Annotated in this window: 45 protein-coding genes, 1 tRNA gene and 3 riboswitches (2 of these 49 cut by a window edge); of the genes, 5 read left to right on the forward strand and 41 right to left on the reverse strand. The window is 29.1% G+C overall.

The genetic code is table 11. From position 1 onward, the window contains the following. A protein-coding gene (locus I1959_RS11030) for a cysteine desulfurase family protein (protein ID WP_092923635.1) crosses the window boundary here: on the reverse strand, positions 1-225 show its 5' end (the start). 927 nt of this gene lie to the left of the window's left edge; the window shows 225 of its 1152 coding nt (coding positions 1-225); the start codon lies at positions 223-225; its stop codon lies beyond the left edge, outside the window. A 972-nt stretch (positions 226-1197) separates the two neighbouring features. Here I1959_RS11030 and I1959_RS11035 point away from each other — a divergent pair. Next, complete coding sequence (locus tag I1959_RS11035) at positions 1198-2193, forward strand: asparaginase (RefSeq protein ID WP_195238304.1); 996 nt, start codon at positions 1198-1200, stop codon at positions 2191-2193. Positions 2194-2210: 17 nt separating this feature from the next. Here the strand turns inward: I1959_RS11035 and I1959_RS11040 are convergent, their stop codons facing one another. Then, positions 2211-2666 (reverse strand): hypothetical protein, encoded by a 456-nt coding sequence (locus I1959_RS11040; protein WP_195238305.1) that lies wholly within the window; start codon positions 2664-2666, stop codon positions 2211-2213. A 99-nt stretch (positions 2667-2765) separates the two neighbouring features. Further along, positions 2766-4808: an ATP-dependent helicase gene (locus I1959_RS11045; protein ID WP_176579620.1), complete on the reverse strand. Its 2043-nt coding sequence runs from the start codon at positions 4806-4808 to the stop codon at positions 2766-2768. Between the two features lie 113 nt (positions 4809-4921). Here I1959_RS11045 and I1959_RS11050 point away from each other — a divergent pair, with 113 nt between their 5' ends. Next, the gene (locus tag I1959_RS11050) at positions 4922-5836 is read left to right on the forward strand and encodes a ribonuclease H-like domain-containing protein (RefSeq protein WP_166506003.1); all 915 of its coding nucleotides are present in this window, start codon (positions 4922-4924) and stop codon (positions 5834-5836) included. 75 nt (positions 5837-5911) lie between these two features. On the opposite strand, the gene I1959_RS11055 is transcribed toward I1959_RS11050, so the two are convergent. From I1959_RS11055 to I1959_RS11170, 24 genes are all read right to left on the reverse strand, one after another. Further along, entirely contained in the window at positions 5912-7477 is a 1566-nt protein-coding gene (locus tag I1959_RS11055) for a ClC family H(+)/Cl(-) exchange transporter (protein WP_195238306.1), read from the reverse strand. A 78-nt stretch (positions 7478-7555) separates the two neighbouring features. After that, a tRNA-Ser gene (locus tag I1959_RS11060) sits at positions 7556-7646 on the reverse strand. A 264-nt stretch (positions 7647-7910) separates the two neighbouring features. Further along, a complete protein-coding gene (locus tag I1959_RS11065) occupies positions 7911-8216 on the reverse strand; it encodes a zinc transporter (protein WP_092923615.1) in 306 nt (101 codons plus the stop codon). 12 nt (positions 8217-8228) lie between these two features. After that, the gene (locus I1959_RS11070) at positions 8229-8648 is read right to left on the reverse strand and encodes a DUF3842 family protein (protein ID WP_092923612.1); all 420 of its coding nucleotides are present in this window, start codon (positions 8646-8648) and stop codon (positions 8229-8231) included. Between the two features lie 33 nt (positions 8649-8681). Further along, the gene (locus I1959_RS11075) at positions 8682-8867 is read right to left on the reverse strand and encodes a CooT family nickel-binding protein (protein ID WP_092923609.1); all 186 of its coding nucleotides are present in this window, start codon (positions 8865-8867) and stop codon (positions 8682-8684) included. Positions 8868-9089: 222 nt separating this feature from the next. After that, the gene (gene acsV, locus I1959_RS11080) at positions 9090-11030 is read right to left on the reverse strand and encodes a corrinoid activation/regeneration protein AcsV (RefSeq protein ID WP_195238307.1); all 1941 of its coding nucleotides are present in this window, start codon (positions 11028-11030) and stop codon (positions 9090-9092) included. A gap of 225 nt (positions 11031-11255) precedes the next feature. After that, positions 11256-11630, reverse strand: coding sequence for a glycine cleavage system protein GcvH (gcvH, locus tag I1959_RS11085; RefSeq protein ID WP_092923603.1), 375 nt, complete (start codon positions 11628-11630; stop codon positions 11256-11258). A 24-nt stretch (positions 11631-11654) separates the two neighbouring features. Further along, positions 11655-13781: an acetyl-CoA decarbonylase/synthase complex subunit alpha/beta gene (gene acsB, locus I1959_RS11090; protein ID WP_166506005.1), complete on the reverse strand. Its 2127-nt coding sequence runs from the start codon at positions 13779-13781 to the stop codon at positions 11655-11657. A gap of 41 nt (positions 13782-13822) precedes the next feature. After that, complete coding sequence (gene acsE, locus I1959_RS11095; protein ID WP_166506006.1) at positions 13823-14635, reverse strand: carbon monoxide dehydrogenase/acetyl-CoA synthase methytransferase subunit; 813 nt, start codon at positions 14633-14635, stop codon at positions 13823-13825. 126 nt (positions 14636-14761) lie between these two features. Next, positions 14762-16138 (reverse strand): acetyl-CoA decarbonylase/synthase complex subunit gamma, encoded by a 1377-nt coding sequence (gene acsC, locus I1959_RS11100; RefSeq protein ID WP_166506007.1) that lies wholly within the window; start codon positions 16136-16138, stop codon positions 14762-14764. A gap of 28 nt (positions 16139-16166) precedes the next feature. Next, positions 16167-17111 (reverse strand): acetyl-CoA decarbonylase/synthase complex subunit delta, encoded by a 945-nt coding sequence (acsD, locus tag I1959_RS11105; RefSeq protein ID WP_092923591.1) that lies wholly within the window; start codon positions 17109-17111, stop codon positions 16167-16169. A 19-nt stretch (positions 17112-17130) separates the two neighbouring features. Continuing rightward, positions 17131-17901: an ATP-binding protein gene (locus I1959_RS11110; RefSeq protein ID WP_092923588.1), complete on the reverse strand. Its 771-nt coding sequence runs from the start codon at positions 17899-17901 to the stop codon at positions 17131-17133. Between the two features lie 60 nt (positions 17902-17961). Continuing rightward, complete coding sequence (gene lpdA / locus I1959_RS11115) at positions 17962-19353, reverse strand: dihydrolipoyl dehydrogenase (protein ID WP_166506008.1); 1392 nt, start codon at positions 19351-19353, stop codon at positions 17962-17964. 93 nt (positions 19354-19446) lie between these two features. After that, positions 19447-20328 carry a methylenetetrahydrofolate reductase gene (locus tag I1959_RS11120; protein WP_166506009.1) on the reverse strand — a complete coding sequence of 294 codons (882 nt, stop codon included), beginning with the start codon at positions 20326-20328 and terminating at the stop codon, positions 19447-19449. A gap of 32 nt (positions 20329-20360) precedes the next feature. Beyond that, positions 20361-21038 (reverse strand): methylenetetrahydrofolate reductase C-terminal domain-containing protein, encoded by a 678-nt coding sequence (locus I1959_RS11125; RefSeq protein WP_092923580.1) that lies wholly within the window; start codon positions 21036-21038, stop codon positions 20361-20363. Between the two features lie 24 nt (positions 21039-21062). Further along, positions 21063-21935, reverse strand: a complete 873-nt coding sequence (locus tag I1959_RS11130; RefSeq protein ID WP_092923577.1) for a bifunctional 5,10-methylenetetrahydrofolate dehydrogenase/5,10-methenyltetrahydrofolate cyclohydrolase — start codon at positions 21933-21935, stop codon at positions 21063-21065. A gap of 67 nt (positions 21936-22002) precedes the next feature. After that, entirely contained in the window at positions 22003-22635 is a 633-nt protein-coding gene (locus I1959_RS11135; RefSeq protein WP_195238309.1) for a cyclodeaminase/cyclohydrolase family protein, read from the reverse strand. An 87-nt stretch (positions 22636-22722) separates the two neighbouring features. Continuing rightward, entirely contained in the window at positions 22723-24399 is a 1677-nt protein-coding gene (locus I1959_RS11140; RefSeq protein ID WP_092923570.1) for a formate--tetrahydrofolate ligase, read from the reverse strand. Between the two features lie 136 nt (positions 24400-24535). Continuing rightward, complete coding sequence (locus tag I1959_RS11145; RefSeq protein WP_092923567.1) at positions 24536-25315, reverse strand: ATP-binding protein; 780 nt, start codon at positions 25313-25315, stop codon at positions 24536-24538. 215 nt (positions 25316-25530) lie between these two features. Next, positions 25531-27453, reverse strand: coding sequence for an anaerobic carbon-monoxide dehydrogenase catalytic subunit (gene cooS / locus I1959_RS11150; protein WP_092923564.1), 1923 nt, complete (start codon positions 27451-27453; stop codon positions 25531-25533). A gap of 383 nt (positions 27454-27836) precedes the next feature. After that, entirely contained in the window at positions 27837-28748 is a 912-nt protein-coding gene (locus I1959_RS11155) for a bifunctional enoyl-CoA hydratase/phosphate acetyltransferase (RefSeq protein WP_166506011.1), read from the reverse strand. Between the two features lie 136 nt (positions 28749-28884). After that, positions 28885-32052: a SpaA isopeptide-forming pilin-related protein gene (locus I1959_RS11160; RefSeq protein WP_195238311.1), complete on the reverse strand. Its 3168-nt coding sequence runs from the start codon at positions 32050-32052 to the stop codon at positions 28885-28887. Between the two features lie 72 nt (positions 32053-32124). Beyond that, positions 32125-32208, reverse strand: a riboswitch (cyclic di-GMP riboswitch). Positions 32209-32357: 149 nt separating this feature from the next. Further along, a riboswitch (cyclic di-GMP riboswitch) is annotated at positions 32358-32441 on the reverse strand. 149 nt (positions 32442-32590) lie between these two features. Further along, a riboswitch (cyclic di-GMP riboswitch) is annotated at positions 32591-32673 on the reverse strand. A 96-nt stretch (positions 32674-32769) separates the two neighbouring features. Continuing rightward, positions 32770-33912, reverse strand: a complete 1143-nt coding sequence (locus I1959_RS11165) for a tetratricopeptide repeat protein (RefSeq protein ID WP_195238314.1) — start codon at positions 33910-33912, stop codon at positions 32770-32772. 122 nt (positions 33913-34034) lie between these two features. After that, positions 34035-35792, reverse strand: a complete 1758-nt coding sequence (locus I1959_RS11170; RefSeq protein ID WP_166506013.1) for a B12-binding domain-containing radical SAM protein — start codon at positions 35790-35792, stop codon at positions 34035-34037. Between the two features lie 163 nt (positions 35793-35955). Here I1959_RS11170 and I1959_RS11175 point away from each other — a divergent pair, with 163 nt between their 5' ends. Next, positions 35956-36156, forward strand: coding sequence for a hypothetical protein (locus tag I1959_RS11175; RefSeq protein ID WP_166506014.1), 201 nt, complete (start codon positions 35956-35958; stop codon positions 36154-36156). On the opposite strand, the gene I1959_RS11180 is transcribed toward I1959_RS11175, so the two are convergent. The 4 genes from I1959_RS11180 to I1959_RS11195 all read right to left on the reverse strand — a co-directional run bounded on the left by I1959_RS11180 (position 36153) and on the right by I1959_RS11195 (position 42164). Beyond that, complete coding sequence (locus tag I1959_RS11180; protein ID WP_240294285.1) at positions 36153-37109, reverse strand: hypothetical protein; 957 nt, start codon at positions 37107-37109, stop codon at positions 36153-36155. The genes I1959_RS11175 and I1959_RS11180 overlap by 4 nt on opposite strands. A gap of 267 nt (positions 37110-37376) precedes the next feature. Beyond that, on the reverse strand, positions 37377-39077 hold the full coding sequence (argS, locus tag I1959_RS11185) for an arginine--tRNA ligase (RefSeq protein WP_092923546.1): 1701 nt from the start codon (positions 39075-39077) through the stop codon (positions 37377-37379). A 167-nt stretch (positions 39078-39244) separates the two neighbouring features. Next, positions 39245-39688 carry a DUF523 domain-containing protein gene (locus tag I1959_RS11190; RefSeq protein ID WP_092923543.1) on the reverse strand — a complete coding sequence of 148 codons (444 nt, stop codon included), beginning with the start codon at positions 39686-39688 and terminating at the stop codon, positions 39245-39247. Positions 39689-39785: 97 nt separating this feature from the next. Beyond that, positions 39786-42164, reverse strand: a complete 2379-nt coding sequence (locus tag I1959_RS11195) for an endonuclease MutS2 (RefSeq protein ID WP_195238316.1) — start codon at positions 42162-42164, stop codon at positions 39786-39788. 282 nt (positions 42165-42446) lie between these two features. Here I1959_RS11195 and I1959_RS11200 point away from each other — a divergent pair, with 282 nt between their 5' ends. Further along, on the forward strand, positions 42447-43901 hold the full coding sequence (locus tag I1959_RS11200; RefSeq protein WP_166506016.1) for an aminoacyl-histidine dipeptidase: 1455 nt from the start codon (positions 42447-42449) through the stop codon (positions 43899-43901). A 181-nt stretch (positions 43902-44082) separates the two neighbouring features. Here I1959_RS11200 and I1959_RS15360 read toward each other — a convergent pair whose 3' ends face one another. The 4 genes from I1959_RS15360 to I1959_RS11220 all read right to left on the reverse strand — a co-directional run bounded on the left by I1959_RS15360 (position 44083) and on the right by I1959_RS11220 (position 48790). Next, positions 44083-44862 (reverse strand): hypothetical protein, encoded by a 780-nt coding sequence (locus I1959_RS15360; RefSeq protein ID WP_207733580.1) that lies wholly within the window; start codon positions 44860-44862, stop codon positions 44083-44085. Between the two features lie 73 nt (positions 44863-44935). After that, the gene (locus I1959_RS11210) at positions 44936-45328 is read right to left on the reverse strand and encodes a DUF3887 domain-containing protein (protein ID WP_195238317.1); all 393 of its coding nucleotides are present in this window, start codon (positions 45326-45328) and stop codon (positions 44936-44938) included. Between the two features lie 330 nt (positions 45329-45658). Beyond that, entirely contained in the window at positions 45659-47092 is a 1434-nt protein-coding gene (locus tag I1959_RS11215) for a potassium/proton antiporter (RefSeq protein WP_092923521.1), read from the reverse strand. A 378-nt stretch (positions 47093-47470) separates the two neighbouring features. Beyond that, positions 47471-48790, reverse strand: a complete 1320-nt coding sequence (locus I1959_RS11220; RefSeq protein ID WP_195238318.1) for an MATE family efflux transporter — start codon at positions 48788-48790, stop codon at positions 47471-47473. Between the two features lie 118 nt (positions 48791-48908). On the opposite strand from I1959_RS11220, the gene I1959_RS11225 reads away from it, so the two are divergent. Continuing rightward, positions 48909-49724, forward strand: coding sequence for a MerR family transcriptional regulator (locus I1959_RS11225; RefSeq protein ID WP_195238319.1), 816 nt, complete (start codon positions 48909-48911; stop codon positions 49722-49724). 112 nt (positions 49725-49836) lie between these two features. Here the strand turns inward: I1959_RS11225 and I1959_RS11230 are convergent, their stop codons facing one another. The 6 genes from I1959_RS11230 to pheS all read right to left on the reverse strand — a co-directional run. Then, complete coding sequence (locus I1959_RS11230; RefSeq protein WP_195238320.1) at positions 49837-50964, reverse strand: XRE family transcriptional regulator; 1128 nt, start codon at positions 50962-50964, stop codon at positions 49837-49839. 266 nt (positions 50965-51230) lie between these two features. Further along, the gene (locus I1959_RS11235; RefSeq protein WP_195238321.1) at positions 51231-51800 is read right to left on the reverse strand and encodes an HD domain-containing protein; all 570 of its coding nucleotides are present in this window, start codon (positions 51798-51800) and stop codon (positions 51231-51233) included. A 100-nt stretch (positions 51801-51900) separates the two neighbouring features. After that, the gene (locus I1959_RS11240) at positions 51901-54312 is read right to left on the reverse strand and encodes a DUF3656 domain-containing U32 family peptidase (RefSeq protein ID WP_195238323.1); all 2412 of its coding nucleotides are present in this window, start codon (positions 54310-54312) and stop codon (positions 51901-51903) included. Positions 54313-54419: 107 nt separating this feature from the next. Beyond that, the gene (gene zapA, locus I1959_RS11245) at positions 54420-55019 is read right to left on the reverse strand and encodes a cell division protein ZapA (protein WP_092923503.1); all 600 of its coding nucleotides are present in this window, start codon (positions 55017-55019) and stop codon (positions 54420-54422) included. 18 nt (positions 55020-55037) lie between these two features. Beyond that, entirely contained in the window at positions 55038-57428 is a 2391-nt protein-coding gene (gene pheT / locus I1959_RS11250; protein WP_195238324.1) for a phenylalanine--tRNA ligase subunit beta, read from the reverse strand. Positions 57429-57443: 15 nt separating this feature from the next. Then, on the reverse strand, positions 57444-57671 hold the 3' portion of the coding sequence (pheS, locus tag I1959_RS11255) for a phenylalanine--tRNA ligase subunit alpha (RefSeq protein ID WP_092923498.1). Its footprint extends 792 nt past the window's final position; 228 of the gene's 1020 nt are visible here — the last part of the coding sequence; its start codon lies off the right edge, out of view; its stop codon occupies positions 57444-57446.

Below are 57671 nucleotides of genomic sequence, written 5' to 3' on the forward strand. Positions count from 1 at the left end.
ATTATTAGATTCTGTTCCTCCTGATGTAAAGTAAATTTCTTTATCCTTAGCACCTAAAGTTTTAGCAATCTCACTTCTTATGGCTTTTATATTCTTTTCTACCTCAACACCCTTTCTATGTAAAGATGATGGGTTTGCGTAATCATGGCTAAGTGCATAAACAACTTTTTCAATAACCTCACTATATGGTTTAGTTGTTGCACTATTATCTAAATATATTTCCATATTTTTCACCAGCTTCCTGTATTAAGTATTTATATAAATTCAAAATTATTCAAATATGTTTTATTTATTCTTTCCAATTTATAAATTATTTTATCAAATTGAAATAAAAATTTTATCTATTATATATTAACCTAAATAGACTTATTTATTATATCATATTTACGTTATTTTTTAAGGTTTAATAATAATATTACTAAATATATATTAAATATAATTGTTGTTTTATTTTATATATTCACTTATAATTTTAACTTAATAATTATAAATTATCACTATTTTGTAGAATTGTAATTTTTTTCAATATTTTTCTTTAAAGTATTGATTTTCATGTCGAAATTTGATAATATATAAACATGGTTATCCCCCTGATAACCTTAGTAAAATCTCTATTCCCAATACCCCTTTTAAATGAATATTTAATTCATTTAAGGCCTACTTCAGATCGGAAAAGAAGTAGGTTTTATTTTTATAATTTTCGTTTGACAATAAATTAACTTTCTTGAAAAGTATTGATTTTTATGTCGAAATTTGATAGTATATAGACATGGTTATCCCCCTGATAACCTTAATTAAAATCTCTATTCCCAATACCCCTTTTGAACGGATAAACTTTATATCCATTTTATCAAGTTGATAACGGAAATCAACTTGATAGCAAAAAAGAGCTTCCCCGAGCTCTTTTTTTTTATATAATAAAATATAAATTATTTTAATGAGTATATATTTTACTAAAATTTTTGACTTTGAATATTTTCTTATAAATTTTAAAAGTTCTTTATATACTAAGTATAATTTCATTTTTATTTTACATTTATCGTCTTTTTTTGCAATCCTCTAACTTTTTATCTATATTTCTATGAGTTTTACTTTCTTTTTAATAAATAATTAACTTTATTTAACATGCTTATATAGTTTTTTTTTGATATAATTTACTTATGATATATATGTATATATTTTTAAGGAGGGACATTCATGACTAAAAAGAAAAAAGTTGCTATAGTTTTCACAGGTGGAACTATATCAATGACTGTAGATAAAGAAATTGGAGCTGCTATTCCTACTTTATCTGGTGAGCAAATAATGTCTATGGTAACTAATATAGATAAAGTTGCTGAAATAGAAGTTTTAAACTTTGATGAAATACCTGGTCCTCATATGACTCCTGAAAGAATGATGGAGTTAAAGGATTATGTTAATGATTTACTTATTAGAGAAGATATATGCGGTGTTGTTATAACTCATGGTACTGATAGTTTAGAAGAAACTGCTTATTTCTTAGACTTAACTATAACTAGTATAAAACCTGTTATAGTCACAGGAGCTATGAGAAGTAGTTCAGAGCTTGGATATGATGGTCCAAGTAACTTATCTGCTGCTGTTTGTACTGCTATATCTGATGATGCTATAGGAAAAGGTGTTCTTATAGTTTTAAACAATGAAGTACTTTTAGCTTCTGAAGCTACTAAAACTAATACATTATCATTAAATACTTTTAAATCTTTAACATCTGGACCTCTTGGTATAATAGATTGTAACGAATTAGTTTTATATAAGGATGTTGTCAATAGATCTATAATAGATACAGATAAAGTTGAGTCTAAAGTTGCTCTATTTAAATCTGTAGTTGGTATGGATGATGAACTTATAAAATTCGCTACTGATAATGGATACAAGGGTATTGTCATAGAAGCTATGGGTAGAGGTAATATACCTCCTAAGATGTATGAAGGTGTAAAATATGCTAGGGAGAAAGATATACCTGTTGTAATAGTTTCTAGATGTCATTCTGGAAGGGTATTTGATAGTTATGGATACTTAGGTTCTGGAAGAGACTTAAAGAACTTAGGATGTATTTTTGGAGGAGAGTTACCTGGTCAAAAGGCTAGAATAAAGCTTATGCTAGCTTTAGGAAAAACAAATGATTTAGATGAGATAAAAGATTTCTTTGAAAAAGGTATATATTATTAAAACAAAAAAATAGGACTTTATAAAGTCCTATTTTTTTGTTTATTATCTATATAAAATGTTATACCTACAACCAACATCTGTATAAGTAATACTAAAATAAATGTTATTATGAAATAATGATAAGCTAACATACCTATAAAGTAATTACTACTTATAACCATACTAACTATTATACTCATTATCATAGATATAGTAATTTGATATCTAATAAATGTATTTTTCTTATTCTTAATACAGTGCATAAATATCGTTCCAAATATTATAAATAGTATTATCGATATTATTTTTATCACTTGTAGGTTATTTGTATTTAAAATTCCATGTTCAAATATAAACTTATTATATCGCACATATTGCATAATTCCAGCATTTTTGTTAGTTAAATACTCTATTATAAAGATAGATACGGCTAATGCTATCTGAATAAATAATGTTAGACTATATGCTAATTTTCTTAATACTTTCTTACTCATACTCTCTCCTAATATATATTTCTAGTTACTTACCTCCAATCAAGTAATTTTGCTTATTGACAAGATATTTAAGTTATCTTATTTTATATTTGACTAAAGCTATATTTTATAAATTACATTTTTTATTGAACACACTTTATAATCTAAGGTTCTTTCTCCATCACTAAACTTAACTTTAACTAAGTTATTATTTTTTTGTACTATTGTACCTTCCTTAAATCTTTTATGATAAATTTTGTCTCCTATTGTTAAGCTTTCTATTTCTTTTTTAGTCGCTCCTTTAATATCATCTATAAATCTAGATTTAGATACTTTTTTTCCATATTTATTAGATGGAGAGCTTATATATATATTCTCCTCAGCTCTTGTTATAGCCACATACATAAGCCTTCTCTCTTCCTCAATCTGATTAACTTTTTTTTCTTCATCATTTATATCATAAGACTTTTCATGAGGAATAGTTCCTTCTGTAGCTCCTATTATATATACATTTTTAAATTCTAATCCTTTAGCACTATGCATAGTAGTAAATATTACTCCATCAGAATTTTGATTATTTTTATTTTCTATCAATTCTGACTTTACTCTTTCTATATGATCTAAATATTCTTGTATTGTATTGAAATTTGTAGCAGAACTTTCTAGTTCATTTAATATTTCTATTAAACCATTTGTCTTTATTTTTCTATTTGTACAATAATCTAGTATATATCTATCATAATCTAAACTTGTTCTTATATAAGAAATTGCATTTTTAGGATTTAATGTTTTTAAATAACTTAAATCTATATCCAAATCATTTATAGTCTTAACTTGTTTTGGATGAAGGTTACATTTATTTATTAAAGCATTTATAAAGTTTTTTTCATCCTTAACCATATTTACATGTTCTTTTGATATATATCTAAATGGTTTATTTATTATCCTAACCCAATCTTTATTTGAATCTGGATTTACGCCTATTCTTAAATAAGCTAATATATCCTGAGCTGCCCAATGATCATATATAGTAATTATCGAATCTTTCACTATAAAAGGTATTCTCATATCCATAAATACATCTACTAGCGCTCTTGATTGTATATTAGTTCTATATATTACAGCAAAATCAGTATACTCAACATAATCTTTTTTCATTTCTTCTAATATATCTTTAGCTATAAATACTGCCTCTTCTTCTGAATCATTAGGAGATATATATTTAACATTTCCACCTTCTCCTTGATGACATTTTATAACTTTTTCATATCTATTCTCATTTTTTTCTATCAGTCTATTAGCTATATTTATTATTTCATCTTTTGACCTATAATTTATATCTAATAGAACTTTTTTAGTTCCTTTAAAATATTGCTCAAACTCCAATAAAAAGTCTGGCCTAGCACCTCTAAATCCATATATACTTTGATCTTCATCTCCCACTACAAATATATTATTGTTAGGATTAGCTATTAGTTTTAGTACCTCAAACTGAACCTTGTTTATATCCTGGAACTCATCTACTAATATATATCTATATATTCCACGAACCATATCTAGTGCCGATTTATTGTGCTTTAATAAATGGTATGTCTTTATTAACATATCATCAAAGTCTATCTTATTATGTTGGTTTTTATGCTCTTCATATAGATTATAAGCTTTTAAAAATTCATCACTAGTTAATAGCTCTGATGTAAAGTCTCTAATATCCATCAATTCATTTTTTACATAGGATATTTCATTTATTACCTGTCCTATAGTTTCATCATCATCTGCATTTTCTATATTTAAGCTTTTCAATATGCCTTTTAGTAGTAGCCTCTTTGATTTTTCATCAAATATATTGTCTAAGCTATATTTCTCAAAGTACCTAAGTATTCTAAAAAATACAGAATGGAATGTTCCATACGTAACCTTATTCATTCTATGATCATTACTTAAACTTAACGCTCTATTTTTCATTTCTACTGAGGATGCTTTTGTAAAACTTATAGCAAGTATACTACGAGGGCTTATACCTTTATTTACTACCATATTTGCTATCCTATATGTTATAACCCTCGTTTTACCTGATCCAGGACCTGCTAATACCATACAAGGTCCATCTACATGTTCTACTGCAACCTTTTGATTTTCATTTAATTTATCTATACTTATCATAACTTACCACCTTGAAGTATTCTTTCATTAATCTATAATATAAATATAACTTTTTATATTAGTTATATAGCTAAACTATATTATAATATATAATTTCAAAAAGGAGAAATTTTATGGAAATCATAACTAATACATTAGATAATTTCGTAAATATTCCTTCAGATTCCTTCGTATTTGATATAGAAACTACAGGTCTTAGCCCTAAGTTTTGTAAAGTTATACTTATAGGAATTTTATTTAATAAAGATAATAAAACCATAATTAAACAATATTTTGCTCAAACTGAAGATGATGAAAAAGATTTATTATTAGCATTTATAAATGATATCAGTACCTTTGATACTCATATAACCTTTAATGGATTAGCCTTTGATATTCCATTTTTAAATTCTCGTTTTAATAAATATAATATTGATTTTGAGTTAAATAAAAATGATGATATTGATATTTTAAATATTGTAAGGCCATTTAAAGGCTTACTGTCTCTTTCTGATTGTAAACTAAAAACTATAGAAAAATACATTGGTATATCTAGAGAAGATACTATTTCAGGAAAAGAAAGCGTAAAACTATACAAGGAATTTGTGTCTTCTAAGTCTGATGATTTAAAAAGCAAAATATTACTTCACAACTATGAAGATATATACTATTTAGGGTACCTTTATAAAATAAAAGATATATTAGAAGAGAAACTAAAGCCCATTGTAATTAACAATAAAGATTTATTCTTAAAACTTATACCATTATCCTTTAAGATAAATAATTCTAAATTAACACTTAAATATAATATATTTGATGGTAACAAAGTACCTATAAATATTTATAGCGATAATTACTCTATATTATCAGATGATAAGCACATTTTACTTAGTATAAGTTTGAATAAAGGTATAGATAAAGACAATAATATAGTTTTATTTTATCAATTAAATAAAATAATTCCCTTAAAAGTTAACGATAATTTTTTAGACTTAAATATTTATAACCTATGTGAGTATATAATAAAAAAAGAACTAAAATCTTTATAAGATTTTAGTTCTTTTTTTATTATAACTTAGTTATTACAATAATTTATAATTTGAACTATAACATATTATACAATTTTAATTTTGCGCTAAATTGACTACATCATCTAATACATTCGAGCATTCACATTGGTTTGCCATTATAGTTAAATAATCACCTGCCATTATCTTTGTTGAACCTTTAGGAATTATCTCAACATCTCCTCGAGTTATCCCTACTATTAAACAATTTTTAGGCCAAATTATATCTTTTACACATTTTCCATCTAAATCACTATTAATATGGACCACTGTTTCAAATAATGTCTTTTTGTTTACACCAGTCTCACATTCATATTCCCCACCTTCAAGAAGTCTTTCTAAAAGACTTTCATATATAGGATGAGAATTAAGTAAATCTGATGTCAATTGAGCTATTATTACAACTATCGAAAGTGGTAACAAATGATCAAGAGATCCCGTCATTTCTAGTATTAATATAATTGCTGTTATAGGTGCCTTTACTATTGCTGCAAAGTGACCTGCCATTGCTAGAACTACAAAGTTAATTATATAAGTTGATGGTATTCCCATATACATAGCACTTATAATTCCTACTATATTACCTACTATTGACCCTAATGCTAACAATGGGAAAAATATCCCTCCTGGAGCCCCTGATCCAAAACATATAAATGTAAATATAAATTTTGCTATAAGTAATATCATTAGTAAATTTAATGTAAAGTTCTGTTCTTGCAATGTCATAATAAGTTCATGACCTCCACCTAATAAAACTGGTGATATAAGACCAATAATTCCTGTTAATATGAATGGAATCATTATCTTTATTTCTTTGCTTAATTTACTATTTTTAAATATAGTTTGAGTTTTTAATATACCACTATTAAATAATACACCACTTATTCCTACTACAATTCCTAATATTATTAAGACCCAGTAGTATTTTAAAGGCATTGCATTTAATTTTGCGGTATGTAATGATGGCATTAATCCAAAAAATTGCTTTGACACAAAATCCGCTGTTATAGATGCTGTCATTGCAGATGCTAAAACTAATGGAGAAAAGTTCTTATGTGCTTCTTCTAATGCAAACATAACTCCCGCTAAAGGTGCATTAAAAGCTGCTGATAAACCTGCACTAGCTCCACATGTTACAAAATACTTTTCCTCATTATCTAATTTATCTAATCCTTTAGATATACCTTCTCCTACACATGCACCCATTTGCACTGATGGACCTTCTCTACCTACTGAAAAACCTACTCCTAAACAAAGTAAGCCTCCTATAAATTTATTTACTAAAACCCTAAACCAGTTAATTTTAATTCTTCTGGTAAGAATTCCCTCAACTTGAGGTATTCCACTTCCCGATATCATCGGCTCTCTTTTTACCTGTTGAGCTACAATATATCCTAAAGCTATTAATATCATAAATATAACTGGTATAAATAGTATATCTTCTCTACCCTTAGAATATAGACCCTTGAATAATTCCATTAGTTTTGAACCCAGTATTCTGTATACAACAATTATTAGACCTACAGCTATCCCTACAAGTAAAGAATCTCTTATTAACCTATACTTAGAATTTTGACTTCTCTTTAATATATTATAAGCTCTTTCCTTATTAGTACTTATCATAAAATTACTCCTTTCATTTATATTATATTCACTGAAAAGGAAAAAAGACTATCGCTTAAAAAAATCGATAGTCTTTACTGGCGGAGAAGGAGGGATTCGAACCCTCGCACCGGTTACCCAGCCTAAACCCTTAGCAGGGGTTCCTCTTGAGCCACTTGAGTACTTCTCCATATTTGTTACGTATTTGTTTACATATTTATTATATATTTTTATATAATTTTAGTCAATACGTTTTCTTTAATTTTTATGATTTTTTTACAATATACTAAATAATATGTATTTAAAATTATCAACAGACACAGATTACATAATTTAAACTAAAATATACATTATCATGCATAAAAATTTACTATAAACTTTATTGTCATATCAAGTATATAGCATACTTTTAAATTTAATTATTCTAAGTATGCTATATATCTATTATATTTAATTACATATGCTTTTTAGCTTCTATAAGCATTTCATTAGCTTTTTGCATATATTCTATAGCTTTCTCTATACTATTAGCTGTTTCTTCTTTTCCTATAGCCCTAGCCTTGTCTACCCACTCTCTAAATCCTTCCTCATGGCTTTCATTATGATTTACCCAATGAAGTAGTAATATTTTTAAAGTTTTTTCGTCTTTACTTTCTCCATCTTCACCATGTGTATGTGGGTGTGAATGATCATGACAATGCCCATGTGGGTGATCATGATCATCTGCATGATGTAATTTTATTCTATCATTAGTTAACATATATACTCCCCCTTATTTTTTTATGTTAAATTCTTTCTTTATTAAATCTATACTATCCTTTATTAACAGCGCTAATGGCTTGTTTTCCACTCCTACTACCTCTATATTTTCAGGCAATATAGGTAAAAATATCTTTAGAGCTTCACTATCTACTATAGCTTCACTCATTTTGCAAGTTACTTCACCCATCATAGAATTTGGCATTGAAACAGATACTGGTGCTACTATTATATTTGCCTTCTTTACAGAAGTTACTATTGCATTTTCCCCTGTAGCTCCCTTATTTGCATGAGATTTCATCATAGAGCTTGTTGCTATTGAATTAGTACCTAGTGCATATATGTCTATGTATGATGGTAATTCTTCTCTCAGATTTGATACTATCTGGGCCCCTATACCTCCACCCATTCCATCTATAACTGCTATTATCATACTATCTTCCCCTGTTTTTCTTATGTTTATTTTTTACTCTGATATTATTATTTTATGTTCCATTAGCCTTATCTCTTTTATACTTCCATCTACTATTTTCTGTTCTCCCAATAAATCAGTTAAGTACACTTTCCCTTCAAATGGATCTACACTTACTACATTTTCCATTATTCTTTCTAATTTATCCCCTTTTTGTACATAAGCTGCTGATTCACACATAATAACCCCTCCATATTTTAACTTAATATTAAATTATTATTGTTTACTTTATAACTACCCTCTTGAAAACGTTTGTGATTTTCTCCAAAAAAAGGTCTCTTTTAGTATTTAATATTTCAATACTATAAAGAAACCTTCATGATTTCAAATCACTATACATTATATACTTTGAGTATATCACCTTGTACTATATAACGCAATTGATTTTAATTAATTATATACTTATATTTTCACTTTATCTCCTAACAGTTCTTTAACTGTTGGGAACTGTTCTATGTTAGTGTGTGGTAAGAAACATGCAGATATAAATTCATCCATATATGTTGGATAGACACTTAATTCTACATAAGTCATTTCATTACCTATATCTTGTAGTTTCATTTTAGCATCTTTGCTTACAAGAGCAAGATAAGAACCAACTAATGAACTATTTCCTATATATGCAAACTTTTCTCTTTCTATATCTGGAAGTAATCCTATTAAAATAGAATTTTCTATATTTAAATTATTTCCTATTCCACCAGCTATATATACCTTATCTATAGCACTAAAGTCCATCCCTAAGCTTTCTATTAGTGTTGCAGCTCCAGAATATATTGCACCCTTAGCTCTTATAAAATTATCTATATCCACTTCTGTTACTGTTATATCATTTTCAATACCATACTCTTCTTTAAATGCTAATACGTATTCCCCTATTTCATGTTCATTAAATCTTATTCTGTCATTGTTTAAATCTTTATTTATCTTACCTCTTCTATCTACTACCCCACTAAGTAACATTTGGCATATTAAATCTATTATTCCTGAACCACATATACCAATAGGTTTATCATCTCCAATAATAGATAACTTTGGATATAAAGTTTCTTTATCTATACTAACTTTTTCTATAGCACCATTTGATGCTCTCATTCCACAACTTATACCTCCACCTTCAAATGCAGGACCTGCAGAACAAGCACAGCTCATCATATAATCTTTATTTCCAAATACAATTTCTCCATTAGTTCCTAAATCTATAAATAATATATTTTCTTCACTTGTCCATATTCCCGCTGATAATACCCCTGCTGTAATATCTCCTCCTACATAACTAGCTACTGATGGCGCTAAGAATATATATGCACTGTCATTTACATTTAAACCTATGTCTTTTCCTATTAATTTTGGTGATTTTAAAAATGGAGGTATAAATGGTTCTTGTCTTAAATAATCTGTGTGAACTCCTAAAAATAAACTAGACATAGTTGTATTTCCTGCTATTACAAGGCTTACTACATTATCTTTATCTATATTATTTTTAATATAGATAGATTCTAATAATGGATTTATAGTTTCGTCTATAACAGCATCTCTTAAATGCTTAAGTCCATTTTTCTTTGTTGAGTATATAATTCTATGTATAACATCTGCACCATACTTTATTTGTGCATTACCTGATGATGCCTTATCTATAATCTCTTTTGAATATAAATCTACTAAACATACTACAACTGATGTAGTTCCTATATCTATAGCAACTCCATATAATTGATTTTCATTGTTCCCTGGTTCTATATTTAATATAGTTATTTTATTCTTCTTCTTAACATAAGTTATAGTTACATTAAAATCACTTTCTCTTATAACCTCTGGAACTTTTCTAAGTAACTCTACTGTATAATCTATTTCATCATATCCTAAATTATTTCTAACATATCTCTCTATTCTATCAATATCACATATATTATCATCTATAGTTGGTTTATCTAATTCTATATATGTTTTTTCTATATTAGTTTTAAAATCAAAATTATTATCTTCTATTATTTTTTTTGCTCTATCAAATATTTCCTGGTCTTTTTTCTTATCGCTACCTTCTATTTTCATACCATGCATAGATGAAGATAATTTTGATGGAACTTCTATTTCTATATCTTCTATTACTTTAGTATTACATGCGAGTATATATCCTTGTTCCCATTCTTCATCTTTTATATGTAGTGTTTTTTCTGTATCTACTTTTCCTTTTAATAGCTTAACCTTACATTTCCCACAAGACACGTTTCCATTACATGGAGCATCTATAAATATTTTATTATTTCTTGCTATTTCTAATAAATTTTCCCCTTTGCTGCATACAACCTCTTTATTGTGCGACTTAAAATTTACTCTAATCATATACCTATCCCCCAATATGTTATATAGTATAATTTTACCCTAATCCAACTTATAAGTACTCAAATTCATAATATTATAAGTATCTTTTGTGTGTAAAATTATAGTACTATCAATTTAAAAACCTATGCCTTAAATTTAATAAAATTTACTACATTTATTTTGTATAAAATCAAAGGAGTACAGATGTTTTAGATTTACTAAATCTTCTGTACTCCTTATTTATAACTACTCAGCTATAGCTTCGTATTTCTCAGCAGTTAATAAGTTTTCTAATTCATCTGCATCAGATATTTTAACTTTTACTATCCATGCATCATATGCATCTTCATTTACATACTCTGGCTCATCATCTAATTTTTCATTTATTTCAACAACTTCACCAGATATAGGAGCTATTAAGTCAGATGCTACTTTTGAAGATTCAACAACACCAAATTCTTCACCTTGAGTTAATTCATCTTCAAGCTCTGGCATTTCAACAAATAATATTTCTCCTAATTGATCTTGAGCGAAATCAGTTATTCCTATATAAGCAAATTCTCCTTCCACTCTAACCCATGTATGTTTATCTGAATATCTTAAACTTGGTATAACTTTCATTTGATTATCCCCCTTATTAGTTGATTACATTACACATTCCATTGCTAAAGCTGGATGACCTTTTTCCTCTAAGAATGCTAATACTCCTTCAGAATCACTAGCTATAGTTTCATCACATATCATATCTGTAAAGTTTTCTATACCTGTTAATTCTTGAACACTAGCATTTAACTTATCTGCTACATATTCTTTTAACTCTTTTGGCATCCAAACTATTCTAGTTGGTCCACCCTCAGCATAAGCAAACTTCTTAGAAGATATAAAGTGTCTTCCGTGACCCATGAATCCTGGAGTTTGAACTCCTCCACCTGTCATAGAAGCTAATTCTCCAAATGTCATACCAACAGGAGTTTCACCAGAGAACTCTCTATTAACTATAACAAATCCATTTGCTTCTGGCATTATACCGCATATACACTCGAAGCATCCGCAAGAAGTCATTGGATCTTCTAATATAGAATATAATGTAACATTTTCAACAGCACCTTGAGATATTTCACATACTGTTTCATTAACTGCTTGCCATATTCCTGTTCTTTCATCTAAGCATTCACCCTTAACTATTGGTTGGCATGGTCCTGTTGGATCTAGTTCTTTAGTAGCTTTAGCATCTAACCAGCTAACTGCTCCACATAATCCAAGTCTTTCAGGAGTAACAACACAAACGTGTGCAGGTGCAAATGATTGACAAAGGTTACAAGAATAGAATTCCTCAACGCTTTCATCAACTAATGAAGCTAATCTTTCATCTCTAGAATTATATCTATCTATAGCTTCACCCTTCATTTCTGATACTTTTTGTGCATCAGTTACTATAGTTACTTCGCATTTATCAACAACTGATTCAAATTCATCTAGCATCTTAGCATATAAAACTTCTCCTATATGCTCTAATCTGAATCCTTTTTCAAAAGCATCTTTAGATATTCTTACCCAAGACATATCTCTTTGACCAACATGCATTACACCTTCTATATAGTTTAAGAAGTAGTGTAAACGTCTTTCTAAAACTGGTTCGAAATCTTCTTGCATTGCTTTACCAGCTATTTTAACTATAACAGCAAGTGGTAATCTTACAACACCGTCAGACTCTATTTCATCTATATTTGGACCTATAACCTCTATTTTATGGTCTTCAACTTCACTTAATTCTTTTTTAACAACAAGTTCCCAAGCTTCAGTTTTATTTCCACCAAATTCAGCAAACATGTCATTTTTTCTTATTCTTTCACCTTCAAATGCAGCAGCAAAAGATACTGGTATAGGTATTTCAGTTACCTTTATCTTTATTCCTCTAGCTTCTAATGAAGTAGCTACAAACTTATCATAATCTTTTTGAGTTAATAAATTCATTGGAACTTCTAATACTGTTTGATCAGTTATAACTGGGAATCCTAAAGCTATTGCTCCAGCTCCACAAGATACAACTAATTCACTTAATGGTCCAAATGCATTAACAAATGCTGGAACTCTCTTAGCAGTATAATCTAATAATCCTGCTAAATCTCCTGGATTTAATCCTCCAAATATCAATGCTGCTCTTACTGCTACAGATACAACATGGATAACAGAAGTTACATCATATCCTAGAGGGATAACTCTTAGTTCTAGACCCATCTTAACATCAGCTTCTATAGCTTGATCTATTACTTTTCCTACTAAGAAAGTAAGTAATCCTTTAGATTGGTAATTTTTTATAATCTCAGCTGCAGTTTCTGCATCTGGGCATTCTCCAAGTACAACAGCAACCCCTGGTATATCTCCTGTAACTAGAGGTACACCTAATGATCTTATTATAGGGTCAGTTATATGACCCGCACAAGGTTCACTATATGGTGCATCTATTGTAGCATATTTTACAGCTTCTATAACTTCAGCAGATAAAGCTGTAGCTAAACCAGCATTAAGTGCATGCTCTAATAAATGAGTTCTATTTACTAAACCTTCTACTATAGTTAAAGCACCTTCTAAATCACCTAACGTATTCATTTTTTGTCCTGTTGCTGCGTATATACAAGGTAATGAATATGCAGTATCAGGGAATGCTACATTATGTTCTCTTCCATGTTTTTCTATTGCTTCGCTTACAGCGCCTTTAGCAGCAGCCAAAGCTTGTTCTGAACCATTAAAAATAGTATTATATAAATTCACTCTATTTTCCCCCTTTTTAAGCTTCTTATCTCTTTTCTTTATTATGCATTAAATGCAAATCCACCTTCATTAAGCTCTAAATATGAGTCAGCATATAAAGAGGCATTTCTTATTATGTCACAAGATTTTACTGTTCTCATTATTTCTTCGTCACATGGGTTTACTATAGCTGAACTAAATCCATTTGCCATTGCCATTGCAAGCCAAGTACTATCAAGTATTGGTCTAACATGCTTTGGACAACCATTAGATACGTTAGATAATCCACCTGTAGTTAATAATCCCATTTCAGTCATCATTCTTATAGATTCTAAAACGTCCATTTGTTGATCTTGCATACCTTTTATAACTAAGCATAATGGGTCAAATAACATGTCTTCTGGCTCTAATCCAGCCATTAAACCTCTTTCTAACATTTCTTGACAGTAAGCCATACGCTCATCATTATCCTTTGGTATACCTTCTTTAGCACATAAAGCTATTACTTTAGCTTGGTATTCTCCTGCTAAGTCTATTAAATCTATTCTTCCACCTGCGTCTGCAGAGTTTATTATAGCTTTACCATTTATAGGATTGTAAACTTTAAGACCTGCTTCTATAGCTTTTCTATTAGCAGTATCTAATGCTAATGGAACATTGTTAAATTCTTTTTGAAGTAATTGAACTCCCCAAGTCATTAACTCTTCTCCATCTCTTTCAGCTGGCCCTATATTAAAATCTATATAGTGAGCTCCTGCTTCTAATTGCTCTTTAGCTCTTTTAAGTATTGGCTCTGGATTTCTTTCTTCTAATGCTTTTCTTATTACTGGTGATATACAGTGTATTCTTTCCCCTATTATCATGAACTTTTCCATAGTAATTATCCCCCTTAATTAGACTCTAAAAGTCTTTTTCGTTAAATTTTATACTAGCCAATTCACTATATACCTCTATTTGAGTATATGTAGTTCATTGACTAGCATATGTTATTGATTTTAATATTACGCGTTAGCTAAAGCTTCATCTTTCTTAGCTTTGTATTCTTTTAAGAACTTTGGTAATTCCATAGATTCTTCAGGTCCTATAACTACATTCCATCCTGGTAATGCCTCTTCTATATCTCCCTTAAGAACTGCAACCTTACCTGGTATTATTAAATCTCTATTATCAGTAATTTCTGCTACATTAGATTCTTTTATGAAGTTAGCTATAGAACTTCCACTAAACTTACCAGCAGACCAAGCTGTTAATACTGAGTACCCTCCAGCATCTGGGATAGCTAAATGTACAGGAACTTTAGATCTTTCTACATCTCCCGATACTATGAAATAAGTTAAAGCGAAGTCAACAGTAACTATTACTGGAGAATTCTTATCTGGATTATTTATTGGATAAACTTTTGTTTCAACTCTCATTGGTTTTTGTGGGTCAGTGAATATGTTTTGTCTTAGAGCAAATAATGGTAATGCTTTAGAATAGTCTATATCATCTATTACGATTATAGAACCGTATTTAACTGTGAATACAGATGATAAAGCAACTTCCATATTAGGATTTTCTTTAGCTAATTTATTTGCAAATACTATTGATGGGTATCCGAATGTTCTGTCTTGTTCTTTTAATGCTATTCTTCTAACTTGAACAGCATTTGTAAATGTATCTTTTATATTTTCTCCTGTTACATCTAATATTAATTCTCTATATCCTGCAGCTTGTATAGCTTCTACTGTAGAGTACAATTCCTCTAAACTAGATGCTTTAACACCTAAAGCTAACTTATCTCCTTTAACTACATCTATCATAGCTTGATAGTTGTCTTTAGTAGCTCCGTATACTACTGGTTTTTTATCTTTTAATATTTCAACAGCTTCTTTAGCAACTTCAGCATCTTCACATACTAATATGTAAGCTAAATCTAATCCGCTATCTTTAACTCTGTTAACTACCCTTAAGAATCCTTCTTTATTTTCAAAGTATTCTATTAGAGCCATTTCAACTCTCATTTCTTCACCTATTCTTACGTAGTCAACAGCTTTCATGTTAGCAAGTTTTGCATCTACTTGCTCATCAGTCATACATTCACAGAATGCTACTGCAAATCTATTTCTATTTACTAATGTTTTTTCATGTCTAAATAATACAGTTTCTGCTCCTAATTCATATTCAGAATTTCCAGCTCCAACTTTTACACCTCTCATTAATGGTGCAGTTGCTTCTGATAATTTTGCTAATGCCTCATCAGACATATGTGGACACTTTTCTACCTCTACTGCTCCTGATGCAACTTTCATACAGAAAGCCATACAAGTTGGAAATCCACAGTCCTTACAGTTTTTCTTTGGTGTTAATTTGAATATATCTAAAGCTTTTAATGCCATGATTTTTTCCCCCTAACCTTACAATTTATTAAGCTAATGCGCTAACTAATTCTTTTATAGTTTCTACTGACTCTGGATGGCGAAGTATAACTGCATTTGATCCACCAACTAATGCACTTGCAGCAGTTGATATTTCCATTGCTATACCTCTTTTTTCTACACATCCCCAAGCTGGTTCATCTTCAACACTTGCTATAGATTCTTTAACATTCCAAGTTTCTTTTGAAACTGGAGTTATTATTGGCATTTGTAATGTTTTATCATTTTGACCAAATGCAGCAAGTCTGATTCTGTCCATAGTTGATGCAACATACTCATATCCATATCCTACAGCTGATGAACCTATGTTCATAACTATATTTTCAGATTTAACGCCTAATTGTCCTAATAATACGTTTAATTGTTTAGCTAGGTTTATATCAACTGAAGACTCAGCAGACACTTTATGACTATAAGCCATACTAGCCGCAGCCCCTACTGCCTTGTAGTTGTCTTCTGTAGCTGATAAGAATAAACAATTATGCCCATCTACTGCTTGCGCTACTTTTTCAAATAACTTAGCATCCTTTTCATGGTTTCCACATCCAGCTATAATTACTGGTACACTAACAGCCTCAACAACTTTTTTAGCTACCTCAGCACACTCTTCTGGAGTTTTATCTAATCCATTTGGATCTGCACTTTCAAGCTTTAAGCATATAAAGTCTGCTTTTGTATTTTCTTCTACATGCTTAGCCCACTTAACTGGACAATCACAAACATCTTTATACATTTCTTTAAAAGCATCGCTCCATCCTTCTGGATATATGTCAGTTATTTCTATTCCTATTTTTTGAGTATTTCCACCATTCCCATCGAAGTTATAAAATGGTAGAATATTCTCTCCACCTATTTTTATCGCTTTTTCTCCTGTCCCTATTTCTACTTCTGATATTTTACCAGAATACTTTTGAACAGACATCTTGAATGCCATAGTTTACTCCCCCTTAAGCCTATTTTAATTCTAATTTAGTTACTATATCATTTATAGCAACTTTAGCTTTTGATTCTTTTGGTAATTCTACTAAAGGTATACCATTAGAATCATATTCATATATCATTTCATCCATAGGTACTACACCTATAAGACTTAGATTATGCTTTTCAATTTCCTCTTTTATCCCATCATTTAATATTCCATTTGGAACTTTATTTACAATTAAATATATATCTGAAACACTTAGCTTTAATTCCCTAGCTAAATCTCTTATTCTAGCAACAGCTTGAACACTACGTCTAGAACAATCACTAACTAATAGCAATTTGTCTATGTGCTTAGTAGTTTTTCTACTTAAATGTTCCATTCCAGCTTCGTTATCTATAACTAAATATTCGTAAGAATCTGCTAGTTTGTCTGTTTGCTCTCTTAATATCCCATTAACATAACAATAACAACCTTCACCCTCAGATCTTCCCATTACTATTAAGTCATATCCTTCGCCTTCTGACATACAAGTATTTAATCTATATTGTAAATATTGAGCCTTAGTCATTCCTCCTGGAAAAGCATTACCTTGTTTTTCCCTTTGATTTACTTCTTCTCTTATAGACCCTATCGTATCTTCAACATCTATACCTAATACTTCATTTATGTTAGCATTAGCATCTGCATCTACAACTAATACTGGTCCTTTTTTATTACTTACTAAATTATTAATTAAAAGCCCTGTAAGACTAGTCTTACCAGTTCCACCTTTTCCTGCTACTGCTATGTTATATCCCATACCAAGATTTCCCCCTTTATTTGTCAAAACAGAGCTTTTCCCCTTTACTCTGTTTTTATCTTATGCTTTTGCTAATTTAGGAGCTGCATGAACACATTCTCCATGTACATCATGAAGAGCTTCCATTAACCCTTCTGATAATGTTGGATGTGCATGTATAACATCTCCTACTTGCTCTACTGTTAATCCTAAGTGTACTGCAAGAGATAATTCTGTTAATAGGTCTGTAGCATGAGGACCTACTATAGATGCTCCAACTATTTTGTCTTCTTTATCTGCAAGAACCTTTATAAATCCTTGGAAGTGACCCATAGCTTGAGCTTTACCTAATCCTCTAAATTCAAACTTACCAACATGATATTCTATACCTTGTTCTTCTAATTGTCTTTCTGTTTTCCCAACAGCAGCTAGCTCTGGCTCTGTATATACACATCTTGGAACTGCTGTATAATCAACAGTTTTAGATTTGCCTAAAGCGTTTTCCACAGCTACTATACCCTCTTTAGAAGCAACATGTGCTAAGAATGGTGTATCTATTAAATCACCTATTGCATATATACCTTCTATATTAGTTTGTAAGTTTTCATCTACTACAATCTTACCTCTATTAAGCTCTATACCTATTTCCTCTATTCCAGAACCTTCAAGATTTGGTTTTCTACCTATTGCCATTAAAACATATTGTGTTTTTATCTCTTTTCCATTTGAAAGTGTAGATATAACCCCATCTTCTACAACTTCACATTTCTCTACTCCACTATCTGTTAACACTTTAATTTTATCCTTTTTAAACTGTCTCTGCAACTGTTTTGCTACATCTTTATCCTCAAAAGGTAATATTTGATCTCCTCTTTGAACTATAGTTACTTCAGTTCCTAAAGCTCTTAAGAATTGACCTATTTCACAACCTATAACTCCACCACCAACGATTAACATAGACTCTGGTAATTCTTCAAGTCCTAGTACTTCGTCACTAGTTATAACTCTCTTTTTATCATATGGGAACATTGGTAAAACTACTGGAACAGAACCGTTAGCTAATATTATTTTATCAGCCTTAACTATTTCTGAGCTTCCATCTTCTTTAGTAACTTCTATAGTATTTTTATCTACTAATTTTCCGAATCCATTAACTAAGTTAACTCCTCTTTTTTCAAATAAAAATTCTATACCACCTATTAATTGGTTTACTATTTTATCTTTTCTTCCCATTATAGCTTTGAAATCTGCATTGATTTCACCATCTATATTTATTCCATAATCTTTAGCTTCTTTTATATTCATTAACATAGAAGAAGATGCTAATAATGCTTTAGTTGGTATACACCCTACATTTAAGCAAGTTCCTCCAACTCTCTTTTTCTCTATTACTGTTACTTCAGCACCAAGCATAGCTGCCTTTATTGCAGCAACGTATCCTCCTGGTCCACCACCTACAACTGCTATTTTCATATTTTTTCCCCCATTTATATCCGTTAATAAAATCTATTTATACTATGTTACTTAAGTTAGAAAACTTAAGCAACATAGCTATTTATCTATATATTATAAACCTGCAGCATCTAATATAGCTGGAACATTTTCTTCTGCTCCTATAGCCATTATGTGAACACCATCACATAAATCTTCTTCTTTTAATTGTCTTATGAACTCTCCAGCCATCTTTATACCTTCTGATACCCAATTTTCTTTTCCTGCAGCTCTTAATCTTTCTATTTGATCATCTGGAACAAATATACCAGGAACATTAGCAGTCATAAACTTAGCCATTCCTGGAGATTTTAAAGGTACTATACCAGCTAATACCTTACAATCCATATCTCTAGTTAACTTTCTAAACTCTCTCATATGTTCTATATCATATACAGCTTGAGTTTGGAAGAACTTAGCTCCAGCATTTATTTTCTTTTGCATTTTTAATAATTGTACTTCTATTGGAGCATATTCTGGAGTAACAGAAGCTCCTAAGAAAAATTCTGGTGATCCTTTTAATGCGTTACCAACTAAGTCAGTACCCTTCATTAAAGTTTCAGCAGTTTGAAGTATACCAACAGCATCTAAATCAAATACTCCTTTAGCTTGTGGATGATCTCCAACTACTGTATGGTCTCCTGTTAAAGCTAACATATTGTTTATTCCAAATACACCAGCAGATAACATTTCTCCTTGTATTGCTATTCTATTTCTATCTCTACCAGTCATTTGTATTACTGGTTCTAATCCTACATCTTTTAATAATTTACATGTAGCAAGCGAAGTAGTTCTCATAACTGCAGATTGGAAGTCTGTTACATTTGCAGCGTGAACTCTTCCTACTAATGGTTTTGCACACTCTATTAAGTGAGAAAGATCTGTACCTTTTGGTGGTGCCATTTCAGTTGTTACTGCAAACTTCCCACTTTCTAATGTTTCTCTTAATAAGCTCATGAAAAAATCCCCCTTTTAACCTTTTAAACGATCTAAGCCTCAGCTGAAGCTTCTTCTTCTTTTTTCTTTAAGTTTAAGTGTCTTGGATTGTTTTGCTTTGAATAATCCTTCATTGGTCTCATCTCAACCATATTTTCTAATTGATCTAATTCCTTTAACTTTTCATATATCATTATCCAAGCACAATCATTTTCTGGGCTAACTTCGCATTTTCCATTTTTAGCTCCACCACATGCACCATTTATTAATCCCTTAGCACATACAGTTACTGGACATATTCCTCCAGTCCATCCAAGTTCACATTCTCCACAAGCCTTACAAGACTCTTCGAATTCTCCAACTCTCTTTGTTTCCCCGATAAACATAGTGTTATTTGCTGGATATACTGGTAATTTCTTTATATTTTTAACTATGGTTTGAGTTCCATCTCCACAAGCCATAGATAAAACAGCATCAGCTTCTTTTAATTCTTCTTTTAATACTTTTAAATCCTTTTTAGATTTTAAAAGATTACATGCAGGTTCTAGTAAAGTGTATCCTAAAACAGTTTTTCCTTCTGACTCTAAAGCTTCTTTCATTTTTAAAACTTCTTCTTCTCCACCACTTTTACAAGTAGCTGCACATTCATTACATCCAACTATAACAACTTTTTGAGCTTTCTTTAAGAATCCTAAAATTTCTTGCATTGATTTATTTTCAGAAACTATCATCTCTATTCCCCCTAAAAACTTATCTTATTTGTTGTTTTGTAACTTACAAGCTTTAACTACATGCTTAGCAAGTATAGATGTAGTTACAGAACCTACTCCTGCTGGAACTGGAGTTATCATAGATACTTTATCAAGTACTGCGTTAGTATCAACATCTCCACATAAGTTTCCTTCTGCATCTACGTTTATACCAACATCTATAACAACTGCTCCTTCTTTAACGAAATCTTCTTTAACCATTCTCGCTCTACCAACAGCAGCAACTAATACATCAGCTTCAGAAGTTACTTTAGCTAAATCTTTAGTTCTTGAATGGCATATAGTAACTGTTGCATTTTCATTTAATAAAAGCATTGCAGCAGGCTTTCCAACAACCATTGATCTACCTAATACAGCTACCTTAGATCCACTTAATTCAACACCATAGTGCTTTAATATTTCAACTACTGCAGTTGGTGTACATGGAGGGAATCCAGTTTTATCTCCTTCCATAACTTTAGCAGAGTTTATTGGGCTGAAACTATCTACGTCTTTTTCTGGAGATATTATGTACTTTATAGCTTCTTCATCTAATTGCTTTGGAAGAGGTCTAAAGCATAATATACCATTAACATTTTTATCTTCATTTAATCCCTTTAATGTTTTTATGTATTCTTCTTGAGTTACATCTTCTGGTAATTCAACAACTTGAGTTTGTATTCCTATGCTTTCACATCTTTTTAATGCTCCTCTTTCGTAAGCTAAGTCACTTCCATTTGCACCTACCCTTAATATAGCTAACTTAGGATTTATACCCTCTTTAACTAATTCATTAACTTCTTTTATTAAGTTTTCACTTATTTGGTCAGCAACTGGCTTTCCTTTTATTATTTGTCCTTTTGTTATAGTTGTTTCCATGGATCCAATTCCCCCTATTAATTTATATTTATATACTTTATGTAATTCTTGATTTCTATTTAAATAATTACTTACCTAATGCTTTTTCAACTTTAGCGTAAACTTCATCACATATCTTTACGCCTTCTTCAACTAAAGTATCAACTTCATTTTTAACTTTAGCTACATATTCTTCGTCTTTTATTGAATTAATATTTATTACTACATTTAATTGGCCACTAAGTATAGCAGCTCTTAAACATTGTACTCCAACACCTACATCACTTATTGCAAGTCTTGAACCTTTATCTACTAAATCTTCATGTAATTTTATTGCATCAAAGCATACTCTTACTATATTTATTGGAACTTCGCAAGCTACCTTTAAAGCTTTCTCCATTGTTTCTTCTTTTATCTTCTTTTCTTCCTCAGTTGATGTAGGAAGACCGTAAGCTTTTGAAAGAGGTAAGAAGTTTTCTGCATCTTCATCTATCATGCTTAATAATTTCTTTTCTATATCTCCTGCTTTAGCTAAGATTTCTTTTATGCTTTCTTCATATTCAGCATATTTTTTCTTATCTATTGTTAAGTTACAAACCATGCTACCTAAAGCCATTCCTATAGCTCCAACTAGACTAGCTGCTCCTCCTCCTCCAGGTACTGCTGATTTAGAAGCTAAAACTTCTACAAATTCAACACAAGTTTTTTCTGATATTTTCATTTTCTTCCCCCTTGAATCATCTAAGGTTTTTATATGTAATCAGTAGGGTATGACTATAGTCATACTCTACTGTTTCATTCTCCTTTATTAGAATAATCCTGAGATTACTCCATTTTCATCAACATCTATTCTTTCAGCTGCTGGAACTTTTGGAAGTCCTGGCATCTTCATTATCTGCCCAGTTAAAGCAACTATAAATCCAGCACCTGCTGATACTGTTAATTGTCTAACTGTTATTCTAAATCCTGTTGGTCTTCCTAACTTAGTCTGATCATCAGTTAAAGAATATTGAGTTTTAGCCATACATATTGGCATTTTTCCGCATCCTATTTTTTCTAATTTTGCTAATTCTTTTTGAGCTTGTGGAGTAAAATCTACACCATCAGCTCCATATATCTTAGTAGCTATAGCATTTATTTTTTCTTCTATTGATAAATCATCTTCATAGCAGAATTCAAATTCATTTGGCTCGCTAGTTAATCTTATAACTTCTTTAGCTAGCTCAATTCCACCTTCTCCACCTTTTGCCCATACTTGAGATAATGCAACGTTAACACCTAGTTCTTGGCATTTAGCTCTTACTAAGTTAACTTCTGCTTCTGTATCAGTTGGGAATTCATTTATAGCCACTACTGCTGGTAATTTAAATACTTGAGTTATATTTTCAACATGCTTTAATAAGTTTGGAATTCCTCTTTCTAAAGCTTCTAAGTTTTCATTATTTAATTGATCTTTTGGTACTCCACCGTTATATTTTAATGCTCTTACTGTAGCAACTATTATAACAGCATCTGGCTTTAAGTTAGCCATTCTACATTTTATATCTAAGAATTTTTCAGCACCTAAGTCAGCACCAAATCCTCCCTCTGTTACTACATAGTCAGCAAAGTGCATAGCCATTCTTGTAGCTATAACAGAGTTACAACCATGAGCTATATTAGCAAATGGTCCACCATGTACAAATGCAGGTGTTCCTTCTAATGTTTGAACTAAATTTGGCTTTAATGCATCTTTTAATAATGCAGCCATAGCTCCATTAGCTTTTAATTGCTCAGCAGTTACAGGATCTCCATTAAAGTTGTATCCAACTATTATTCTTCCTAATCTAGCTTTTAAATCAACTATATCACTTGCTAAACAGAAAGCAGCCATTACTTCTGAAGCAACTGTTATATCAAATCCATCTTCTCTAGCTACACCATCACCTCTTGATCCTAAACCGTCAACAACATTTCTTAGTTGTCTATCGTTCATATCAACACATCTTCTCCAAGTTATGCTTCTAGAGTCTATTCCTAATTCATTTCCTTGGTGGATGTGATTATCAAGCATAGCAGCTAATAAGTTATTCGCAGCTCCTATTGCATGGAAATCTCCTGTAAAGTGTAAGTTTATATCTTCCATAGGAACAACTTGCGCATATCCTCCACCAGCTGCTCCACCTTTAACACCAAATACAGGTCCTAAAGAAGGCTCTCTTAATGCAACTAATACATTTTCTCCTAATTTAGCTAATCCATCAGCTACACCTATAGTTGTAGTAGTTTTTCCTTCTCCTGCTGGAGTTGGGTTTATAGCTGTAGTTAATATTAATTTAGCTTTTTTCCCACCATTGTCTCTTTTTAATAAGTTGTAATCTACTTTAGCTTTGTATTTACCATATAGTTCTATATCATCTTCTGATAAATTTAATTTTTTAGCTATCTCTCTTATATCTTGTGGCTTAGCTTCTTGTGCTATTTCTATATCTGATTTAAATCCCATTACTCAATCTCCTCCTACAAATTTAATAATTTTATATTTCACTATGTATGTATACCACAAAGTTAATGGTTTTAAATACATATAGTGTTTAACATAATTATTATGACACTTAAAAGTTAGATTTTTGACATTTCAGTTATATATTTTGCAATTTAACTAGATGGTTTTTAATTGCTTTTATCTGATTTTTAGTCTCTTCACTTGTGTCATATGGAGATTTGTTTGATCTATCTGCGTCTATAACATCTTGGTTATAGTATATAAATCCTAATGGTTCCCCATCCTCTAGGTTAGAGATTATGAATTCCTCGTCTTCTTTATTTCTAATTTTATTTCCTACGACAAATACTTTTTTAACTCCTATATCTTGTCCTAGCTTTTTTACTTTTCTATAGGTCTGAAGACTTCTTTCTCCAGGCTCAACAACTACTATAAATGCATCTACACTTTCAGCTGTTCCTCTCCCTAAATGTTCAATACCTGCTTCCATATCCATAACAACTACATCTTTATTTTGTAATATTAAGTGTGAACATAGCCTTTTTAGTAGTACATGTTCTGGACAAACACATCCACTACCACCAGAATCTACTGTTCCTAATGTAAGTAGCCTTACTCCATTATGTTCTTTACATAAATTTTCTGGTATGTCATCTACCTTAGGATTCATTTTAAACATTTTTCCAAATGATCCTACTGATGCAGCAGTCCTATCTGAAACAAGTTTTTTCATTTCTGAGATTGGAACTATTGACTCATAGACTTCTCTTGGAAATCCTAGTGCTAAAGCTAAGTTTGCATCTGGATCAGCATCAACTGCTAGTACTCTATATCCATCTTCTGCAAACATTCTAGATAGCATTGAAGAAAAAGTTGTTTTACCTACTCCGCCCTTACCTGTTATTGCTATTTTCATATTATACCACCTTTTGTCATTAGTTACTTTATTTTTTAATGTTTATTTCTGTTTTTCTTTATTTAAATCTGGTCAATCCCTTTGTATGTCTACATTTATTTAAATTTAATTATTTTTAGTCTTTTATTTATATTAAACGATAAGTAGATATTTGTTATATTTATATCCACTTATCGTTTTTAGACTAATAAATAATTATTACTTATTTTGCATTATTAAGCTTCAACAGTAGCTTCTTCATTCATTTTTTCTTCTACTAATTTTTCAAAATGAACACGTTTCTTTTCTATATCTTGTATTATCATTTGAGCTAATTCTTCAGGATTTTCATTTACCTTGAATGTAGCTCCTACTGAATCTTGTAATGTTTGAGTCAATATCTCAACAGTTTTGTCAGAACCAGCAACTGGAGGCATAATTCCTAAGTATGTATCTATCCCTGATGCTACAACATAAGTACCTATAGCAACAGCTTTTTCTGACATCCATTCTGGTGCTACACCTGCTACTGGAATATCACACATATCCATATCTAAGAACTTAGCAACTTCTGACACTACAGATAATATACGACTACAGTCAACACAAGAACCTAAGTGTATTACTGGAGGTATATCAACTAACTCACAAACTGTTGCAAGCCCCTTACTAGCCATACTTCTAGCTTCTTTAGTTAATAGTCCAAATTTACCAGCAGCTGAAGCACCACAACCTGTAGTAACTACAAGTATATCGTTTTTAATTAATTCTTTCATTATAGTAACATGAGCTTTATTTGAAGTACTTCTTGCATTGTTACATCCAACAACACCAACTACCCCTCTTAATACTCCTGATTTTAAGCAGTCTACTAATGGTTTAACAGTTCCCGCTTGATCTATTTGAGAGTTTACAACTCTATCTAATTGACCTATTATTGCTTGTTCACTGAATCCTACAGTTGTTGAAGATTTTAACTGTGGTATTTCAACTTTTTCTTTATCTCTATTTTTGAAGTTTAGTATAGCTTCTCTTACTATTCTCTTGGCATCATCAAGAGCTGTTTCTTCTGTGAATTCTATATAAGTTGATCCTGCTATTTTTGCCTTTGGAGATGTTGTTATGAATTTAGTGTGATAACATTCTGCGACTTTTGCTAATGCAGGGAATATACATTGAACGTCAACTATCATTGCTTCTACAGCACCTGTTACGATAGCTAACTCTTGTTGGTGGAAGTCTCCTGCAGTTCTTACACCATGTCTCATTGTAACCTCATTACCAGTACAACACATACCAGCTAAGTTTATTCCATCTGCTCCCATTTCTTTAGCTAATGCTACTAATTCTGGATCTTCAGATGCTAAAACTATCATCTCTGATAATGATGGTTCATGTCCATGTAATATTATGTTTACTTTATTATCTTCTAATACTCCTAGATTTGCTTCTGATTGTCTAACTGTTGGTGTTCCGAATAGTATATCACTGAATATAGTTCCTATCATTGATCCACCCCATCCATCTGATAATGAAGTTCTCATTGATAAGTTTATTAAACTATCTATATCAGCTGTACATCCCATATGAGTTGAGTGCATTATTGTGGCTATTTCTCTATCTATAGCTCTTGGTTCTATTGCGTATCTTTTCCATATTTCTTGTCTTTGCTTTGGAGCACGACTTAAGAAGTTTAATACTCCATGTGGTTTACCAAACTCCATTAAAGCTATATCTGCAACTTCATGAGCTATATCATATATATCTCGATCTTCAGTCTCTACTCCCCATTCTTTAGCTAAATTAACTAATTTAACTTCATCTTTTATAGTGTAGTTTCCATCTCTGCTAGATAAAGATAATGTATGAGCTATACCCCTTGCATGATCAGAGTGAGCTGCAGTCCCCGCTGCAACCATTCTAGCAAAGTTTCTACCTACTATTACATGCTCATCAGCTCCACATAATCCAAGTGGAGTTTTAGGAGTTATTCTACAAGGTCCAGCTGCACATATTCTACAACAAGTTCCTTGAAGACCAAATCCACATTGAGCCTTCATAGAAAGCTTTCTATCATACATAGTTTCTACACCATCTTTTGCAGCCTTATCTAACATAGCTTGACTGTTCAAATCGATAGTCATCATTTTTTTATCCATATTCCTATCCCCTTTTTCCTTGATTTTTAATCCTAGAGGTGATAAAAAATTATGTCCATTGTAAGACTAAAGTTATTGATTCCCTAATTTGATTATATACTAAATTTTGTTAATTTGGTATTCTTTTAAATATTTTTTTAACAAAATTAGTTTGCTCAATATAAGTTATTTTTTTATATAAAATATACTTCTTATATAAAACTTTATATAAGAAGTATATTTTATATTTTCCAAATATTATTTCTTGAAAACTATATATTAATTTAAAATTTTTATTAATTTAAATCATTTTTATTAATTTAAATCATTTTTATTAATTTAAATCATTTTTGTAAAACGTTTACCTATTTATATTATAGTATTGTTTGCATTATTTGTATATATTATTTCATGCTCTTGGCAATAAGCGCTCCATATGCTATAGAATATAACTTAGATTCATGACTATCTGCTCTTGATACCAATACTACTGGGGCTTTTGCTCCCATTATAATTCCTGCTGATTTCGCATTTGCCATATATGTAAATGATTTTCCTATTCCATTTCCAACTTCAATATTTGGAACTAGTAATATATCTGTATCTCCACTTACTTCACTTTTAAATCCTTTTATTTCACTTGATTCTTTTGATATAGCTAAATCAAACGCAAGTGGACCTTCAACTATAACACCTTCTCCAAATTTACCTTCTTTACAAGCTTCTTGTAATAGTCTAGCATCTACTGTAGCTTGCATTTTTGGATTTACTTTTTCTTTTGCTGCTAAACATGCTACCTTTATCTCATCCACACCTAAACATTTTGCCGCTTGTATTGCATTTTTTAGTATTTTTTCTTTTTGTTCATAATCTGGAGATATGTTCATTCCGCCATCTGTTAATATTAAAAGCTTATGGTAGTTTTCAAGTTGATATATCATTACATGACTAAGTAAACTCTCTGTTCTAAGTCCATACTCTTTATTGAGCACTGACTTTAATAGTATTGATGTATCAAGTAATCCCTTCATAACAAAATCAGCTTCTTGTTTAGACACTAACTCTACGGCAATCTTTGCACTTTCTTCTATACTTGGCGAGTCTATTATAGTTATACCTTCTAACTCAAAGTTTATGTCATTTGATATAGACTTTATTTTATCTGCTTGTCCTACTAATATAGGTTGTATAACTTCTTTATTAACTGCATCCTTTATAGCTAATAAAACTTCTCTATCTTCTGCTGCTGCAACTGAAAGTATTACTTTTTCTTCTTGCTTTAGTTTGTCTAACATATCGTGTAAATCTTTTATCATCTCATACTCCCCCTTGTTATATATATTTAAATAATATCACATTTAGTACTAAAATAGTTTTCTAGTAGTATAGTCTAAATATTCTATAAAATTAAAAAAATAGTATTAGCATAATACACTAATACTATTTTTTTATTTACTTTCTCTTGTTTATAAATACAATCCCCACTAAAGCTAATATAACTAATGCAATATATCCTATTATAGATTCTTCTCCTGTTTTAGGAGTATTAGTAGTTTTATCTAATACTTTATTATCATTATTATATTTATGCTCTAATTCCTTTGTCTTGCTATTAGTATTTTTTTCAGACACTTCATCTTTCTCATTTTCAAAAACTAATTTTACATTTTCTTTTTGATTAGGCTTTATCTCAAAATTTTGTACTTCATTTGTTAATGGGTACCCTTCTGATGATTTTGTTTCTACTGCTTTATACTTGCCTGGTTCTAGACTTACTGTAGCTGTTCCGTCTTTTCCAGTTGTTGTTGTTGTCACATTTTTTCCATCTTGTGTTTGGATTTCAAACTCTGTTCCTGGCAACATTTTACTTGGATTGTCTTTATCAACTTCCTTTATTTCTACTTCTCCATTTGTTTTTTCATCTACTACTTTATTATCATTATTATATTTATCTTCTGATTCACTTTGCTTATTATTAGTATCTTTTACAGGCAATTCTTCCCTCTTATTTTCAAAAACTAATTTTATATTTTCTTTTTGATTAGGCTTTATCTCAAAATTTTGTACTTCATTTGTTAATACATATCCTTCTGATGCTTTTGTTTCTACTGCTCTATATTCTCCCGGCTTTAAAGTTGCTCTTGCTATACCGTCTTCTCCAGTTATTATCGTTGTCACCTTTTTCCCATCTTGTGTTTGGATTTCGAACTCTGTCCCTGGTAACACCTTACTTGTATCATCTTTATCTACTTTCTTTATTTCTACTTCTCCACTTGATTTATTCTCTGATTCATTTAACTTATTGTTAATTTTTTCAGTAGGAATTTCTTGCTTCTCATTTTCAAATACTAATTTTGCATCTTCCTTTTGATTAAACTTTATTTCGAAGTTTTGTACTTCATTTGTTAATATATATCCTTTGGATGCTTTTGTTTCTACTGCTTTATACTTTCCTGGCTTTAGACTTGCTCTTGCTATTCCGTCCTTTCCAGTTATTATCGTTGTTACCTTTTGCCCATCTTGTGTTTGTATTTCAAACTCTGTTCCTGGTAACACTTTACTTGTATTATCTTTATCTACTTTCTTTATTTCTACTTCTCCATTTGTTTTCTCATTTGTTATAGTTCCTATATTTTTAACAGTTCCTATATCACTTTTTTCTATAGTAAACTTTATGTCTTTTCCATCTACTGAATATCCCTCTGGAGCTTTTACTTCTTGTAAATAATATGTTCCTACATTATCTACATCTGATTTAATTAATCCATTCTCATCACTAGTTAATTTTCCTATAACTTTCTTATTAGAATCTTTTAGATTAAATATAGCTCCACTAAGCTTACTTTCCTTATTTTCACTATCAACTTTAATAGCTTCAAAAGCATATCCCTTTTTAGTTTCAACTTTATTACTTGGATTACCATTTATTTTAGCTATATTTGATACAGTTGTTCCATCTTTTACATTGCTAAAATCAGTATATATTTTTACTTCTAAATTTTCTTTGTAATTTATTTGTCCCTTATCATTGATAATATTGACTGTATTATTTGCTTTATCTATTTTACTAGAAAAAGCATCTGGAACTTCAACTTTTACGATCTTTACGTTCGGATCTAATTTATCTACTAAATCTATATATCCCTTTTGGAATACACCAAAACTCTCAAAGTTTATAGAATATACAACACTTTGGTCATCATCTTTTTCTAATTTAGTCTTATCAACAGATTTGTGAGCATTTATAGCTCCTGCATTGTATTCATATTTAACCGTATCATCAACACTATTTCTAGTTCCATTGTATGATAACTTTGCAGTATTTGAGTATGAATCTTCAACATTTGTAATCTTCATGTCGTAACAAACAATATAGTAATCATCTACGTTTCCAAAATTTATAGTTAAATTTCCATTATTAGTGTTTATTTTATCTTTAAATTGATCTGTTACCCACTCAAAGCTTTCATCTTTATTGTATTTACCTATACTTATACTGTCCTTTAAAAGTTCCATTCCTTTAGGTGTAAAGTCATTTAAAGTTACATTTTTAAGATTTGACCTATTTTCATTAATATCTATTCTATATCTTACATTTTCGTTCATAGATGCTACATTTTTACCTTCTGAATTTTTAGCAGAGGTATAACTATACTTACTTATAACATCTTTTGCTTCATTTTTTTGTTTTAATATAACAGTACTATTTAACTTACCATCGCTTTTATTAAATACTGCTGTATTCTTATAAGAACTCAAATTTTGAGTAATCTTTGTCTTATAAGTTACAATATATTTATCTTTAATATTTCCAAAGTTTATACTAAGCCTATTAGATGATTTGCTTATATTTAAGCTATCTGTGACATCTGTTTCTGCGCTATCTCTTTCTATTTTAATTACATTTACAGAACTTGGTATAAGCTCCATTCCTTCAGGCATATTATCTGTTAATACTGCATTTGATATATTTGAAAATTTCTCATTAACATATACTCTATATTGTTGAGTTTTTCCTAGTACTGGATAATATATATTTCCTACCGTATTTCCATCTGAATCTACATGGTCATAATTATTTATAGTTTTAAGAATCTGTCTATCTATTATAGGCTCTGTTTCATTAGATGGTTTTATAGCTATTTCTATGCTAGTAACTGGTTTTCCATCAACCCATACCTCTATCTTCTGATTATCTACTTCTTCCGTTTTATCTGCATATGCTGATACATTAACATATCCTCCTATTGCATCATAAACATCATCCCCAAAAGTTGCTACTACTTTATTACCTTCCATTTGTACACTTTTAAAATGCTCTGGGGGGAATTTAAAGCTAAATCTTTCAAGCCAACTAGGCATTTCAAATTCTATAGTATCACCTGGTTTTATACTCCCTGGACCATATTTAGACTTATACTCTAGTTTAAAATTCAATTTTTCTCCAGGCTCAATCTCTTTTTTATCACATGTTATAGATACTTCTATTGTATCCCCTTGATTATCTGTCTTAACTTCTTCAGCATACGCAAAATGTGTATTAATTAACACATTTATAACCATTAGTACTGACGTAAGTATCGATATTATTTTTTTTCCTAACTTGTATTTATTTTTCAATAAATTTCACCACCCTTTTTAAATCTTTTTATTTTAAAATAAAAAAGACTATTCAAGATAATGATGATTTATTATCTGAATAGTCGGTTGCACTATTAACTCCATATACCTCAAGTGCCCATATACAAGGTATACTTCTTCATTCCTATTTTTAGCTTATATGTATTTATGCCCTTTTAATAATTTTGCTTTGTGTGCATTTATGCTATATAAAATTGTTAGCTTTCATTTGATTTTCATTAATGTCTTATCAATAAACTTTTATTTTAAAATAAAAAAGACTATTCAAGATAATAATGATTTATTATCTGAATAGTCGGTTGCACTATTAACTCCATATACCTCAAGTGCCCATATACAAGGTATACTTCTTCATTCCTATTTTTAGCTTATATGTATTTATGTCCTTTTAATTATTTTAATTTGTTCGCATTTATGCTATATAAAATTGTTAGCTTTCATTTAATTTTCATTAATGTCTTATCAATAAACTTGTATCTTAAAATAAAAAAGACTATTCGAATAATATTTAAATATTATCTGAATAGTCGGTTGCACTATTAACTCCATATACCTCAAGTGCCCATATACAAGGTATACTTCTTCGCTCCTAATTTTAACTTTTGAATATAATTATATAATCTCAGTGATTTATTATACCCTTTAATTTAGTTAAAGTCAATTTTAGATTTTTTATAGTAAATTTTAACTTATTTTTTATCTATATTTATCAAGTTCTCTTAAACATGCCACTGTAATTTCATCTTGTGGATCTAATTCATAAGCTCTTTCTATATAATATATAGCATCATCTATATCACCTTTGTTTAGATATGCCATCCCTAAATTGCATAATATTTCTGGATCTTCTTTTATTTTAGCTGCTTGTTCAAAGTGTTCTATAGCTTTATCTATATTGAACATACTAGCTTCACAAAGGCCTAGTTCAACCATTGTATCTACTTGATGTGGTTTAGTTATAAGTATTTTTTCAAAATATTTCTTAGCTTCTTCAAATTCACCCATATTTTTATAAGCTAATCCTATCATAAATAATAAGTTCCACCAATCAGGATGATCTTGTTCAAGAGGTAATAATTTTTCTAGTCCTTCTTCACATTTTCCTTGGAATACTAAATTATAACCTTCTTCATATTGAACTTTAAAGTCCATCTTTCCTATATTTTCTTGAACCTCTGCCATTAAGTCTGCATCTAACCCTAATTTTTGTGCTTCTTCCCATATAACTCTAGCCTTTAAATATTGACCTTGATTGTAGTAATGGTATCCTAAATGATAGTAAGCTAAAGCAAAGTTTTCATCTAATTGTATAACCATTTCCAACTTTTCTAAGGCTTCTAATAAAAACTTATTCATAGCTTCTTTGTCCATATCTTTTTGATACTGCTTTGCTAGTTCCTGGCAAACTATTGAATAATGATATAATCCATCTATGTCATTTGGATACATACTTATCATAGCTTTTAAGTATATTAACGAATCAGTTATCTCACCAATATCAAAGTATTTTTTAGACATATAGCCCATATATTCTTTTATATTTATATTTACTTTTTTGATAAAAGCATCTAAAAATTTTCTGTATTCTTCATTATACTTAAATTGGCTATCAATACCCATTATATATATCATAGCATCTGCTATAGACATTGTATTTATCTTATCTTGTGCTGTCTTTTCTTTTATTCCTTTAACTAATACCTCATTTTTTATAGGTACATCTAATCCACCCTTAGGTATAGTGTAACCTTCTAAGTTAAATTCTCCACCATGTTTTATAGTTATAAAAGATAATTCTTCTGTTTTCTTTAATAAATACTTTTCTATTTTAAACTTCATTTTTTCCTCCTTTGTAACTTCACATAATAATTTTTAATCTATTAATGTTTATACCCATTAAAAATTTATGTGATATGTTTTCATAATATATAATACCAATATGTAATAATTAGCATTTAATATTATATGTTAACACTATATGACTTTGACTTTTCAAAAACTTTGTTATCATCATCATAGACAAATAAAATTATATTTTTTATCTCTTTTATATCAGCATGTATATCTTCTTTTAACTTTAATATATCGAATCTAAATGGTTCAAAATGAACATATTTTATTATATGCTTAGCTGGTTTATTTTCAAACTGTGGTATATATTTTAATATGTTATCTTCATTTTGTAAGAACATATGACATCTATTTTTAAAATCTTCTACATCTTCTTTATTGAATATTTGAGGTAAATTTGAAGTTTTACCTAATGATATATAATCATACTTTAATATATCATTAAATAATTCATTTTTATCATTTATCTTATCGTTGTAGAAATCTAATAATATTTTATATAATTGATTCTTACCTTGTGCTACATCAAAATACCCATTTTCATCAAAGTAAGTTGCAAATTCTTCAAAGAATTTAAATGGACTTTGCTCATAATAATTATGTATTATGTATCTCATTGACAATACAAAGTTTTTAGAGTTATAGTATCTTTCTAGTATTTCTTCTATATCTTTTAACTTTATCATTTCGCTATAACTTATATAATCATTATATAATACTTCATATGGTGTATAATCTTTGTATCTATATCCATGTTCTTTTGCAGTATTTCTTATACCAGTTCCTTTTATCATCTTTAAGAACCCTAATTGTATATGCTCTATACCTAAATTAAATACATCATTAAATGAATTTTCAAAGCTTGCATAATCTTCATATGGAAGTCCCGCTATTAAATCTAAATGTTGATGTATATTTCTATACGATGCTACTTTTTTAACTGCATAAGATAATTTTTCAAAATCATCTCTTCTTCCAACTGCATCAAGAGTTTTCTGGTTTGTACTTTGTACTCCTATTTCAAATTGGAATAACCCTTCTTTGCAATCTTTTAAGAAGTTTAATGTTTCCTCATCTAATAAGTGTGCTGTGACTTCAAAATGATATGTTGTATAACCATTGTCATTTTCCATAAGGAAATTCATTATTTCTTGTGCAAACTTCTTGTTAGCATTGAAAGTTCTGTCTATAAACTTTATTTGAGATACCCTTGCATCTATTAATGCCTTTAAATCTTTTTTTACTCTATCTATACTAAAATATCTTAATCCTTCAAGTGTTGAAGATAAGCAGTATTGGCAATTAAAAGGACACCCTCTAGATGTTTCATAGTAAACAATTCTATTTTCATATTCTGCTGGATTTAAATGATCATAAGGACTAGGTATTTCATCTAGATTTTGTAATAATTCCTTAGGTTTAGTTACAACTATCTCATCGTTATTTCTATAAACTATACCTTCTACATCTTCTAAAGATTTTTGTCCTTTTAGATACATTACCAAATCTCTAAAAACTAATTCTCCCTCTCCATAAAGTATATAGTCTACAAATGAGTGCTTTTCCATAAAGCTTTCGCTATCATAAGTTACCTCTGGCCCACCTAGAGCTATCTTTATACTTGGCTTTACTTTCTTTATATTATGGCATAATCTAACTATATCGTTTACGTTCCATATATAAGTTGAAAATAGTATTACATCATAATCATGTTTGTGTATATCTTTTAATATATAATCTAAATCATTATTTATTGTATATTCTTTTAAATCTACTTCTACTAAGTCTTTTACAAACTCTTTTAAATATCTTATTGCTAAATTTGTATGTATAAATTTTGAATTTAACGTTGTTAATAAAATTTTCAATTATTTCACCTCTTTTTTCATTTATGCTATGATTTTCTGTACATTTTAGGTTAAAATACTATATGTAGTATATTATCATTTTTTTCTTTAATAGAAGGTTTTTTAAACCTTTTTGTAGAATAATAGTATCATAATTATATCTAATTTAGAAAGGAAGTTTTTTATGGAATTAATCGATCAAGTATCTATCAATGCCTTATCAAAAAGGGACTTATTGCTTATTATAAAAGCCTTAGAGTATACAAATGAAAATACTGGACTTAATGAATTTATAGATTTAAGAAACAGTATAATAAAAGAACTATGCTTTTTAACTAACACTAGCGAAGAAGATTTTGTTAATTACCTAGAAAATACTAACTAAGATTTTTTAAATTTAAGATTATATATTCCTGATTTAGCTTTGACTCCTATCTCAAGAATATCATTTTTAAAATCTTTTTTTATAATTTCAATTTGATTAAATATCGGATCTATAGTAATTTCCCCTACTTCTAATTTAATTAGGGATCTTGGATCTACACGATTATTATAAATCTTTTTGTTAATTATATATTTTCTTAGTTTAATTACATATTCAGCCATTGATAAGGTGAAGTCTATATTGTTTATATTTAAATTCTCTTCGAAGTTTAGTATAGATAGTATAGATTTTTTTATACTTAATATTCCATTATCACTTATTTCCCTATCTTCAATATATATATCATACAATACATTTAACATATTTATTAATACTTTATCTTCTTCGTATTCATATACTTTTAAATCTATATACTTGTCTATTATTTGTATTGCTTTAATTCGTTCCATTTGAAACTTAACTACTTGAGATTTATCTAATTCCATTGTAAATCCTATAATTTTTTCTTTTGCACTTTGCAATAATTCTTCATATTCTACATTTTTATTTTCTATTAATTTATGGATTATAATATTATAGCAAATAGCACTTAATATATACTCATATGTATTTTCTTCTATTTTAAGAAACCTTATATACTTACTCACTAAATCAATAACAACTTCTTCACTTTTATCTGCGTTTGTGTTTGAAAGTATTACTGGAAGTAATATATTTATTATATTTTTACTACTTAACTTCTCTCCATAAAATTTATAGTATATTAATTCATCTCTTAGTCTATTGCTATCTATATATACATATCTCTGTATTTTATCATCAATAAGACATTTTGTATTTATTATTATTAAATCTTTTAATGATTTGTCATTCATTTCAAATGCTGATATATATGCATTTTTTATATTATTTTCTATTGTAGTATTAGCTATCATACTCTTAACCTTTCTCATATGAAACTCTATATTACTTTATTGTTATCATCTATTATACTTAATATACTTTGCTTTGACTAACCAAAAAAAAGAGACAGTTTTTCACTGCCATTTTAAAACTTAATTATATTTAATAAACTATATAAATTATTACTAATTATATTTTTACATAAATTTAAAATAAATATATTAGAAAATATTATAGTGGTAACTAGAACCAATAGTTTTAGCTACCACTGTATATTATATCTAAATTATAATATTAATTTTTAATCAATATTATAATTACATTCTTTCTGGTGCATGCATACCTAATAACTTAAGAGCATTCTCTATTGTTTGTCTAGTAGCAGCAACTAAAGCAAGTCTTGCTTTTCTTAATTCAACATCTTCAACTAATATGGCATTGTCATGGTAAAATTTATTGAATGCTTGTGCTAAATCTAATACAAATCTAGTTATTATGTGTGGTTCATTCTTTCTTAAAGCATTAAGTATAGACTTGTTGAAAGATGCTATAACCTTTAATACTTCTGAACTATCTTCATCATTTAATAATTCATAATTTATATCTGTAGTTATTTCTTCATTAGCTTTTCTTAAAACTGCACAACATCTTGCATGAGTATATTGAACGTATGGTCCAGTTTCTCCATCAAAGCTTAAAGTTCTTTCCCATGAGAATGTATAATCTTTTATTCTGCTGTTAGATAGCTCTTGGAACACAACAGCTCCAACACCTACTTGCTTAGCTATTTCATCAACATTTAATGCATTAGGATTTTTAGCTAACATTGTTTCTTTTGTTTTTTCTATAGCTTGCTTTAATACGTCTTCTAAGAATACTACTCTACCTTTTCTTGTAGACATTGTTCCATTTTCTAAAGCAACCATACCAAATGGTACATGTACCATATCTTTAGCCCATTCAAATCCAACTAATTCTAGAACTTTGAATAATTGTTGGAAATGTAAGCTTTGTTGAGAACCAACTACATATATACACTTGTCGAAATCATAATTATTCTTTCTATAAACTGCAGCTGCTAAGTCTCTAGTCATGTATAATGTTGAACCATCATTTTTAGTTATAAGAGCTGGTGGCATATTGAATTCTTCTAACTCAACAACATTTGTTCCTTGAGATTCTTTTAATAATCCTTTTTCTTTTATAGTTTCTATTACTGAGTCCATTTTGTCAGAGTAGAAACTTTCTCCATTATATGAATCAAACTCTATATCTAATAAGTCATAAACTCTAGCAAATTCTTTTAAACTTTCATCTCTGAACCATTGCCATAATGCTTTAGCTTCAGCATCTCCATTTTCTAATTTAGTGAACCAAGCTCTTGCCTCATCTTCCATCTCTGGGTGCTTTTCAGCTTCATCATGGAATTGTATGTATAATTTTAATAATTCTGGTATTGGGTTGGCTTCTACAGCTTCTTTACTACCCCATAATTTGAAAGCCACTATTAACTTACCAAATTGAGTTCCGTAGTCTCCTAAGTGATTTATTCTTACTGTATTGTATCCTTGAGAATCATATATTTTGTATAAAGAATTTCCTATAACAGTAGTTCTTATATGCCCTATATGGAATGGCTTAGCGATATTTGGAGATGAGAAGTCTATTACAACTGTCTTATCCTTTCCTAAATCACTGTGTCCGTACTTTTCTTTTTGAGTTAAAACATCATTTATAACATTTTTAGCTAATTGAGATTTGTCAACGAAGAAGTTAACATATCCTCCTAAAGGTAATACCTTAGATATTGCTCCTTTAGCTTCTATTTTTTCTGCTAATTCTGCCGCTATCATATTTGGAGCTTTTCTAAATACTTTTGCTAATTTAAAGCAAGGAAATGCATAATCTCCCATTTCTTTGTTTGGTGGTACTTCTATAAGACCAACTATTTCTTCTAATGTTAAATCTTCTATGTTTTCTTTTAAGCAGTTTGCTATTTCTATCTTAAAATCTTGCATTATATTTCTCCTCTCATATTCTTATTATTTTATGGTAAATCAATTTATGAGTTTTTTCAAGTTATTTGGTTTATTTATTAACTATATTTTAGCAATATTCTTATTTATAATACAATTTTGTATAAGTTAATTATTCCATTTAAATTTAAAATAAAAATTTACTTTACTTATAGTTCTTTTTCACTTATTACTTTTATTCCATTTTCTATTAATAATGCAGCAGTAACTCCTAAGCCGTCCTTCTTTTTACCTGCAAAACTTCCATCATATATATAACTTGAACCACAAGATGGACTTCCATCTTTTAATATAGCCTCTTTGCAGTTATATAATTTAGCTATTTTTAAAGCTTCATCTGCTCCATTTCTAAACTTTTTAGTTACATCCAATCTTTGCTTATTAATTACACTTGCTTTTCCTTTTATAACATCATATCCATCTAGTTTAACTATTTCTGAAGGTTCTCTTGGTGTGCTCATTCCTCCTAATTGTTCTGGACACACTATTATAAACTCTTTACCTTCTAAGAACTTTTTTACATTTTCATTTTTATTATTTTCTCCATTGTACTTACAATTTATTCCAAGTAAGCATGCTGATACTAAAATCATATTGTACCACCTTATATATATTACTTTTATAAAAAATTTACTATATAGCAAAATTATATATTTTAAACATCTAACGATATAGTGAACAAATCATTTTTTATTTTAGATTTACGATAGTAACTCCAGCTCCACCTTCTCCATATTGTCCAGCTCTTTGAGACTTAACATGTCTATTTCTCTTTAATACATCTTGTAGTCCAGATTTTAATACTCCAGTTCCTACGCCATGTATAACAGTTACCATTTCAAGGCCAGCTACATAAGCATCATCTAAATATTTTTCAACTTCCATTATAGCCTCTTCTAAATTCATACCTCTTAAATCTACTTCGCTTTTTACTCTTCCTGATTTAGCTTTTATTATACTTCTTGTTGATTTAGTGATTGTTGTTTTAGGGTCTTTTTTAACTTTTTGAAGAGACTTAAACGGTAGATTCATCTTCATTATTCCTATTTGAACAACAGCTTCTTTTTTATTGTTATCAACTGAAACAACGCTACCTTGTTGATTTAAAGTTATAACTTTTACTTCTTCCCCAACTTTTAAGTCTTTTACTTCTTTACTTGATACTTTAGGAACAATCATGCTCTTAACAGTTGGTTGAAGACTTCCCATTGAACTAGATATTTCTTTTCTAAGCGCCTCTATCCTTTGATTCTTTTCTTTAGATGCTCTTTCTTTTTCTAGTTCTCTAAGTTCTTTTACTATTAAATCTACTTCTTCTTTTGCTTGTCTTGTTATTCTAAAGGCTTCTTGTCTTGCTCTTTCCATTATCTTTTCTTTTTGTTCACTCATTTTCGCAAGCTTTTCATCGTACTCAGCCTTTAGCTTTTCTATTTCTGACTTTAATTTTTCGGCTTCTTCTCTATCTTCTTCAGCTTTAATTCTATTTTTCTCTACATTTTGAAGCACATCTTCTATTGCTATATTATCACTATCTATAAACTCTCTAGCTCTACTTATTACATAATCACTTAGCCCTAACTTTCTAGAAATCTCAAAGGCATTTGATTTCCCTGGAACACCTATAAGTAATCTATACGTAGGACTTAAAGTTTCTAAGTCAAAATCAACAGCTGCATTTTCAACACCTTCTTTAGTAAGTGCATAGTTCTTTAATTCACTATAGTGTGTTGTAGCTATACATTTAGCTCCAATGCTTTTTACATCTTCAAGTATAGCTATTGCAAGAGCCGCTCCTTCTATTGGGTCAGTTCCAGCTCCAAGCTCGTCAAATATTACTAAAGAGTCTTCTGTTACTTCTTTTAATATAGATACTATATTTGTCATATGAGATGAAAATGTAGATAAGCTTTGCTCTATACTTTGCTCATCACCAATATCTGCAAATACATTATCATATACACACATACTACTTCCAAAATCAGCAGGTATGTGAAGTCCACTTTGATTCATAAGTGCAAATAAACCAACAGTTTTGATAGTTACAGTTTTACCACCTGTATTAGGTCCTGTTATAAGTAATGTATGGAATTCTCTCCCTAAATAAATTGAGTTTGGAACAACAGTATCTTTATCTAGTAATGGATGTCTTCCCTTTTTTATATTTATAAATTTATCTTCATTTAAAGTAGGTTCTATACCTCTCATTTGTATAGATAATTTTCCCTTAGCAAAAGCAAAGTCTAATCTTCCTAATATCTCTTGGTTAGCTAATAGTTCATTACTTATTTCTCCTACCTTAGAAGATAATTCTGCTAATATTTTTTCTATCTCTTCTTTTTCTTGAAGTCTTAATTGCCTTAATTCATTATTCATATCAACTATACTCATAGGCTCTATAAATAATGTTGCTCCAGATGATGATTGATCATGGACAATACCAGCTACTTGTGATCTATATTCAGCTTTTACTGGCACAACAAATCTATCTCCTCTTACAGATATAATTGCATCTTGTAAGTACTTTTGATATGTAGTTGAAGATATTATTGAGTTTAACTTAGATCTTATAGATTGATTCTTTTGCACTATTCTTCTTCTTATATTTCTAAGCTCACTAGATGCATTATCAGATATTTCTACCTCACTTATTATTGCATTGAAAATTTCTTCTTCTAAATCTCTATATGTGTATAAAGAATTTGATAGGGATTGTATTATTGGGTAGTTAAAATCTTCTTCTTCACTAGATGCTAAATTATTACTAAGCATTCTGGCTACTCTTAAAGTATTTCCTATCATTAGTAAGCTACCTGGGTCTAATGCTGCCCCTACACTTGCTCTCTTTACCTTATCTTCTATATCGTATATTCCCTGTAATCCAACAAAACCTCTTTTTATAAGTATGGCTTGTGCCTCACTTGTTTCCTCTAATCTTGACTTAACTTCATTAAAGTCAGAACTTGGTGTTAGTTTTTCTATGTATCTCATACCTAATGAAGATGATGCTTTGCTTTTCAATAGGTCTATTATTTTATCAAATTCTAAAACCTTTAGTGCTTTTGAATTCATTATTTCCTCCTTGAATCTATATCTATATAATTACGTTTATTTTATGTATATTTGTATTATACTATTTGTATAGCTAACTAATATTATACATAAATATAGTTGTTTATAATAGGATAAAAACTGTATTTTACTATATATATAAACTTATTAGTTTCAAAACTAACTATTTATTTTGGAATATATTAGATTTAGTGTTATAATATAATTATATTATTTAAGTTTCATGCTTTTTACTTAGCATATACTTAAATATTTAATTTCATCTAAAAGGAGTGAATACTTATGGAAAACGTATTAAAAGGTTTAAATCCAGAGCTTGTTTTTAATTATTTTGAAGAGATATCTCAGATACCTCGTGGTTCTGGAAATGAAAAAGCTATAAGTGATTATCTAAAAAAATTTGGTGAAGACTTAGGCTTAGAAACTATCCAAGATGATGCGTTAAATATCATAATAAGAAAACCTGCTACAAAAGGATATGAAAACTGTCCAGGTGTTATACTTCAAGGTCATATGGATATGGTTTGTGAAAAAAATAAAAACACAGAACATGACTTTACTAAAGACCCAATAAAATTAAGAATAGAAGATGACATGATATATGCTACAGGAACTACTCTTGGTGCTGATAACGGTATAGCTGTTGCTATGGGTATGGCTGTACTTGCATCTAATGATTTAGCACATCCTCAAATAGAAGTTTTAATAACTTCAGATGAAGAGGCTGGAATGAGTGGAGCTATGGCTCTTGACGGTTCTAATCTTAAAGGACAATACATAATAAACCTTGATTCAGAAGAAGAAGGTTTCTTACTTGTAAGTTGTGCTGGTGGGGTTACTGCTCACTCTAAATTAAATGCTGAGTTTACCAATGTAGATGCTAACAAACAAGCTCTACTAGTTGATATAAAAGGACTTCTTGGTGGACACTCAGGAATGGATATAATAAAACAAAGAGCTAACTCTAATATATTAATGGGAAGACTTTTAAACTCATTATGTGTTGACTTTGACTTAGCAAAAGTTGAAGGTGGTTCTAAAAACAATGCTATACCTCGTGAGTGCGAAGCTGTTATAGTAGTTGATAAGAATGATGTAGAAAAAGCTATGGCATGTATAAAAGAAATGGAAAACACTTTCATACATGAATTTGCTTCTTCTGATCCTGACATAGTTGTAGAATGTAAAGAAACTACTGTTGAAAAGGTTCTTACTAATGATTGTAAAAATAATGTAATAAGAACTTTAAACTTAATACCTAATGGAATCCAAACTATGAGTATGGATATAGAAGGACTTGTTGAAAGTTCTACTAACTTAGGTGTTGTTAGAACTCTTGAAAATGAAGTAACTTTTGAATGTGCTGTTAGAAGTTCAGTTACTTCTTTAAAAGAAAATATAACTAATAAAATGAACTTATTATCTCAAACTTTAGGTGGAGAATTTACTTTAGAAAGTGATTACCCAGCATGGGAATATGCTAAAGGTTCTAAATTAGAAGATATATGTGTCCATACTTATGAAAAATTAAATGGTAAAAAGCCTATTATAAAAGCTTTACATGCTGGTCTTGAATGTGGATTATTATTAGACAAAATGCCTCATGCACAAGCTATATCTTTTGGACCTAACATGTTTGAAGTTCATACACCAAATGAGCATTTAAGTATATCTTCAACTACTCGTACTTGGGAATACTTAGTTGCTATATTAAAATCAATGAATGAACATAACTAAGGTTAGCTTCTTGTTAAATATAAAATAAGTAGGGAATTTTCCCTACTTATTTTATATTTAATCTAAAACTTTTATGAATTTATAAACTTCATTCTTTTCTATATTACTCAAATTAGTATATGATTTTATATATCCCATAAATTTCCCCTTTTGTTTCAATTCCTCATCTTTCGTTTTTAATCTATTTAACCTTATATTTATTATAAATACATCTATAACAAAGTACCATTCCTACTATCATAAATGGAGATAGTATAGCAATAGCTATACTTCCTACCATAGAGCCAAGTAATGGTATCAATAAAAATGATAATCCATATGAAATCCACATAATTCCATTTGCCCTATTATATGCTTTTATATTACTTATTTCTTCTGATTTAACTGTAGTCCCTGCCCAAAAGTGCATAGGAGTTTTTCTTTTAAATGAATATATTCCTATTCCTACAAAAATTAAAACTGCAGGCATTATTGATATAGCTATTACTATATCATCTTTTTGAGTATAGCTTGTTTGGCTAGACTTAAAATTGTTGCATTTAACCGAATTTGTGCTACTTTTTAAATTATACTTTTTTATTAATTGATTATATGTTTCTATTGTTTTATTACTATCTTTATCATTGTATATTAAGGTTTTATTACTTGTTGTGATTTTTATATATGGTTTGCTATTACGATATACATATAGCTTCCCCTTTTCATCTCCGTCTATTTGGAAAGTTCCCCTTAAATATGTTTCTGTGCTAGTGCCTTTTATTTTATTTCCTATAGGAATGTCATCTAATAGCTCTACTGCTTTAATATCCTTTATATATATGTTATCTATTTTTATCCTTATTTTATCTTCTTCAAAATGCATTTTATGAGGACTATAGTCTATATTAAAAAATATAATTAAACCTATAATTACAACTATCATTATCCCAAAGACTATCTTTTCATATTTATTAGAAAACATAATATACCCCCTTATATAAGTAAAGATATATAAGTTAACATGTTAAAGCCAACTTATATATCTTTTATATACATTACTTCATATATAACCCCTCTAGCTTCATATCTTCATTATAAGTGATTGTAAACTGTGCTTTCCCATTATCAAATTCCACAACTTCTACTACAGTAACTAAATCTTCATTACCTATTAATTCTTCTTTGTTAATAGATTTAAATTTACCTAGTTTATCTATCATAGGTTGTAATGATTCTTTTAATTGCTCTGCACTTATTTTAGCTTTCAAATTATCGCTCATTTTATCTACAACTTTATCATATTCTTCATCGCAAAGCATATTAACTATTCCTTGAACATCTTTTTTTAAAACTTCTTCATCATAAACATCACTTAACTTTGAAGTAGTACATCCCCCTAGTACAACTCCTGTTAAAAATACTAATAATAGCATTTTTATTTTTTTCATAACACATCCCCCTTATTTTATTAGTATTGCAATATTTTTCGTTTGGTAGTTTATTTAATTTTATTATAATTCCTAATACATTTGATAATCAAATAAATATACATAGGATACAATAGATTATACTTATATTACATTTTAAATCTCTTTTTCTATTAATAAAAATTTATTACGAGCAAAAAAATAGGGGCATATACCCCTATCAAATTATTTATTATTTAATAAAGAATTTAAATATAATCCTAAAATTCTTTCCCTATATTAACAAAAAACTATTTTTCGAACGATATTTAAATATATCCTGTAGCATAAATTTACTTATATACATAAATATTAATTGCTTTTACATAATAAGTCATTCAATACCTCAAAATCATTTCCAGCTATAACTAACACATCTTGAGGAAGAATTTGAGTAGATCCATTTGGAATCAATACTTCCTTGTTACGCTTTATCATTACGATAAGTATATCCTCTGGTATATTTGAATCCATTATAGCTTTATTTGCAATGCCACTATTATTTTGAACCGTTATTTCTAATAAATTTGTACCTATCTCTTCCCTGTAATCATTGAATGTCTTTAATACTGGAGACTTATCATCAATTAAGTCGAGCTTTTTAGCTACTGTAGGTAAAAGTGTACCTTGTATCGCAACAGAGAACAAAGCAACAAAAAATACTATATGGAAAATATCACTTTCAACAGGAACTCCATAAGTTACTGCATATATTGCAAAAACTATTGAAGCAGCACCTCTAAGACCTACCCAAGATACAAAAGCTTGTTGCTTTAAAGGAATTTTAAACCAACTTAGTATGCTAAAAATTGCTATTGGTCTTGCTATACAAATCATAAATATAGATATGGAAATACCTTTTATCATTACAGAAGGTATTTGCGATGGGAATGATAGCAGTCCTAATATGAAAAATAACATTATTTGCATAATCCATGAAATTCCATCAAAAAATTGGAACATACTTTTTTTATGTGGTATCTTACTGTTACCTATCATAATACCAGTCATATATACAGATAAATATCCATTTCCACCAAAATGCTCACTTAAAGCATAAGATAGTACTGCTATTCCCATAACAAATATAGGATAAAATCCATCTATTTCAAACTTGGTATTTCTTAATAAATAAATTGTAAGCTTACCTAATAAAACAGCCGATAAAATTCCAACTACAACTTGATTTAAAAGCATTGGTATTATGGTATCATATCCTTTATCTGCCATTAATCCTAAAATAATTATAGTCAACATATATGCTAAAGGGTCATTGCTTCCACTTTCAATCTCTAATATTGAAGCAATAGATCCCTTTAAGTTTAACTTTTGAGAACGTAATATTGCGAAAACTGATGCCGCATCTGTAGATGCAACTATCGATCCTATAAGTAATCCTTCTAATAAAGAAGTATCAAATACCTTAAAGCAAAATATTCCTGTTAAACCAGCAGTTATAACAACACCTACTGTTGATAGAAGTATTGATGGAACAGCAACTGGTTTTGCCATATCCCAACTAGTACCAAATCCTCCATAGAACATTATAAAAACTAATCCTATAGAACATATCTGTCTTGTTAATTCATAGTTATCAAAATATATTCCAACAATACCATCAGATCCAGTCAACATTCCTAATCCTATAAAAATTAGAAGAATTGGGACTCCAAATTTATATAAAATTTTACTTGATGTTATACATATTAATAGAACTAATGAACACATAATCATTAAGTTTATCAAATAATTATTACCTCCTTTATTATAATTAATTAAGTTTAGTGAATTTAAATTTAAGGTTTTAGAATTTTTATAGGCAGGATTTTAAATAATACTGGAATTATATTTAAAAACTTTATTTTTTATCTTACTGTTGTTATATAATTATTTTATGTTAAATTTATTCTTTTATGTTAGGTTCGATTTCTTATCCTTAAGTTTAAAATAACATAAAATTCTATACTTTGTATATGTTTTTTGTGTTAAATATTTGTTAAATAAATATTCTAATTTTCTACTATTATTTTAAGATATTTTATTTAACAAAAAAGATAGTAATTGATTACTATCTTTTTTATAATTTATTAAATTGTTTAAATCAATATAATTTACACTTTATAACTAAAAAATATCAATTCCTTTTTTCTTGTAAAATGTAATAGAGAAAAATATAGTTAAAAATTCTGCTATCGGTATAGCTAACCATATACCATTTACACCTATAATTTTAGGTAATATAACTATTGTTGCTACAACAAATATAAGCGACCTAAATCCAGATATTATTGCAGATATATGACCATTTCCTATAGCAGTAAAATAACCCGACACAAATATATTAATTCCAATTAATAAAAATCCATATGAAAATAGCTTTATACCCTCAGTTGCTATATTGTATACTTCTATATCTTTTGTAAATAATCCTATTATGTCTTTTCCTAAAAACATTGATATTATAAATATAACAATCGAACTCCATCCGATAGTTACAAAGCTATGTTTTAAACTTTCTTTTACTTTTTCTTTATTTTTAGCTCCAAAATTATAACTAATCATTGGAGATATTCCAACTGCGATTCCAAAGTACACCGCTATAAAGAAGTAATACATGTAGATTATAATAGACATTGCTGCTATACCATTTTCTCCACTAAATACTAATATACTTTTATTAAATAAAAATGTAGTTATACCTGTTGATAATTCTGTAAACATCTCAGAGCTTCCATTATAACAAGAATTAAATAAGGCTATAAAGTTAGCCTTAGGTTTTATAAACGTTAAATTAGATTTACTTCCAACAAAGTATATTAATCCTATTATTCCTGATATAGTTATTGATATGTATGTTCCTAGCCCAGCTCCTAAGATTCCCATATTAAATATAACTATAAATAAAAAATCAAAAACTATATTAAGAATTAAACCTAAACTAGACATAATAAGTGCTACTTTTGGGCTACCATCTACCCGAGCATAATATTCAAAATATAGCTTAAACATCATAGGAATAGTCATTAATACAGTTACTAATCCATAAGTTTTTGCATAAGGTAGTAATCTTTCTGTTGTCCCTAAAAACATTAAAATTGGTTCTAGAAATATTGTACTTAATATAGTAAATACTATTCCTATAACTAATAATACTAATGTTATAAAAGAAAATAGTTGATTTGCTCCTTCTTCATCTTTTTCCCCCATTTTTATACCAACTAAGGCTCCTGAACCCGTTGCTAACATTACTGATATACCAAATACAATACATGTTATTGGTATAACAATATTTATTGATGCTAATGCATCTGAATTTACAAATCTAGATACAAAAAATCCATCTATAGTTGTATAAAATGATAAAAATATCATTGTTGTAATTGAAGGCAATAAATACCTTAAAAATTCTTTATAACTTTGCTTTTTTGAAAATACAGCTTCCATTTAATTTCCTTTCTTTTTTACTATTTATATTTCTTGACATTAATAATTGTGAAGGATATAGTAACTATATTATCAATAAAAAAATTCCAATAAAAATATAAATATTTGGGGTGATATTATGAATATGAAGTTTACAGTTGGAGAGCTCGCTAAACTACATGGTATAAGTAAACAAACATTGATTTATTATGATAATATTGATTTATTCAAGCCTAATATTGTAGATAAAAATAATGGATATAGATACTATACTTCTGACCAATTAGAAGTATTAGATAGTATATTGCTTTTAAGAGAAATTGGAATCTCTATAAAAGATATAAAGAATTTTTTAATCAAAAGAGATGATAATAAAGCTTTAGCCCTTTTAAAAAATCAGAAACTTAAATTAAATCAACAATTGAAAAGTATACAAAAAACTATAAAAAGGTTAGAAAATAAAATAGATATAATAGAAAATTTAGACCTCCAAGAAAATGAAATCTTATTTAGTGAAATGGATTTAGAATATCTTGTTATTGAAAAAGTTGATTTTCCTTTTCAACTTTTACAAACAGACATAGCTCTTAAGAAATTGCTTAAAACTGCCAATGAAAAAAATTATCCCTACAACTATCAGTTAGGTACTATTATTTCACGTGAAAATTTATTTTCAAAACAATACACATCGGCTTCTTACGTTTTTTTGCCTCTTTATAAACACTTTAAAAGTAAAGATGTTATTGAAAAAACTAAAAGTATTTATGCTGTAACCTTGCACAAAGGTGAATATTGTGAGATTGTAAAAACATATGATAATTTAATAGATACTATAGTTAAAAATAATTACGAAATAATAGGTCCATCCTTTGAGTATTGTATATTAGATAGTTTAACTTCTTATACTTCAAAAGATTATATAACTAAAATTACAATTCCTGTAAGACGCCTTTAAATTTCATTTAGTTATGTAACTAATATGCTATTAGATATTATTTAATAAATTATTACAATTTAAAAGAGTAACAAATGCTTATTATAACTTAGCCTTTGTTACTCTTTTTGTATTATTTTTTATTTTTAAAATTAACCTTTGTTACATTATCCCTCTTAACTTTAGGTGCTAATTTTCCTTCTTTTAATCCTAATAATGACTCTATTTCATCAGGATAAAGACTTAATCCACAACTTGCTAAGTTATCCACTAAAGTAGCACCACTCATAATACCACTTTCAAGTATCATATCCACAGATTTTCTAAGTAAAACTGGACTTGTTGCTTTTATATTAGCATCTAATGGTTCCTTCTTGCTCCAACCTTGCTTATCCATTTGGTTCATTAAGTACATATATTTCTTATAATTAATAACGCCTAGCTGGTATCCTCTTAATATCATAGCCCATATTGGAACTATCCATTTTGCTTTTAATTCTACAAAATCCTCTATCTCATTAACATCTTTTAAATCTGGTAAGAATGTTTCTTCTGGCAATAAAAATGCACACGCAAATTCATCTTTTGAGAATTTTTTAGCTTGTATCCCCGCTTCAACACTAACCATGTATGCTAATTCATAAGCTAAGTCATAGTTTCTTGTAGTCGCTGATTTTTTATCATTTCCTAAAGATACTATATATCTAGTATTTTTATCAGTTGTTTGTTTTTGCGTAAACGCTAGTGCTCCTTTTGTATTTACATTAGTGTCTGTTACTATTATCCCATTATACTCTAACACGCTTAACACATTTCCTATAGGTCCATCACCTAATTCAAAATGTCTTCTTACTTTTGTTGCTAATGTCTCTATATCATCGTTTCTATTTAAGTTAGTTGGTATGTTCATTTCTGGGAATTGTATATATCCTTCTATAAAAGATAATATTTTATGTGCCATTACTAACTTTTCTTTGTATGAAATTTCTTCTACTCTAGGTATTCTCGATTCTGGCTTTATATGAGTACTATCAACTACAACTTTAATGTTATCCATTTGGAAGAAGTATTCTTTTGGAAACCTTAAAGCATTTGCTAATTTCATTTCATTTTCTGGAGTTGGCTTGTACTTTTCCTCTTCAAAAGCAATTATATCTTTTTTATTTATATTTATTTCTTTAGCTAGCATATCTATAGTTTTTCCTCTATACATTCTAGCTATTTTTAATCTTTTACCATTAAAAACTTTTTTTCTGCTCATAATATCCGTCTCTCTTTCAAGTTTATTTTATATATACAAAAGTTAAATTAATAAATTTTATGCAAATCTATATTAGCCATACATAATAAAAATATTTTATATTGGCTAAGTTATACGAATTTACTAAATTTAATTTATACTAAACTTTATATTATATATATTTAAAAATGCTCTGGATACTAATACCCAGAGCATTATTCAACTTTTATACTGTTGATAATATTATCATATTTATTAATTATAGTCAATTTATGTATATTATATCTCTATAGTCCTAGCTCATCACTTATTTCTTGCATTGCCTCTAGTGATAGTTGTGCAAATTCAGCAAATGGAATGCCTAATTCTTCTATGCTTCTCATTGCATCCCTGTTTGCTCCTGCTGCAAATTTAAGTTCTTTCATACGCTTAGTTATAGACTTTACTTTTACACTAGATAATTTCTTATCTGGATAAACTAAAGCTATGGCTGTTATAAATCCAGTTATTGGATCTGCTGCATATATAGCTTTATCAATTGTGCTTATTCTTTTTGTTCCATTATCTTCATTATGAGCTTTTATTGCTTGATATATGTAATCATTTCCAAAACCTTCATTTTTAAGTAATTCGATAGTTTTGATCCCATGCAATTTAGATTCTTCTGGATTATTTTTATAATCTAACATATCTGAATCTAAATCATGTAGTAATCCTGCTAATGCCCAGTCATCAGATTTTTCTGGTTCTAGTTTATTTCCTAAAGCTTTCATTACAGCTTCTACTGCATATGAGTGCTTTATTAGATGTTCAGATTTTAAATATTTATTTACTAATCCTACTGCTTGTTCTCTCATTTCCCAATACCTCCTATATAAATATTAAATCTATTATAATTTTTTAAGTAAATATATTTGATATTGTTGATAATACATATACTTACTATACAAATTTAATTTATTCTACTCCCTTGTAATAATGACCTGCACTTACACCTTTAGCATCTAATTCATTATAAAGTTTTGTAGCTTTACTTCCTAATTTGTAGTTGTTACTTAATACTTCTTGATATGCCTCTATTACCTTCTTAACAGTTTGACTATCTTCTAATGTAAAATCTAATCTAAATGTATTTATACCTATTTCATTTAGTTCGTATAAGTTATCTAACATACAAGTAACATTTGTATTATATATAGTTGTTCTACAGAATAGATCTTGTGATAATCTAAACTCTTCCCCTTTAGAGTTTCTTAGTGCATATGTGCTTTGGCTACATTTAGCAACTCTTTTATCTTTTTTGCAATCTCGAACTACTACTCCCATTGGACAGTATTCTGTTATCATAAGTGGAGTATATCCATAAACCACAGATTCTATATTAATATCTGTATATTTTATTGTTTCTCTTATTTCATTTATGTTTAATTCCTGAGATATACAAAGATTAGTTGCACCTATTTCTTTAAAGTAATTTATAGTTTCACTATTGAATGCATTTAAGTAGTAATCTATATTTAGCTCTTTACCTTTAAAATAATCTATAGCTCCCCATATACCTACTTGTATAGAATTTACTCCTATATTTTTAGCTTTTTCTAATTGCTTGTATTCCTTGCCTCTTATTATTCTAGGAGCTGAATATATAACTTTTATATTATATTTTAGTCCAGCTTTTATAGCTTCTTCTAATGTTTTAGTATCTTCATAATATATTTTATCTATACCGCACTCAAGTGCACTTTGTAATTGTTCTAAATTTTTAACTTTAACAGATAAATTACTTACCGTATCTCGATTAAATTTAATTGGATTATATGATAATCTTCTATTTTTAAAATCTCTATTTTTTATCTTAACCCTTTCTTTGTCTAAAAGTTCTATACAATCTCTTCTCATCTGATTTAGTATACTTATTGGTAAACTTACGTTATCATCTAATTCTATATTTACACTATCCATTTCATAAGGAGTATTACCTAATTTCCTAAGCTGAGTTTCTATTTTTTCCTCACTTAAAGCTACTTTCATAGCCTTTTCAACTACTTTATCTCCTTCTATTGTGGCAGTATTTCCTTTTTTATCAGCTAATGTAAGTATTGGTTTTTTATCTAGCTTAACACTTATATATGAATCTATCATGTTTTTAACAAATTCTTTATCTTGAGTAAATGTAGCTTGTACTCTATCCATAAGTTCGCTATCTGATGTTTTAAATACTATTTGGTTTCTTTTAGCTTCACCTATAAAATCGAGTTCTATTATCTCTCCTTTATATCCTATAGTATCTATCTCACCATTTTTGATAATTCTTCCTATAGTTCCACCACCAAGATTTATTCCATCGCCTTTTTTAAGTGTATTTTCAAGTCTTATCTTTAATCTTTTAGCTTTTTTATTGTAATCTAATACCTTACCTACATATAATCCTTGATTGTTTGGAAGTTGTGAATTCATTACATCTGCGCCAACTTCTCCTAAAATAAGTCCTTTTGTAAATTTTCTATTAAATATAGTGTATAAATCACTTATTGTTTCATCTGAAACATTCACTTTTTTAGTTTGTAAGTATTCATCTATAGTTTTTCTATAACTCTCTATAACAGTGGCTACATACTCAGGTCTTTTCATACGACCTTCTATCTTAAGAGAATGAACTCCTGCATCTATTATTTTATCTATTTCTTCTATTGTGCTTAAATCTCTTGGACTTAATAAATAGTCTCCATTGCTATTTACTACTTCTCCAGTATAAACATCTAAAAGTTCATATCTTTGTCTACATGGTTGAGCACATCTTCCTCTATTTCCTGATCTGTTACCTATCATAGAACTCATTAAACATTGTCCAGAATAGCATACACACAGTGCTCCATGAACAAATACTTCTATATCTGCTTTACAGTTATCACATATATATTTTATTTCATCTACTTTAACTTCTCTTGCTAGTACTACTCTATCAAATCCAGCATTTTCTAGATATCTAACATCTTCTAAAGAATGTGCTACCATTTGTGTACTTGCATGTATTTCAAAATCAGGTAACTCATTTTTAATAATTCTAGCTATACCTATGTCTTGAAGTATAACTGCATCTACATCTATGTCGTATAGATATTTAGCATACTTTAAAAAATCTTCTATTTCATTTTGTTTTATTAATGTATTAGCCGTTACAAAAACTTGTACTCCTCTTATGTGAGCATATTTTACTGCTTCTCTTAATTCTTCTCTATCAAAATTATTTGCTGATGCTCTAGCACTAAATTCTTTTCCTCCTAAGTAAACTGCATTTGCACCATTTTGAACAGCTGCTTTTAACGCTTCAAAGGAACCAACGGGTGCTAATAATTCTATGTCTTTCATACTTCTCCTCCTATACGTAATATTTTTTCTATATTTATAATGTCCCTAAGTCTTAAAATTAAAACCTTCAGGTCCCCCTGAAGGTTTAATTTTAAATATAAGTAAACTTATTTCATTGCTCTAAGATATTTTAATTCATTTTCTATTTCAATTTTTTCTAATTGTAATTTATATGCATCATTTTGGAATTTAGAAGAAAGTTGTTCTGCAACATTAGCTTTTTCTTCTGCCATTTCAACAGATGATTTAAGCTCTTTTATTTCATTTTTTAAATCTTCAACTTCTTGTTTAGATAAATTAGTACCATTTTTTAGTTGCTCTATTTCTTTCTTTTGTTCCTCTATTAACTTATTAAGTTCTTCTATCTTAGATATATGGTTCTTATTTTCTTTATCTTTGTTTTCTAAGTGGTATTCAAGCTCTTTTATTTCAAGCTTATATTCTTCCCCACTATTTCCAACTTTTTTCTTTAATTCTTCATTTTCTTTTTCTACTTTTTCTAGTGTATCTGCACAATCAAACAATTCATCTGTTATATTTATAGCTGCTAATATAGCTACTTGAGATGAGCTTAATCTTTTATTAGCCTCACCTATTTTATTCATTTCTGTATCTACAAATGCTGCTACACTTATCATATGTTTTTCAGATTTTTCTCCAACCATAGGATACTCTGCACCATGTATCTTAACGGTAACTTTGTTCATACTAATATCCCCCTTGTATTAGTTAGATCTTAGTGTTGCACCTAATTTTTCACTTAACTCATTTAATATTTTATCGTGTACTTTTGCCACATCTTCATCAGTTAAAGTTTTCTCTATACTTCTATATGTTATAGAGTATGCTATAGACTTGTATCCTTCTTCTATTTGAGCACCTTTATATACGTCAAATAATTTGTAGCTTTCAACTAATCCACCTGCATTAGCTTTTATTATATCTTCTATTTCTTTAACATATACTTCATCCTTAACTAATAAAGCTATATCTCTTGATGTAGATGGATACTTAGGTAATGGAGTATAAGTTTTTTCTGTTGATGTATTTTCAAATACAGATTCTACATTCATTTCACAAACATAAACTCTTTGTCCTAAGTTATAATTTTCTATTACGTCTGGATGTAATTCTCCAAATGTACCTATGCATTCTCCATTAAACATAACTTTAGCACATCTTCCTGGATGGAATGTTGGGTTAGTTTTTTCTGGTTCTATTTCATATCCTTTGAACCCTACATTATTTAGTACACTTTCTACAACACCTTTTATAGAGAAGAAATCTACATCTTTTCCATACATTCCTATACAATATTTCTTCGTTTCTACTGGTAATCCTTCTTGTGGTGTAAATGTATTTCCACATTCAAATGCTGATACTTCTTCAACTTTATGAGCTACATTTGTAGATAATACTTCTAACATATTAGGTATTAGTGTAGTTCTCATAACTGAAGTTTCCTCACCTAATGGATTCATTAGTTTTACAAAGTTTCTTCTAGAGTCTTCAGATGATAAATTTATTCTATCAACACCTCTTGGGCTTACAAATGAATATGTTAATATTTCATTTAAGCCTGCTGCTATTGAACTAGATACTATCTTATCTGTGAACTTTTGTTTATCAGTTTTTACACCTGCTGTAGCATTTCCTTCTAAAGTAGCTGTTGGTATATTTTCATATCCGTATATTCTAGCTATTTCTTCTAATATATCTGCATCTTCAGCTATATCTAGTCTAAAGCTTGGAACTTCTAATTCTAATTTTTCAGAAGATATTAGGTTACATTTAAACTCTAATCTTTCTAATATGCTTATAAATTGGTCCATTGGTACGTTAACACCTAATAATTTGTTTATTCTCACAGGGTTAACAGTTATCTTTTGAACTTCTTCTTTTACTGGATAGTAGTCAAGCATTCCGTTAAGAACTCTACCACATCCTAATTCTTCTATTAATTGACAAGCTCTATTTACAGCAGTCTCTGCTAAATTAACATCTATACCTTTTTCGAATCTTGATGAAGCTTCTGTTCTAAGTCCTAATTTTTTAGATGTAGCTCTTATACTTTCTTTTGCAAAGCTTGCACCTTCAAGGAATATTGATGTAGTTGTATCTTTAACCTCAGAATTTTCTCCACCCATTATTCCCGCTAAGTCTAAAGTTTTTTCTTCATTTCCTATAACTAACATATCTGATGTTAATTCTCTTTCAACACCATCTAATGTAGTAAACTTTTCACCTTGCTCAGCTAATTTAACTGTCATTTTATTGTATTTTATATCTTCTAAGTCAAATGCGTGAAGTGGTTGACCTAGCTCTAACATAACATAGTTAGTTATATCTACTATGTTGTTTATTGGTCTCATTCCAGCTTCTATAAGTCTTCTTTGCATCCAGTATGGAGATGGTCCAACTTTAACGTCTTTTACAACTTTTCCACAATATCTCTTACATAAATCTGTTTGAATATCTATTTCAAATTGCATTTCTTCATCAGAACCATTTACTTTTATTTCTGGGAATTTTAATTCTTTTCCTACGGTAACAGCAGCCTCTCTTGCAAGCCCTATTATAGATCTACAATCTGGTCTATTAGAAGTTATTTCAAATTCTATTAATGCATCGTTTATTCCTAAAACTTCTCTAACATCTTTTCCTAATTCAAAAGATTCTTCATGGTCTAATATATATATCCCATCTTTTTTATGTTCTTCAACGTATTGAGAAGGTATAGTTAATTCCTCTGCACCACAGAACATCCCTTCTGATAATACTCCTCTTAACTTACCTTTCTTTATTTTGAAATCTCCAGGTAATACTGCACCTATTCTAGCAACTGGTACATAGTCTCCTACTTTTATGTTAGTTGCATTAGTTACTATTTGAAGTATTTGTCCATCAGCTACTTCAACTTTTGTTACTTTTAATCTATCTGCATCTGGATGTTGTTCTATTTCAAGTATTTTACATACTTCAACTCCATTTGTTTCTTTTCCAAAGAACTCTACTTTCTCAACTTTTGATCCTGTCATAGTCATCATATCAGCGAATTCTTGTGTATCTAAATCTATATCAACGTAATCTCTTAACCATTTTAAAGGTACTAACATCTTAAATCCTCCTAATTAAAATTGATTTAAAAATCTCATATCATTTTCAAATAATAGTCTTATATCATCTATTTCATACTTAAGCATTGTTATTCTATCAAGTCCCATACCAAACGCAAATCCACTATAAATTTCTGGATCTATTCCACAGTTTCTAAGTACATTTGGATGAACCATACCTGCTCCTAGTATTTCTATCCAACCTTCACCTTTACACATTGGACATCCTGCTCCTTCACATTT

It is taken from the genome of Romboutsia sp. 1001285H_161024_C4, from assembly GCF_015550185.1.
GTDB lineage: Bacteria > Bacillota > Clostridia > Peptostreptococcales > Peptostreptococcaceae > Romboutsia_C > Romboutsia_C hominis.

Coding starts and splice junctions, on each gene's coding strand:
- I1959_RS11035 (WP_195238304.1), top strand. CDS start 1,198: ATGACTAAAAAGAAAAAAGTTGCTATAGTTTTCACAGGTGGAACTATA.
- I1959_RS11040 (WP_195238305.1), bottom strand. CDS start 2,666: ATGAGTAAGAAAGTATTAAGAAAATTAGCATATAGTCTAACATTATTT.
- I1959_RS11045 (WP_176579620.1), bottom strand. CDS start 4,808: ATGATAAGTATAGATAAATTAAATGAAAATCAAAAGGTTGCAGTAGAA.
- I1959_RS11050 (WP_166506003.1), top strand. CDS start 4,922: ATGGAAATCATAACTAATACATTAGATAATTTCGTAAATATTCCTTCA.
- I1959_RS11055 (WP_195238306.1), bottom strand. CDS start 7,477: ATGATAAGTACTAATAAGGAAAGAGCTTATAATATATTAAAGAGAAGT.
- I1959_RS11065 (WP_092923615.1), bottom strand. CDS start 8,216: ATGTTAACTAATGATAGAATAAAATTACATCATGCAGATGATCATGAT.
- I1959_RS11070 (WP_092923612.1), bottom strand. CDS start 8,648: ATGATAATAGCAGTTATAGATGGAATGGGTGGAGGTATAGGGGCCCAG.
- I1959_RS11075 (WP_092923609.1), bottom strand. CDS start 8,867: ATGTGTGAATCAGCAGCTTATGTACAAAAAGGGGATAAATTAGAAAGA.
- acsV (WP_195238307.1), bottom strand. CDS start 11,030: ATGATTAGAGTAAATTTTAAGTCGCACAATAAAGAGGTTGTATGCAGC.
- gcvH (WP_092923603.1), bottom strand. CDS start 11,630: ATGAAAGTTATACCAAGTTTAAGATATTCAGATAAACATACATGGGTT.
- acsE (WP_166506006.1), bottom strand. CDS start 14,635: ATGGAAAAGTTCATGATAATAGGGGAAAGAATACACTGTATATCACCA.
- acsC (WP_166506007.1), bottom strand. CDS start 16,138: ATGGCATTAAAAGCTTTAGATATATTCAAATTAACACCAAAGAAAAAC.
- acsD (WP_092923591.1), bottom strand. CDS start 17,111: ATGGCATTCAAGATGTCTGTTCAAAAGTATTCTGGTAAAATATCAGAA.
- I1959_RS11110 (WP_092923588.1), bottom strand. CDS start 17,901: ATGGGATATAACATAGCAGTAGCAGGAAAAGGTGGAACTGGTAAGACT.
- lpdA (WP_166506008.1), bottom strand. CDS start 19,353: ATGAAAATAGCAGTTGTAGGTGGTGGACCAGGAGGATACGTTGCTGCA.
- I1959_RS11120 (WP_166506009.1), bottom strand. CDS start 20,328: ATGAGCTTATTAAGAGAAACATTAGAAAGTGGGAAGTTTGCAGTAACA.
- I1959_RS11125 (WP_092923580.1), bottom strand. CDS start 21,038: ATGATAGTTTCTGAAAATAAATCAATGCAAGAAATTTTAGGATTCTTA.
- I1959_RS11130 (WP_092923577.1), bottom strand. CDS start 21,935: ATGGAAACAACTATAACAAAAGGACAAATAATAAAAGGAAAGCCAGTT.
- I1959_RS11135 (WP_195238309.1), bottom strand. CDS start 22,635: ATGAAAATATCAGAAAAAACTTGTGTTGAATTTGTAGAAGTTTTAGCT.
- I1959_RS11140 (WP_092923570.1), bottom strand. CDS start 24,399: ATGGGATTTAAATCAGATATAGAAATAGCACAAGAAGCTAAGCCACAA.
- I1959_RS11145 (WP_092923567.1), bottom strand. CDS start 25,315: ATGAAAATAGCAATAACAGGTAAGGGCGGAGTAGGTAAAACAACTTTT.
- cooS (WP_092923564.1), bottom strand. CDS start 27,453: ATGGATAAAAAAATGATGACTATCGATTTGAACAGTCAAGCTATGTTA.
- I1959_RS11155 (WP_166506011.1), bottom strand. CDS start 28,748: ATGATAAAAGATTTACACGATATGTTAGACAAACTAAAGCAAGAAGAA.
- I1959_RS11165 (WP_195238314.1), bottom strand. CDS start 33,912: ATGAAGTTTAAAATAGAAAAGTATTTATTAAAGAAAACAGAAGAATTA.
- I1959_RS11175 (WP_166506014.1), top strand. CDS start 35,956: ATGGAATTAATCGATCAAGTATCTATCAATGCCTTATCAAAAAGGGAC.
- I1959_RS11180 (WP_240294285.1), bottom strand. CDS start 37,109: ATGAGAAAGGTTAAGAGTATGATAGCTAATACTACAATAGAAAATAAT.
- argS (WP_092923546.1), bottom strand. CDS start 39,077: ATGCAAGATTTTAAGATAGAAATAGCAAACTGCTTAAAAGAAAACATA.
- I1959_RS11190 (WP_092923543.1), bottom strand. CDS start 39,688: ATGATTTTAGTATCAGCATGCTTACTTGGAATAAATTGTAAGTACAAT.
- I1959_RS11195 (WP_195238316.1), bottom strand. CDS start 42,164: ATGAATTCAAAAGCACTAAAGGTTTTAGAATTTGATAAAATAATAGAC.
- I1959_RS11200 (WP_166506016.1), top strand. CDS start 42,447: ATGGAAAACGTATTAAAAGGTTTAAATCCAGAGCTTGTTTTTAATTAT.
- I1959_RS15360 (WP_207733580.1), bottom strand. CDS start 44,862: ATGTTTTCTAATAAATATGAAAAGATAGTCTTTGGGATAATGATAGTT.
- I1959_RS11210 (WP_195238317.1), bottom strand. CDS start 45,328: ATGAAAAAAATAAAAATGCTATTATTAGTATTTTTAACAGGAGTTGTA.
- I1959_RS11220 (WP_195238318.1), bottom strand. CDS start 48,790: ATGGAAGCTGTATTTTCAAAAAAGCAAAGTTATAAAGAATTTTTAAGG.
- I1959_RS11225 (WP_195238319.1), top strand. CDS start 48,909: ATGAATATGAAGTTTACAGTTGGAGAGCTCGCTAAACTACATGGTATA.
- I1959_RS11230 (WP_195238320.1), bottom strand. CDS start 50,964: ATGAGCAGAAAAAAAGTTTTTAATGGTAAAAGATTAAAAATAGCTAGA.
- I1959_RS11235 (WP_195238321.1), bottom strand. CDS start 51,800: ATGAGAGAACAAGCAGTAGGATTAGTAAATAAATATTTAAAATCTGAA.
- I1959_RS11240 (WP_195238323.1), bottom strand. CDS start 54,312: ATGAAAGACATAGAATTATTAGCACCCGTTGGTTCCTTTGAAGCGTTA.
- zapA (WP_092923503.1), bottom strand. CDS start 55,019: ATGAACAAAGTTACCGTTAAGATACATGGTGCAGAGTATCCTATGGTT.
- pheT (WP_195238324.1), bottom strand. CDS start 57,428: ATGTTAGTACCTTTAAAATGGTTAAGAGATTACGTTGATATAGATTTA.